Annotated in this window: 60 protein-coding genes and 2 pseudogenes (2 of these 62 cut by a window edge); 40 read left to right on the top strand and 22 right to left on the bottom strand. The window is 45.8% G+C overall.

All coding sequences use genetic code 11. From position 1 onward, the window contains the following. Positions 1–1,897 carry the 3' portion of a methyl-accepting chemotaxis protein gene (locus C4S60_RS11080; RefSeq protein WP_103880412.1) on the top strand. 212 nt of this gene lie to the left of the window's left edge, so only the last 1,897 of its 2,109 coding nucleotides appear in the window; its start codon lies beyond the left edge, outside the window; it ends in the stop codon at positions 1,895–1,897. A gap of 57 nt (positions 1,898–1,954) precedes the next feature. Here C4S60_RS11080 and C4S60_RS11075 read toward each other — a convergent pair whose 3' ends face one another. The 6 genes and pseudogenes from C4S60_RS11075 to C4S60_RS11050 form a co-directional block, all read right to left on the bottom strand. Beyond that, positions 1,955–4,048, bottom strand: a complete 2,094-nt coding sequence (locus tag C4S60_RS11075; RefSeq protein WP_103880411.1) for a GGDEF domain-containing protein — start codon at positions 4,046–4,048, stop codon at positions 1,955–1,957. 188 nt (positions 4,049–4,236) lie between these two features. Continuing rightward, a complete protein-coding gene (gene emrD, locus C4S60_RS11070; protein WP_103880410.1) occupies positions 4,237–5,445 on the bottom strand; it encodes a multidrug efflux MFS transporter EmrD in 1,209 nt (402 codons plus the stop codon). A gap of 271 nt (positions 5,446–5,716) precedes the next feature. After that, positions 5,717–5,995 (bottom strand): annotated as a pseudogene (gene hpf, locus C4S60_RS11065) (ribosome hibernation-promoting factor, HPF/YfiA family); the annotation flags it as partial. Positions 5,996–6,127: 132 nt separating this feature from the next. After that, positions 6,128–7,432, bottom strand: coding sequence for an MATE family efflux transporter (locus tag C4S60_RS11060; protein ID WP_103880472.1), 1,305 nt, complete (start codon positions 7,430–7,432; stop codon positions 6,128–6,130). Between the two features lie 98 nt (positions 7,433–7,530). Beyond that, the gene (locus C4S60_RS11055) at positions 7,531–9,453 is read right to left on the bottom strand and encodes a monovalent cation:proton antiporter-2 (CPA2) family protein (protein ID WP_103880408.1); all 1,923 of its coding nucleotides are present in this window, start codon (positions 9,451–9,453) and stop codon (positions 7,531–7,533) included. Next, a complete protein-coding gene (locus tag C4S60_RS11050; protein ID WP_103880407.1) occupies positions 9,450–10,088 on the bottom strand; it encodes an NAD(P)H-dependent oxidoreductase in 639 nt (212 codons plus the stop codon). Before C4S60_RS11050 ends, C4S60_RS11055 begins: the two co-directional genes overlap by 4 nt. Before the next feature lie 164 nt (positions 10,089–10,252). On the opposite strand from C4S60_RS11050, the gene C4S60_RS11045 reads away from it, so the two are divergent. From C4S60_RS11045 to ihfA, 6 genes are all read left to right on the top strand, one after another. Next, positions 10,253–10,717 carry a GNAT family N-acetyltransferase gene (locus C4S60_RS11045; RefSeq protein WP_103880406.1) on the top strand — a complete coding sequence of 155 codons (465 nt, stop codon included), beginning with the start codon at positions 10,253–10,255 and terminating at the stop codon, positions 10,715–10,717. An 11-nt stretch (positions 10,718–10,728) separates the two neighbouring features. Then, the gene (locus C4S60_RS11040) at positions 10,729–11,199 is read left to right on the top strand and encodes a GNAT family N-acetyltransferase (protein WP_103880405.1); all 471 of its coding nucleotides are present in this window, start codon (positions 10,729–10,731) and stop codon (positions 11,197–11,199) included. Beyond that, a complete protein-coding gene (locus C4S60_RS11035; protein WP_103880404.1) occupies positions 11,200–11,895 on the top strand; it encodes a class I SAM-dependent methyltransferase in 696 nt (231 codons plus the stop codon). Positions 11,896–12,087: 192 nt separating this feature from the next. Continuing rightward, entirely contained in the window at positions 12,088–13,071 is a 984-nt protein-coding gene (pheS, locus tag C4S60_RS11030; RefSeq protein WP_103880403.1) for a phenylalanine--tRNA ligase subunit alpha, read from the top strand. 18 nt (positions 13,072–13,089) lie between these two features. Beyond that, a complete protein-coding gene (gene pheT, locus C4S60_RS11025) occupies positions 13,090–15,477 on the top strand; it encodes a phenylalanine--tRNA ligase subunit beta (RefSeq protein WP_103880402.1) in 2,388 nt (795 codons plus the stop codon). Positions 15,478–15,979: 502 nt separating this feature from the next. Further along, the gene (gene ihfA, locus C4S60_RS11020) at positions 15,980–16,273 is read left to right on the top strand and encodes an integration host factor subunit alpha (protein WP_006074250.1); all 294 of its coding nucleotides are present in this window, start codon (positions 15,980–15,982) and stop codon (positions 16,271–16,273) included. Between the two features lie 68 nt (positions 16,274–16,341). On the opposite strand, the gene C4S60_RS11015 is transcribed toward ihfA, so the two are convergent. Continuing rightward, a complete protein-coding gene (locus C4S60_RS11015) occupies positions 16,342–17,118 on the bottom strand; it encodes a RelA/SpoT domain-containing protein (RefSeq protein WP_103880401.1) in 777 nt (258 codons plus the stop codon). A 227-nt stretch (positions 17,119–17,345) separates the two neighbouring features. Here C4S60_RS11015 and C4S60_RS11010 point away from each other — a divergent pair, with 227 nt between their 5' ends. Further along, positions 17,346–17,999, top strand: coding sequence for a thiopurine S-methyltransferase (locus C4S60_RS11010; RefSeq protein WP_103880400.1), 654 nt, complete (start codon positions 17,346–17,348; stop codon positions 17,997–17,999). A gap of 93 nt (positions 18,000–18,092) precedes the next feature. On the opposite strand, the gene ppsA is transcribed toward C4S60_RS11010, so the two are convergent. After that, a complete protein-coding gene (ppsA, locus tag C4S60_RS11005) occupies positions 18,093–20,480 on the bottom strand; it encodes a phosphoenolpyruvate synthase (RefSeq protein WP_103880399.1) in 2,388 nt (795 codons plus the stop codon). 154 nt (positions 20,481–20,634) lie between these two features. On the opposite strand from ppsA, the gene ppsR reads away from it, so the two are divergent. Together ppsR and C4S60_RS10995 are read left to right on the top strand one after the other, a co-directional pair. Then, positions 20,635–21,468: a posphoenolpyruvate synthetase regulatory kinase/phosphorylase PpsR gene (gene ppsR / locus C4S60_RS11000; protein ID WP_103880398.1), complete on the top strand. Its 834-nt coding sequence runs from the start codon at positions 20,635–20,637 to the stop codon at positions 21,466–21,468. A 219-nt stretch (positions 21,469–21,687) separates the two neighbouring features. Further along, entirely contained in the window at positions 21,688–22,191 is a 504-nt protein-coding gene (locus C4S60_RS10995; protein WP_103880397.1) for a TPR domain-containing protein, read from the top strand. Positions 22,192–22,201: 10 nt separating this feature from the next. On the opposite strand, the gene C4S60_RS10990 is transcribed toward C4S60_RS10995, so the two are convergent. Further along, on the bottom strand, positions 22,202–23,260 hold the full coding sequence (locus tag C4S60_RS10990; protein ID WP_103880396.1) for a 3-oxoacyl-[acyl-carrier-protein] synthase III C-terminal domain-containing protein: 1,059 nt from the start codon (positions 23,258–23,260) through the stop codon (positions 22,202–22,204). After that, entirely contained in the window at positions 23,257–23,856 is a 600-nt protein-coding gene (locus tag C4S60_RS10985) for a hypothetical protein (protein WP_146060861.1), read from the bottom strand. Before C4S60_RS10985 ends, C4S60_RS10990 begins: the two co-directional genes overlap by 4 nt. Before the next feature lie 289 nt (positions 23,857–24,145). Here C4S60_RS10985 and C4S60_RS10980 point away from each other — a divergent pair, with 289 nt between their 5' ends. Continuing rightward, positions 24,146–24,919 (top strand): ferredoxin--NADP reductase, encoded by a 774-nt coding sequence (locus C4S60_RS10980; RefSeq protein WP_103880394.1) that lies wholly within the window; start codon positions 24,146–24,148, stop codon positions 24,917–24,919. 17 nt (positions 24,920–24,936) lie between these two features. Here C4S60_RS10980 and C4S60_RS10975 read toward each other — a convergent pair whose 3' ends face one another. Then, positions 24,937–25,368 carry a hypothetical protein gene (locus C4S60_RS10975; RefSeq protein WP_146060860.1) on the bottom strand — a complete coding sequence of 144 codons (432 nt, stop codon included), beginning with the start codon at positions 25,366–25,368 and terminating at the stop codon, positions 24,937–24,939. A gap of 112 nt (positions 25,369–25,480) precedes the next feature. After that, positions 25,481–26,941 carry an ammonia-forming nitrite reductase cytochrome c552 subunit gene (nrfA, locus tag C4S60_RS10970; protein ID WP_261314516.1) on the bottom strand — a complete coding sequence of 487 codons (1,461 nt, stop codon included), beginning with the start codon at positions 26,939–26,941 and terminating at the stop codon, positions 25,481–25,483. 433 nt (positions 26,942–27,374) lie between these two features. On the opposite strand from nrfA, the gene nrfB reads away from it, so the two are divergent. From nrfB to C4S60_RS10910, 11 genes are all read left to right on the top strand, one after another. Next, positions 27,375–27,968: a cytochrome c nitrite reductase pentaheme subunit gene (nrfB, locus tag C4S60_RS10965; RefSeq protein WP_103880392.1), complete on the top strand. Its 594-nt coding sequence runs from the start codon at positions 27,375–27,377 to the stop codon at positions 27,966–27,968. A 1-nt stretch (position 27,969) separates the two neighbouring features. Beyond that, positions 27,970–28,656, top strand: coding sequence for a cytochrome c nitrite reductase Fe-S protein (nrfC, locus tag C4S60_RS10960; protein ID WP_103880391.1), 687 nt, complete (start codon positions 27,970–27,972; stop codon positions 28,654–28,656). Between the two features lies 1 nt (position 28,657). Beyond that, positions 28,658–29,614: a cytochrome c nitrite reductase subunit NrfD gene (gene nrfD, locus C4S60_RS10955; protein WP_103880390.1), complete on the top strand. Its 957-nt coding sequence runs from the start codon at positions 28,658–28,660 to the stop codon at positions 29,612–29,614. A gap of 167 nt (positions 29,615–29,781) precedes the next feature. After that, positions 29,782–31,782, top strand: coding sequence for a heme lyase CcmF/NrfE family subunit (locus C4S60_RS10950; RefSeq protein WP_103880389.1), 2,001 nt, complete (start codon positions 29,782–29,784; stop codon positions 31,780–31,782). Then, complete coding sequence (locus C4S60_RS10945) at positions 31,772–32,200, top strand: cytochrome c-type biogenesis protein (protein WP_103880388.1); 429 nt, start codon at positions 31,772–31,774, stop codon at positions 32,198–32,200. The genes C4S60_RS10950 and C4S60_RS10945 overlap by 11 nt, the downstream gene beginning before the upstream one ends. Positions 32,201–32,557: 357 nt before the next feature. Beyond that, positions 32,558–33,070 (top strand): GNAT family N-acetyltransferase, encoded by a 513-nt coding sequence (locus C4S60_RS10935; protein WP_103880387.1) that lies wholly within the window; start codon positions 32,558–32,560, stop codon positions 33,068–33,070. After that, the gene (locus C4S60_RS10930; RefSeq protein WP_103880386.1) at positions 33,060–33,527 is read left to right on the top strand and encodes an ASCH domain-containing protein; all 468 of its coding nucleotides are present in this window, start codon (positions 33,060–33,062) and stop codon (positions 33,525–33,527) included. Before C4S60_RS10935 ends, C4S60_RS10930 begins: the two co-directional genes overlap by 11 nt. Before the next feature lie 149 nt (positions 33,528–33,676). After that, positions 33,677–34,165, top strand: coding sequence for a GNAT family N-acetyltransferase (locus tag C4S60_RS10925; protein WP_103880385.1), 489 nt, complete (start codon positions 33,677–33,679; stop codon positions 34,163–34,165). A gap of 10 nt (positions 34,166–34,175) precedes the next feature. Continuing rightward, positions 34,176–34,478 (top strand): antibiotic biosynthesis monooxygenase family protein, encoded by a 303-nt coding sequence (locus tag C4S60_RS10920; protein ID WP_103880384.1) that lies wholly within the window; start codon positions 34,176–34,178, stop codon positions 34,476–34,478. A 1-nt stretch (position 34,479) separates the two neighbouring features. Then, positions 34,480–34,896 carry a GNAT family N-acetyltransferase gene (locus tag C4S60_RS10915; RefSeq protein WP_103880383.1) on the top strand — a complete coding sequence of 139 codons (417 nt, stop codon included), beginning with the start codon at positions 34,480–34,482 and terminating at the stop codon, positions 34,894–34,896. A 24-nt stretch (positions 34,897–34,920) separates the two neighbouring features. After that, positions 34,921–35,670, top strand: a complete 750-nt coding sequence (locus tag C4S60_RS10910) for a phosphotransferase (protein WP_103880382.1) — start codon at positions 34,921–34,923, stop codon at positions 35,668–35,670. A 12-nt stretch (positions 35,671–35,682) separates the two neighbouring features. Here the strand turns inward: C4S60_RS10910 and C4S60_RS10905 are convergent, their stop codons facing one another. Then, a complete protein-coding gene (locus C4S60_RS10905) occupies positions 35,683–35,931 on the bottom strand; it encodes a GlsB/YeaQ/YmgE family stress response membrane protein (RefSeq protein WP_103880381.1) in 249 nt (82 codons plus the stop codon). Positions 35,932–36,125: 194 nt separating this feature from the next. Between C4S60_RS10905 and C4S60_RS10900 the strand changes: the two genes are divergently transcribed. The 12 genes and pseudogenes from C4S60_RS10900 to C4S60_RS23780 all read left to right on the top strand — a co-directional run bounded on the left by C4S60_RS10900 (position 36,126) and on the right by C4S60_RS23780 (position 42,708). Continuing rightward, entirely contained in the window at positions 36,126–37,805 is a 1,680-nt protein-coding gene (locus tag C4S60_RS10900) for a mechanosensitive ion channel family protein (RefSeq protein WP_425275123.1), read from the top strand. A 127-nt stretch (positions 37,806–37,932) separates the two neighbouring features. Beyond that, complete coding sequence (locus C4S60_RS10895) at positions 37,933–38,139, top strand: hypothetical protein (protein ID WP_103880380.1); 207 nt, start codon at positions 37,933–37,935, stop codon at positions 38,137–38,139. Positions 38,140–38,171: 32 nt separating this feature from the next. After that, positions 38,172–38,465, top strand: coding sequence for a carboxymuconolactone decarboxylase family protein (locus C4S60_RS10890; RefSeq protein ID WP_103880379.1), 294 nt, complete (start codon positions 38,172–38,174; stop codon positions 38,463–38,465). 101 nt (positions 38,466–38,566) lie between these two features. Beyond that, positions 38,567–38,980, top strand: coding sequence for an alternative ribosome rescue aminoacyl-tRNA hydrolase ArfB (arfB, locus tag C4S60_RS10885; RefSeq protein WP_103880378.1), 414 nt, complete (start codon positions 38,567–38,569; stop codon positions 38,978–38,980). Between the two features lie 19 nt (positions 38,981–38,999). Continuing rightward, positions 39,000–39,461: a GNAT family N-acetyltransferase gene (locus C4S60_RS10880; protein ID WP_103880377.1), complete on the top strand. Its 462-nt coding sequence runs from the start codon at positions 39,000–39,002 to the stop codon at positions 39,459–39,461. 1 nt (position 39,462) lies between these two features. After that, positions 39,463–39,813 carry a hypothetical protein gene (locus C4S60_RS10875; RefSeq protein WP_103880376.1) on the top strand — a complete coding sequence of 117 codons (351 nt, stop codon included), beginning with the start codon at positions 39,463–39,465 and terminating at the stop codon, positions 39,811–39,813. A gap of 23 nt (positions 39,814–39,836) precedes the next feature. Beyond that, a complete protein-coding gene (locus C4S60_RS10870) occupies positions 39,837–40,256 on the top strand; it encodes a GNAT family N-acetyltransferase (RefSeq protein ID WP_103880469.1) in 420 nt (139 codons plus the stop codon). A 108-nt stretch (positions 40,257–40,364) separates the two neighbouring features. Continuing rightward, entirely contained in the window at positions 40,365–40,556 is a 192-nt protein-coding gene (locus C4S60_RS10865; protein WP_103880375.1) for a CPXCG motif-containing cysteine-rich protein, read from the top strand. Between the two features lie 65 nt (positions 40,557–40,621). Continuing rightward, positions 40,622–41,227 carry a LysE/ArgO family amino acid transporter gene (locus C4S60_RS10860; RefSeq protein ID WP_103880374.1) on the top strand — a complete coding sequence of 202 codons (606 nt, stop codon included), beginning with the start codon at positions 40,622–40,624 and terminating at the stop codon, positions 41,225–41,227. 50 nt (positions 41,228–41,277) lie between these two features. Further along, a complete protein-coding gene (locus C4S60_RS10855) occupies positions 41,278–41,652 on the top strand; it encodes a GFA family protein (RefSeq protein WP_103880373.1) in 375 nt (124 codons plus the stop codon). A 9-nt stretch (positions 41,653–41,661) separates the two neighbouring features. After that, a pseudogene (locus C4S60_RS23785) lies at positions 41,662–42,228 on the top strand (GNAT family N-acetyltransferase); the annotation flags it as partial. Next, positions 42,214–42,708: an HAD family hydrolase gene (locus C4S60_RS23780; protein ID WP_341865963.1), complete on the top strand. Its 495-nt coding sequence runs from the start codon at positions 42,214–42,216 to the stop codon at positions 42,706–42,708. The pseudogene C4S60_RS23785 and the gene C4S60_RS23780, both read left to right, overlap by 15 nt. A 2-nt stretch (positions 42,709–42,710) precedes the next feature. Here C4S60_RS23780 and C4S60_RS10845 read toward each other — a convergent pair whose 3' ends face one another. Further along, positions 42,711–43,577 (bottom strand): fructosamine kinase family protein, encoded by an 867-nt coding sequence (locus tag C4S60_RS10845; RefSeq protein ID WP_103880371.1) that lies wholly within the window; start codon positions 43,575–43,577, stop codon positions 42,711–42,713. Between the two features lie 182 nt (positions 43,578–43,759). Here C4S60_RS10845 and C4S60_RS10840 point away from each other — a divergent pair, with 182 nt between their 5' ends. Continuing rightward, positions 43,760–44,104, top strand: coding sequence for a DUF3802 family protein (locus tag C4S60_RS10840; protein WP_103880370.1), 345 nt, complete (start codon positions 43,760–43,762; stop codon positions 44,102–44,104). Between the two features lie 48 nt (positions 44,105–44,152). On the opposite strand, the gene C4S60_RS10835 is transcribed toward C4S60_RS10840, so the two are convergent. Beyond that, positions 44,153–44,623, bottom strand: a complete 471-nt coding sequence (locus tag C4S60_RS10835) for an NlpC/P60 family protein (RefSeq protein ID WP_103880369.1) — start codon at positions 44,621–44,623, stop codon at positions 44,153–44,155. A 145-nt stretch (positions 44,624–44,768) separates the two neighbouring features. On the opposite strand from C4S60_RS10835, the gene C4S60_RS10830 reads away from it, so the two are divergent. Beyond that, on the top strand, positions 44,769–46,808 hold the full coding sequence (locus tag C4S60_RS10830) for a methyl-accepting chemotaxis protein (RefSeq protein ID WP_103880368.1): 2,040 nt from the start codon (positions 44,769–44,771) through the stop codon (positions 46,806–46,808). Here the strand turns inward: C4S60_RS10830 and C4S60_RS10825 are convergent. After that, on the bottom strand, positions 46,795–47,601 hold the full coding sequence (locus tag C4S60_RS10825) for a sterol desaturase family protein (protein ID WP_103880367.1): 807 nt from the start codon (positions 47,599–47,601) through the stop codon (positions 46,795–46,797). The two genes, C4S60_RS10830 and C4S60_RS10825, sit on opposite strands and share 14 nt — an antisense overlap. 75 nt (positions 47,602–47,676) lie before the next feature. Here C4S60_RS10825 and C4S60_RS10820 point away from each other — a divergent pair, with 75 nt between their 5' ends. Both C4S60_RS10820 and nagK read left to right on the top strand, forming a co-directional pair. Next, positions 47,677–48,417: a tRNA-uridine aminocarboxypropyltransferase gene (locus C4S60_RS10820; RefSeq protein WP_103880366.1), complete on the top strand. Its 741-nt coding sequence runs from the start codon at positions 47,677–47,679 to the stop codon at positions 48,415–48,417. 154 nt (positions 48,418–48,571) lie between these two features. After that, a complete protein-coding gene (gene nagK / locus C4S60_RS10815) occupies positions 48,572–49,480 on the top strand; it encodes an N-acetylglucosamine kinase (RefSeq protein ID WP_103880365.1) in 909 nt (302 codons plus the stop codon). Between the two features lie 89 nt (positions 49,481–49,569). Here nagK and yegS read toward each other — a convergent pair whose 3' ends face one another. Both yegS and C4S60_RS10805 read right to left on the bottom strand, forming a co-directional pair. After that, the gene (yegS, locus tag C4S60_RS10810; RefSeq protein ID WP_103880364.1) at positions 49,570–50,472 is read right to left on the bottom strand and encodes a lipid kinase YegS; all 903 of its coding nucleotides are present in this window, start codon (positions 50,470–50,472) and stop codon (positions 49,570–49,572) included. A gap of 40 nt (positions 50,473–50,512) precedes the next feature. Then, a complete protein-coding gene (locus C4S60_RS10805; RefSeq protein ID WP_103880363.1) occupies positions 50,513–51,316 on the bottom strand; it encodes a Cof-type HAD-IIB family hydrolase in 804 nt (267 codons plus the stop codon). 149 nt (positions 51,317–51,465) lie between these two features. On the opposite strand from C4S60_RS10805, the gene queE reads away from it, so the two are divergent. Next, the gene (gene queE / locus C4S60_RS10800; RefSeq protein ID WP_103880362.1) at positions 51,466–52,146 is read left to right on the top strand and encodes a 7-carboxy-7-deazaguanine synthase QueE; all 681 of its coding nucleotides are present in this window, start codon (positions 51,466–51,468) and stop codon (positions 52,144–52,146) included. A gap of 7 nt (positions 52,147–52,153) precedes the next feature. After that, positions 52,154–52,852 carry a 7-cyano-7-deazaguanine synthase QueC gene (gene queC / locus C4S60_RS10795; RefSeq protein WP_146060862.1) on the top strand — a complete coding sequence of 233 codons (699 nt, stop codon included), beginning with the start codon at positions 52,154–52,156 and terminating at the stop codon, positions 52,850–52,852. A 28-nt stretch (positions 52,853–52,880) separates the two neighbouring features. On the opposite strand, the gene C4S60_RS10790 is transcribed toward queC, so the two are convergent. From C4S60_RS10790 to C4S60_RS10775, 4 genes are all read right to left on the bottom strand, one after another. Next, positions 52,881–53,240, bottom strand: a complete 360-nt coding sequence (locus C4S60_RS10790) for a DUF2750 domain-containing protein (RefSeq protein WP_103880360.1) — start codon at positions 53,238–53,240, stop codon at positions 52,881–52,883. Between the two features lie 121 nt (positions 53,241–53,361). Continuing rightward, positions 53,362–53,985, bottom strand: coding sequence for an OmpA family protein (locus tag C4S60_RS10785; RefSeq protein ID WP_103880359.1), 624 nt, complete (start codon positions 53,983–53,985; stop codon positions 53,362–53,364). A 2-nt stretch (positions 53,986–53,987) separates the two neighbouring features. Then, positions 53,988–55,289, bottom strand: coding sequence for a TolC family outer membrane protein (locus C4S60_RS10780; RefSeq protein ID WP_103880358.1), 1,302 nt, complete (start codon positions 55,287–55,289; stop codon positions 53,988–53,990). 397 nt (positions 55,290–55,686) lie between these two features. Then, on the bottom strand, positions 55,687–56,297 hold the 3' portion of the coding sequence (locus C4S60_RS10775) for a class I SAM-dependent methyltransferase (RefSeq protein ID WP_103880357.1). The gene runs 580 nt beyond the window's last position; the window shows 611 of its 1,191 coding nt (coding positions 581–1,191); its start codon lies off the right edge, out of view; its stop codon occupies positions 55,687–55,689.

Genomic DNA, 56,297 nt, shown 5'->3' with positions numbered 1-56,297 from the left:
AAAACCTGAAAACGAACAATTAGACGCCCTGAGATTACTATTGGAACGAGGAAGAGATTTTTCAGAGTTATTCATCGTGGATCAGAGCGGTAAGACGACGCACTCGACCTATGCTGCTTCACTGGGTAGGCGGGTTTGTTCAGTTAAAGCTCTGGAGCATGGCATAACCAGACCATTTCTTCATGGTCCTTATATCGATGACAACACAGTTAAAATTGGCCCTTCGTCATCAAAGTTCCATGATGCAGTAACCTTAATGTTTTACCAGCCTGTTAATATTCATGGAGAGAGTAAAGTTCTTTGTGGCCGAGTTCCCAATGATGTATTAGGGGATCTGATTCAACGAGAAGCAGGCCATATCTACAGTGAATCCGGAGACAACTATCTGTTTATGGTTGAGTCGCGGTTTGATCCGACCATACCACAAGGTATCGCTTTATCCCGCTCACGTTTTGAGGACAATACCTTTTCACATGGAGAGAACCTCAAACAAGGTGTGTCTACGGACTGGGGTGTGGTCAAGATTGATAAGCATACCGAATTTGAAGTCATGTTTAACGATCCAGCCACAGGTCAACTTCACCCAGGTATCAGAGAAACCATTCGTAAAGGCAGCAATGTTTTTGTTGAATACCCGGGGTATTCCGATTATCGACATATTCCGGTAATAGGCAAAGGGGTGACATTTTCTTTGCCAGGGTCGTTAGATAAATGGGGCATGATGTGTGAATCCGATCTGGAGGAAGTCCACCGACACCGTTCACTCTCCACACGCCTCACGCATCGTTTCTTACTTTCGGCCATCGTTATGGCGGCTGTGCCACTTCTAATGCAACAGTGGATTGGGTTGTCCATGTTCACTGGCGCTGGCATATCGTTGTTATTCGCGTTGCTAATGACATGGCTGTTTCAGAAAATGACCGCCAAACCATTGGCCCATAACCTTGAACAAATGACCAGTGTTATGAAAGTTCTGGCGGAAGGTGACGGAAATCTCAGGCAGAGACTGGATGCGTCAAAGTTTAAGTCTGACGAGACAGGAGACCTAGGGCGATGGACCAACAGTTTTATCGACAATCTGGAGACGGTGGTATCAGAATTGGTTTACGCCAGCCGCGAAGTAAACCAGGTGTCTGAATCCATGTTTCGTTGCAGTCAAAGGTTATCAAGCTCCAGCGAGGACACCGCCGCATCCATATCCAGGCTGGTTGAGCTATCGGGTCATCAAGGTAAAGAGATACAGTCTGCCAATGACAATGCTCATGAAATGCACGAACTCATGAACGAGTCTGTGGAGCAGGCCCAGAGTGAATATGAAAAAGCACGAAATAGCGCGGATTCAATTAAGTCTATTGTACGTTCGTCAGCAGCGAGCGTGAATGATGTGAACAGTGACATGGAAAGGATAGGTGACATTGTCACATTAATCACGGACATTACAGCACAAACTAACCTGTTGGCTTTGAATGCGGCTATTGAAGCTGCTAGAGCAGGTGAGCATGGTCGTGGATTTTCTGTTGTGGCTGATGAAGTCCGCGTGTTAGCTGACCGCACAGCGGCCGCTGCACAAGACATTGGCGCTCTGATGTCTCAGCTTAGACAGCAATCAGAAAAAGCGGTGGCTACGATGACAAAAGGTATCTCAGACGTCGAAAGCAATACTCAGTTAATTGACTCCAGCCATCAAAATGATCGCTTGCAAGGGTCCGTCAACCTGCTGTTTGAAGCCATAACAGATCTGGCACACATGAGCAGTAACCACAGTGAAACCGCAGAAAAAGCCGCTGACTCGACCCAGGTTCTCAATTATCAGTCTAAACAGCTAGCCAGAAGAACGGCATTGATGCAGAACGCAATTACCCGCCTTGATCAATTAGTGGGCCGCTTTGAAGTCTAACGACGCCTATTAGACCTGTATCAGTTAGGCCCATGAAAAGAGTGCGACAGGGAGGAGCTAGGTTCCCGGCCTGCTAGAGTGAGTGCGTTTTTTCGGCTCATGCATGGCAATTAGGGAGTCTAGCTTATCTTTGTCCACTACAACGCTGCCGATATGTTGGGCACGCTTAGCTTCATACATCGCGAAATCGGTGTAAATCATTAGTTGTTTGATGCTGAGTTCACTGATATTAGGCAAAAATACACCCACAGATGCGGTTAAGTTCAGCATCAGGTCTTGTCCCCGAACTTCAAACCGGAAACGTTCTAATGCAGGTAGCAGTGTATTCAGGCTATCTTCGGACAGCGGGGTGATCGCAACAAATTCATCGCCTCCAATTCGATAAAGGTGGCCTTCAATTTGCTCCTTCATGATTTTCGCATAACAGCGAAGTACCTGATCACCGACACCGTGTCCATACGTGTCGTTGATATGTTTAAATCGATTCAGATCGATGTAAATAAGCCCATGATCTTTGTCTAAAGCCTGGCGTCGGATTCGGTTGAGAGCATGTCGATTCTTCAAACGAGTTAATGCATCGTGATTGGCTCTGTGATTGGTGATAAAGCCAAACAGCAACGTGGTCAACGCCAGTAAAATAAGAAGGGCGTTGATGATGTTGAGGCGTCGTTTGTCATTCTCTTTTTCATTAAGTTCTCTCCAGTTCACAGGAGCCTGATAGCGGTGATTGATTGTTTGCGCGTCAATGAAATCCAGCGTTCGGTCGAACAGTTCGGCGAGGATCTTTCCACGCTCAGTTTTGGGAAAGCCGAAGCTCAGCTCCGATTGATAAAAGGGGTTGAAAAACTTATCCTCGGTGATGCTGGTTATTCGATGCTCATACAACAGCGCATTCAAGGTCACCTGACTGGTGATGGCATAGTTAATATCCCCTAAATTCAGGCCGTTAAGCATAGATTCGGTGTCATCATAGTAGACGAGTTCTTTGTTTGGCAGCAGTCGTGACGTCACCTTTTCAAATACATCCTCTTTGACGACGCCGACTTTCTCTGCGAACAATTCAGAGATGTGTTTATACACTTCCTCTTTATAGCCCACGCGTTTGGCTACCGCGCCTTCAATCGAGACATATGGGCGGCTGAAGTTAAGATAGAAGCGTCGGCTAGGACTGTCAGCAATTGGTGTGGTTACGTCCCGCTCTGCTTGTTTGAGTTTGTTGAGTGTGTCTCCCCATAGCTCTTGAGGGTTATAGATGAACTCACATTCCAGCTTATTGAGGTTACATACCTCTGTTGCAAAATCGACCGAGACACCAGTAGGTTGGCCTTTGGCATCCGCGTAGACATAAGGGTGTCGGGGGTTCAGATAGATAATTACAGGAACACTAAGATCCAGTCCGGTAGAAGCCAGTTTAGATTGTAACTGAGCGATGGCAATGTTGGCGATGTAGGTTTCCATGTATGCTCTAATCTGTTTTTGCACTTCATCTTGTGAAATGATGTCGCTAAACATGTCCAACAGAGCGAGATTTTCTGGTTTGTTGGTGATAATAGATACAGGAGGAATGGACACTTTATCGTTGATTAGCGTCGCTTTGAAACCAGCACCGAGAAAGGCCTCCAACTGCAGAAATGTGCCGATATAACCATCGATGTCGTCAGCCCGTAAACTCTCAAATGCTACGTCATTGTCATTGAAGCCCAGCACTTGTTTCGTAGGGTAGTGACGCTGGATGATGTCATTGAATGCCGTGCCCATGGTGGTGCCGATAATCTTCATTTCATCGAAAGGCAGTTCTCTGGCTGAGAATATATAAGTAGGCTCGATATTTATTGGTGGTGAATAATGGAATCGTTGCGCTCTTGAGCGGGTGTAAGTGACATTTGCGACAAAGTCAACTTTACGATCTTCGACGGCAGAGAGTCTCTCACGAAAAATGGGGTAATCGACGTATTCAAAGGTCAGCTTGGATTGCTGTTCAATGGTCGAGAATATATAGCGAGCGAGAAAGTCTCTCTCGTTAGCAGAGACCGTATAGACATTGCTTTGTGAGGACTGTTCAGAATACGCAGAGGTGCTGAGACCCAAAACACTCAAGAAGAGGGTAATTATCATAAACAACTTTGTCATAAACTCATGACGCTTTTTCACCCCTAGAACCTCTTCCTTGAGTTAATTAGAGATCACTTAAAATACCAGCTAAGCATACTACCATTATTGAGTGAGAAGAAAATAAATTGTTGATTATGAGCAATATTTGAGAGACGGAACGGTTGCACGCCGATGTACGGTATTTATTTGTGTTCGCGCTTTATTAAGTAAACTGCGAACACAGGATATCAGGCGGTAATTGCGTCCCCTGTGCTGTCAGAGCCGTTGTCGTGTTTCGCGATATGGAGCCCCCATATAGCCAGTAATGCCATAACCAGCATAATAATGCCCAAAGGGAGCTGGCTTGTTGCAGGGATAGCCGATGCGCCCAGTGTGGCGAGACCAGCTCCCAGATTTTGCATTCCTCCTAACACGGCACCTCCTGTACCAGCGTGATTAGGGAAGGGGGTTAATGCACCGGTTGTCGCTGCCGGAAAAAGAACACCAGCACCCAGAAAGTACACCGTTGAACCTGCAGTGAGAGTCCACGCATCAGTCAGTCCACTTAAGCCTGGTAGCAACACGATGCCAGCTCCGAGAACAATGGCAAGTAGCCCGAACTTAAAGGCAGCGTTGTGACCATATCGCTTTGCAATGAGTGACGAAAAACCAGCGCCCAACAAGTAACCCGGGATAGGCATCACAAATAAAATGCTCACTGTAAACGCAGACAATTTTAGCACTCCGCCGAACAACACTCCGGCCGCGGCTTCAAACACTGCAACCCCGGCAAATGTAGCTACCAGACAAATTACATATCCCTGAAAGCGTTTGTCTGACAGCACAAAGCGGTAGCTTGCTGCAGCAGAGCTTTTTGACCTTCTATCAACGGGCAGAGTCTCTGCGAGTTTAGACCACATAATGATCACGACCGCGATCGCGAATAAGGTTAAAAACAAGTAGCTTGAACGCCAGCCCATAGTTTCAGTCAGCACGCCCCCTAAGACCGGAGCCAGGAGTGGTGAAAATATGACGCACATGCTGATGATACTATTGGCTCGATGTAACTCGTCTCCGGCAAAACAGTCCCGAGACAATGTTCTGGACATAGCACCGCCGCTGCCTATTCCGGCCCCCTGAACAAAACTGCCTAAAAGAAAGAGCTCAAAGGATTGGGCAAATAAACTCATTAGTGCACCAACGACATAGACACTCAAACCCGCAATAATGATTGGTTTGCGTCCTAGTTTGTCTGATAGTGGTCCATAAATAAACTGAGACAGTCCGTAGGGGATCAAATAGCACGCCATCACAGCCTGAAGCATGGCAGGATTGACAGCAAATTCCTGAGCCATTTGACCAATAGAAGGTACATACATAGTTTGAGTCATTTGGCCGACTGCAGTCAAAATTGCAATTAGAAAGGTCAGTTTTGCTAATGGAAACTTGGGTGCCATTTGTTTGGTGTCTCATCTTAGTGAAATGTGGTAAATATCCCCTGTAGCCCTACCTACAGATATTAGGGCGCAGATGTTAGACGTGTGGGAATCTTCAATCAATGAAAAAGTGTGATATCGAACAAGATAAATTTTTCATTTATAGATTAGAAATAGTAATGCATGAATTGAGTGCGTACGAGGAGTCGTTTTGATTCAGTATGATGAAAAAGCCGGCAAATCGCCGGCTGTTCTAATGGGAATGATTATGTACTCTGGATTAAGGCTAATGTTTGAGTTGCCCTTTGCGATTTCGTAGGCCTGCATCCAGTTTTTTCAGTGATGCAGCAATGGCAGGGTACATGATTTCGTGAGATGCTTTTGCTGAAACTCGAGCCCCTTCGTAATTAGTAAAGACCTCAACTTCGTGTTGTCCGTGTTCTTTTCTAATGATGATGTCGCTACTAATCAATTGCGGAAAGTGGTCGGCTATCTTTTCAAACTTGCTTTCAATTTCTTGACGTGACTCATCTCCGATGGATACGTGATGGGTCTGAATATTTACTTTCATTTATTACACCTCTCCTTTCACTACGTATTTTAAAATTAGCAAAGGAGAGGCGTTTTGACAAAGAAGGTATTGTAGCTATTCGATCTGCACCTATTCAGCGTCATTAGAGACGTGGAACGGGTACTATGGCACTCACTGACTGAGTGCTTTTTCCAGTTGTTTTACCGAGTAGCTGTAGGTCAGCCACGCACTGACGCCTGCGAGAATGTTACCAATTAGTGCACCATAGAACAGTCCTTGTATTCCACCTAGCTGAGAGCCTATCCATAGACAAGGAAGGAAAAAGGCGAAGAGACGCAGCGTCGAGATGGTAAGCGCAGTTTTGGCCTTGCCCAGGGCGTTAGAGATCGACACCATTAACATGCAGACCCCAAGTGGCCCCAGGCTAAAGGGAACCAGAATCAAGTGGTAGCTGAGAATTTCGAACACGTTGTCTTCACTGGTCATAAGCGCAGAGAGTGGTTTCGCCAGCGCATAGGTGATGAGAGCAACGACCAGTTGAAAGCCAAGTATGTAGATCACTGCGATGTTTACCAGTTTTTTGATATCGGTGAGGTTTTTGGCCCCCAGCATTTTCCCCACCATTGGTGGCATGGACATCGTTAAAGCCAGCACCGTAACGATAGCAAAAAACTCATAACGTGAGCCCAGTGCCCATGCTGCCACTGCAGCAGTGCCAAATGTCGCCAATAGTTTGGTTGCCAACATGGATGAGAGTGGGGGCAACAATTGGCTAATCATGGCAGGGGCCATTATGCTCCATAAGGACCGCAAGCTCTGACCAATATTAACATCACTCCAATCGAAGGTAGCCCAGTGTTTGGCCATAACTTTTGGGGCGACAACCAGAATGCCAAGACTAAAAGCAATAACGGTGGCGAGTGCAGCACCATTGATGCCCAAACCAAAAGTAAAGATGAACACCGGATCCAGGATGAGGTTTATTATGCTGGTAACGACCATCATCATGCCGGGCAAGACTGTGTTTCCGTTAGCTCGGCAGATGCTATAGAAAAAGTAGAGTACTGCGCCCACCCAGGAGCTAACGAGCCAGAAGGGCCAATAGCTGTCTATCACGGGATATACCGATTCTGGTGCGCTTAGTAGTGTAAGTATGGGGTGACGGACAAGCCAGATAATTAAGCCTATGATGGCAACACCGACACTACCAAACACCAGGATAAGCCCACCCAGTTGTTTTGCGTACTCATGTTCACTGGCCCCCAATGCACGAGAGATGATCGCCGTTGTTGCGATGCCTAAACCAACCTGAATTCCGATAATGACCATTTGCATGGGAAGGGTGAAGCCCTGTGCGGCGAGAGGTAGTACACCGAGTTGGCCGATAAATGCACTGTCTACTAATTGGAAACTCATCAGGGATAACACCCCTAGTACCATAGGCAGAGTCATGTTGAATAACTGTTTTGCCAGCATCTTGTTGTTGTTCACTGCTATCTCTTAATTATTACTTTTAATGGCTGCTTTATGTAAATGGCGGGCCAGAGCCCGCCATATTGTGTTGGATGTCGGTGTCAGTCGGAGCTTTCTTCCAGTCTATCGGCGTAACCTTTGGGAGGAGGTGTCCACCCACGTTCACGAGAATGTTTGTCATTACGATCGACTTTCATTGCTTCTTCGATCAGATCTTCGAGCTCCATAAATAGATCTCGATAGTTGTTATCGTACCGTTGTCCTTCGGCAACGTTTTTCCAGGCTTGATAGAGTGTGTGGGACTGTTTGTCCTCTATGTCTTTATAGATGGACTTTTGTTGCTCAACAAAAAACGGATGAAAACCCAGGCATTTCATTGTCTTTGAACCGAGTTCAAGGGCAGAGTGATAGGTTTCAGATTCGATGTAGTCTGCGCCAGCCTGTTTTAATTGATAACCATGTCCGCGATCGTAAGCCCGGGTAAGAATTTTAACGTGAGGGTACGTGTGTTTAACGTATTTCACAAGCTCAACACTTGATTCTTTGTTATCAATGGCAATAACAAGTAACTTCACTTCTTCAATTCCCGCAGTATGCAAAATGTCCGGTTTGGTAGCGTCACCAAAAAACGCCTTAGTCTCAATCTGTCTCATTAGGTCGACTTGTTCGGCACGAATGTCCAGAACAACCGTCTTAACGTCGTTGGCTACCAGCAATCGATTGATGATCTGCCCAAATCGACCGATGCCAGCGATTAATACTGATCCTTTTTCATCAACGGTATCCGCTTCTCTTTCATTACTGGCTTGTTCGAATCTAGGCAGAATGACTTTGTCAAAAAGGATAAATAAACCCGGAGTAAAAAACATAGAGAGAGCGACGACCAGGGAAAGAATTTCAGAAACATCCGTTGGCAATACATGGTTTTGAACGGAAAAGCTGAGCAGTACGAAACCAAATTCACCAGCCTGAGCCAGGCTGAGTGTAAACAGCCAGCGATCGCTGTTGTTAATCTTAAATATCATTGCCAGAAGGTACAGCACTGCAGCTTTAAGCAGCATGACACCCAGTGTCAGGCCAATGATCATAAAGAAATCACTGAACAATATGCCAAAATTGATACCAGCACCCACGGTGATAAAGAACAACCCGAGTAGCAGACCTTTGAAAGGGTCAATATTCGATTCTAGTTCATGGCGGAACTCACTGTTGGCCAAAACGACTCCGGCAAGGAAGGTTCCCAGCGCAGGGGATAGACCAACCAGACTCATTAATGCTGCGATACCGATGACCAGCATTAACGCAGTCGCGGTAAAAATCTCTCTAAGCCCTGATGAAGCAACGAACCTGAATAGTGGTCGGCTTAAGTAATGACCACCGACGACGACAATCGCTATAGAAGCCATGATAATCAACCCATAGACCCAGCCTGGCAAACCGGCAACCAGACTCAATTCATCATGGTGTTCCGACGCTTGATCCAGCGCACCCTGAGCTTTTTCTATCAATTCTGGTAATGCCAGCAACGGGATAAATGCCAGCATTGGAATCACGGCGATGTCTTGAAATAACAGGACAGAAAACGCGCTTTTGCCCCCTTCCGTTTTTGTTAGTCCCTTTTCATGAAAGGTCTGCAACACGATAGCTGTAGAAGAGAGCGCGAAAATCAGGCCAATGGTGAGTGCAACAGTCCAGACCTGCCCGAACACAAGAGCGATCCCCATTACGAGCAAGGCGGTGCCTCCTACCTGGATACCACCCAGTCCGACGAGTTTGTGTCTCATTCCCCATAACATTTTTGGCTCAAGTTCCAGCCCGACCAGAAATAGCATCATGACGACGCCAAATTCGGCAAAATGTTGGATAGTAGTGGTTTCTTCACCGACCAGTCCGATGATGGGCCCAATAACGACACCGGCCATTAGGTATCCCAGTACAGAACCAAGACCCAAGCGTTTAGCGATTGGAACGGCAATCACTGCCGCGACAAGATACACAAAGGCTTGTAGAAAATATCCAGTCATGACCTCTCCTTATAGGCTTGCGCAGTTTGGTCTTCAATCCAGTAATGGTTGAGTTTATCCAGCGGTTTGGCGCGCGCGGTGTCGAAATCACCTGTCACCAGCAAGTTCAAAAGTTCTCGCCAGCGTTCCCGGTGTTTAGGAATGCGGTCCTCCTCCTGAGCGGTACGGGAACCAAAAAGACAGAAAGGTGGCAGGTAGTTCATTCCCGTTAACGCAGCGGTTTGCTCAAGAGGCTGAAGTAACTCTCTAATGGTAAAGTGATTGTAACCGTCAGATTGATAGGCATCGGCCTTGCCTCCAGCCGAGATGGCACACAGAAAAGTTTTGCCATGCAATGCTGTCCCCTCGTGACCATAGGCAAAACCGTATTCAAGTACGAGATCCTGCCACTCTTTTAGTATCGATGGTGTCGAATACCAATAGAGTGGGAACTGGAAAATAATGATGTCATGGTCGATGAGTCGCTGCTGTTCTTTATCTATATTGATGTTGTAGGTGGGGTATTCAAAATACAGATCGACGGTAGTCACACCAGAAATCGACTGAGCATCTCGGAACATTGGCGCATTGACTTCAGAACGCCTTTGAGAAGGGTGAGCATAGAGAACAAGCACTTTGTTATTGTTTTCAGGCATAATGCTACCAGTTAATTTGAAACCATGAGTTTTAATATCTAGTACACAAACAGATATTTTTCAATTAGTTACTATATGGTTACCTGGTGACGTGCGGTTCGCTCTTGAATTTTCCGTGCCACTAGCGCATCTTAACCGACGGACCAATAAGGGAAGTGTAGAGAATGTTGATGATCAGGCAGGCCAAGGTAGCAGATGCCAAGCAAATACACACACTGTTCCTAGAGACAATTCGCACTGTAAATAGTAAAGATTACAATGAGCTACAGGTTAATGCCTGGGCTTCGAAAGAACTGACCACTGATGCTTTTCGTGAATACATCGTCAAGCACAACCCTTTGGTAGTTACCGATGGTGAGCAGGTACTGGGATACGCCGATATTCAGAGTGACGGGCTGATCCATCATTTTTACTGCCACCATGCGCAACAAAGGTCTGGAATTGGTTCGATGCTAATGAGCGAGTTAATCAGACGAGCGCAAGACATGAAACTGGTTTCCATATATTCGTATGTCAGTATCACAGCGCAGCCCTTTTTCGAGCATTTTGGATTTACAGTATCGAAGCCAAACAGAGCAGAAGCAAGGGGTGTGATACTGGATAATTTTCTGATGGAAAAGCGGCTATAGGAGCCTAAATTATGTTCGAGATTAGGCAGGTAGAACCGAGTCAGTTGCCTCTGGCGTTGTTGATGACTGCAGATCCTGAGAGTACCGCGATTAAAGTTTATCAGGACAAGTGTGTAGCGTATGCGGCTTATTTGCAAGAGGCACTAATTGCTGGCCTGCTGGTGGCTGTCGATGAAGAAAGTCACCGCGCGGAGATTTTCAATATTTCCGTGTATCCTCAGTATCAAGGTAAGGGGTTTGGCGGAGCGTTATTGTCTGAAACGTTGCAATGTCTCTCCGGACAAGGTATTGAGTACGTGGAACTCGGGACAGGTTGTTTTGGCTATCAGTTAGCTTTTTATCATAAACATGGTTTTCGCGTAGACCGCGTGGTGAAAAATTTCTTTCTTGAGAATTATTCAGAGCCGATAATTGAAAACGGAATACAACACAAAGATATGCTTCGTCTGATATGGCGTAGCACCGAACAAAGAGAGATGTGAATGGGTGAAATGTATACAACGCATGCTGAGAAGTATGCGGATGTCATTGAGAACAATGCATACAATGGCCTTTATGAGCGCCCATCTACCCTTGCTTTGGTGGGTAACGTGTCAAATAAAACCTTGCTTGATCTCGGGTGTGGCCCGGGCGTTTATGCCGAGTATTTCGTCCGGAGCGGCGCCAAGGTCACAGCGGTCGATCTTTCTGAACAAATGGTTGAGCTAACAAAGAAACGATTGGGCGATACTGTCACGTGCTATGCGCAGGACTTGTTATTAGGCTTACCAAAAGAAAAAACGGCGAGCTTTGACTGTGTGGTGTGTCCATTGATGATTCACTATATTGAAGATCTCGTTCCGTTTTTTAAAGAAATAAGACGGGTACTGAAGAAGGGAGGAATGTTTATTTTCTCCACCCATCATCCGCTTATCGATTTCGAAGACGATGGTTTTAGCAATTATTACCAGGTGGAGCGTATCACTGAAGATTGGGATACCGTCGGTCAACCTGTCGAAGTGTCGTTTTTCAGGCGCTCTTTTACCAACCTATTTGACAGTCTCCATGAAGGGGGCTTTGTTCTCAACAAGTTTTCTGAGGGATCGCCTTCACCGGAAATGAAGACCACGGCTCCTGATGTCTATGAGAAACTGTCTCGTCGTCCGAACTTCATTTTTGTTCGCGCTGAAGCACGCTAAATGTGAGTGTAATTCGGGAATTTTTCCTTCTTTCGAGCTGGATTTTATCTAAATGGGCAAAAAACGTGTTTTTTTTGCCCAATAACCCGTTCAATTTACAAATCAATTTGGCATTGGCGGCGGGTTTTATTAGTATGTACAGCTATCAAAAAACACCCTTATGGATACTACCGGACGGTAGACGAGGAAACGATGCAACATCTAGAAGAGATCATTGCTAACGCGAGCGCGGCAATTGAAGCTGCAGACTCGCTAGTCGCACTTGACGAAGTGCGTGTTCAGTATCTAGGTAAGAAAGGTGAGCTAACCGCTCAACTTCAAAGCCTAGGTAAACTACCACCAGAAGAGCGCCGCAGCGCTGGTCAAGAGATCAACAAAGCAAAAGGCGTTGTTCAGCAAGCGATCGCAGCTCGTAAAGACGCACTACAACGTGCAGAGCTAGAAGCGAAGCTAGCCGCAGAAACAATCGACGTGACTCTACCAGGTCGTCGTATCGAGAACGGTGGTCTACACCCTGTGACTCGTACTGTTGAGCGTATTGAACAGTTCTTTGGTGAGCTAGGCTTTAACACTGAGTCTGGTCCTGAGATTGAAGATGCATTCCACAACTTTGATGCACTAAACATCGCAGAAGACCACCCAGCGCGTACTGACCACGACACGTTCTTCTTTAACCCTGATCTAATGCTACGTACTCACACGTCTGGTGTTCAGATTCGTACGATGGAAAATGGTAAACCACCATTCCGTTTCATCGCACCGGGCCGTGTTTACCGTAACGACTACGACCAAACACACACGCCAATGTTCCACCAAGTGGAAGGTATGCTAGTAGACGAGAATGTAAACTTCGCACAGCTTAAAGGCATTCTGCACGACTTCCTATGTAACTTCTTTGAAGAAGAAGTTGAAGTTCGTTTCCGTCCCTCTTACTTCCCATTCACAGAGCCTTCAGCAGAAGTAGACGTGAAAGGTAAGAACGGCAAATGGCTTGAAGTTCTGGGCTGTGGCATGGTTCACCCGAACGTACTTCGCAGCGTAGGCATCGATCCTGAGAAATACTCTGGTTTCGCATTTGGTATGGGCGTTGAGCGTTTAACTATGCTTCGTTACGGCGTAAACGATCTTCGTGCGTTCTTCGAAAACGACCTTCGTTTCCTAAAACAGTTCAAGTAATCCAGGGGATACATCACTATGAAATTTAGCGAATCTTGGCTTCGTGAGTGGGTAAACCCAGCGGTTTCAACTGACGAACTAACGCACCAAATCACAATGGCGGGTCTAGAAGTAGACGACGTACTACCTGTTGCTGGTTCTTTCACTGGCGTTAAAGTAGGTAAAGTGGTTGAGTGTGGTCAACACCCAGACGCTGACAAACTACGTGTAACTAAAGTAGATGTTGGCGCTGAAGAACTTCTAGACATCGTTTGTGGCGCATCTAACTGTCGCCTAGGTATCAAAGTTGCGGTTGCGACTGTTGGTGCTGTTCTACCAGGCGATTTCAAAATCAAAAAAGCAAAACTACGTGGTCAACCATCACACGGCATGCTGTGTTCATTCTCTGAACTAGGTATCGACGTAGAATCAGATGGCATCATGGAACTGGCTGAAGACGCAGTAATCGGTACTGATTTCCGCGAATTCCTGGGCCTAGACGACGTAACAGTAGACGTAGACCTAACGGCTAACCGCGCTGACTGTTTCAGCATTCGTGGTATGGCGCGTGAAGTTGGCGTTCTAAACCGTGCTGACGTAACTGAGCCTGCGGTAAACGCAGTAGCACCAGCGATTGATGACACAGTTTCTATCGAAGTGAAAGCGACAGCAGCATGTCCACGTTACCTTGGCCGTGTGGTTAAGAACGTGAACGTTCAAGCTGAAACGCCACTTTGGATGCAAGAAAAACTGCGTCGCTGTGGTATTCGCTCTATCGACCCAGTTGTTGATATCACTAACTTTGTTCTTCTAGAACAAGGCCAGCCAATGCACGCATTCGATCTTGCTAAGATTGAAGGTGGCATCGTAGTTCGTATGGCAGAGCAGGGCGAGAAGCTTACTCTTCTAGACGGCAACGAAGCTGAGCTAAACGCTGATACTCTAGTTGTCGCAGACCACAACAAAGCACTGGCTATCGCGGGTATCTTTGGTGGTGAAGAGTCTGGTGTAACGACGGAGACTAAAGACGTACTACTTGAGTGTGCATTCTTCGCACCTGATCACATCCGTGGTCGCGCGCGTAGCTATGGTCTACACACTGATTCTTCAATGCGCTTTGAGCGTGGTGTTGACTTTGCACTACAAGCTAGCGCAATGGAGCGTGCAACAGAGCTTCTTGTTGAGATCTGTGGCGGTGAAGTAGCCCCTGTTGTTGCAGCAGAGTCAGAGGCTGACCTACCAAAAGCAAACACAGTATCACTGCGTCGCACTAAGCTAGACAGCCTACTGGGTCACCACATTGCTGATAGCGATGTTGTTGAGATCCTTGAGCGTCTTGGCCTAACGGTTGAAACAACAGATGAAGGTTGGACAGCAACAGCACCAACATGGCGTTTTGATATCGCAATCGAGCAAGACCTGATTGAAGAAGTAGGTCGTATCTACGGTTACGATAACATTCCTAACCAAAACCCAGCTGCAGCACTTAAGATGCACGACCACGTTGAAGCGAACATTCCGCTAAAACGCGTTCGTAACTTACTTGTTGACCGTGGTTACCAAGAAGCAATCACTTACAGCTTCGTTGAACCAGAGCAGCAGAAGCTTGTTGTTCCAGGTGTTGAGCCGCTAATCCTGCCATTCCCAATCTCTGCGGATATGTCAGCAATGCGTCTAGGCCTGATTCAGGGTCTACTAAACACTGTGGTTCACAACCAGAAGCGTCAGCAGCCACGCGTTCGTCTATTCGAATACGGTCTGCGTTTCATCCCATGTGAGTCTGCTGAAAACGGTATGCGCCAAGAGCCTATGCTTGCAGGTGTTATCGCAGGTACTCGTAGCGAAGAGCACTGGGACATCGAAACCAACACCGTTGATTTCTTTGACCTGAAAGGCGATCTAGAAGCGATTCTAGAACTGTCAGCAAACGAGAAAGCATACTCATTTGCTGCAGCGAAACACCCAGCGCTTCACCCAGGTCAATCTGCAGCTATCATCGTTGATGGCAAGCAGGTAGGTGTGATCGGTACGGTTCATCCAGAGCTAGAGCGTAAGTTTGGTCTAAACGGCCGTACTATCGTATTCGAAGTAGAGTGGTCTGCAATCAACACTAAAGTGATTCCAGAAGCAGTACAGCTTTCTAAGTTCCCATCAAACCGTCGTGATATCGCTGTTGTAGTTGACGAAGCTGTAGCTTCAGGTGACATCGTTGCAGCGTGTCTAGAGCAGGGGGGTGAGTTCCTGAAAGACGCGAAACTGTTCGACGTATACGTAGGTAAAGGCGTTGAAGAAGGTAAGAAGAGCCTAGCTATCGCGCTTACACTACAATCGGTTGAGCGTACTCTGGAAGACGCGGATATCGCTGGTGCTGTTGACGCAATTGTTGCTCACGTGTCAGAGAAGTTCGGCGCAACATTACGAGACTAATGGATTCTTAGACTCCTGCAAAGAGAAAAAAGCGAGCTATTATTAGCTCGCTTTTTTTATAACTGTGACGCAATCTATAACTATAGTGCTAATTCCCAACAAAATAACTTTGATCTTTGGTTAAGGAAACGTGTTTCATATTTCAATATCACTGCAACCTACTGTTTTTATAGAATAATTCATTGAAAACTGTGCTCTATATTAGGTATTTTATAATTTATTGAATTTTTATTAATGCCTGCAATGTCAAGTTATTTCAGTTTAATGTACTGACAAATTGCTCCAAAATCACCTAAAACCTCCGTATAACTCTAAAATGACGGTAACTCGCTAATAGATAAGAAAATATCCTGACATTGCTCTGAAAATAAAAAGTTGGCGAAAATCAGAAGGTTGGCTTACACTTTTCAAAGTTAGGCCGTTATGTTGTTGATTGGTCGAACGAAATGTTAAGCGCTATCGCTGTGATAGCAAGGTTTGAATTAGCTTTGAGGGGAGTTTTATGGCGCTCACAAAAGCCGATCTGGCTGAGAACCTATTTGAGAAACTCGGATTCAGTAAAAGGGATGCCAAGGAAACGGTAGAAGTGTTTTTCGAAGAGATTAGAAAATCACTCGAAAGTGGCGAACAGGTAAAACTGTCGGGTTTTGGTAATTTTGATCTTCGTGACAAGAATGAACGTCCGGGACGAAATCCTAAAACTGGTGAAGACATTCCTATTTCTGCTCGACGCGTAGTTACATTCCGTCCCGGCCAAAAACTAAAGGCGCGAGTCGAGAACATCAAAGTAGATTAAGTTGTTACTACAAAAACAAAAAGACCACGCAATGTGGTCTTTTTGTTTATCAGTTGCTTTGAAAGGACTCAGGCTGCGCGGATATGGGTTGTAATGTACGGTTGCCACGCGTTTTGATACAGCTCCAGAGATTGTCTTCTCAGACTGGTTATTTGAGCAGTCTCAATATCATTCAAGCTTCGCTGTTGTGCAGCAGCTTTGCGTTCAATTCCTTGAATAATTTCATATAGGTCATGCTCTGGTCCGCTTTTCACATCGGCAATTGCTTTTAAGTGCAATTGCACTTCGGCAATAATGCCTGTTTTCGGAAGTTGAACCAAAATATTCAAGTCACGATATCCCGATGGAGCCGGACTTTTGAAGCGGTTTTTAACACGAACCACTTTGGCTTCTCTGTTTAGTGCTTCATAAGCGCTAACCAGACTCTCAACGTCATCTGCAACAATTGTACCTCGAGCCAGATCTGTGATTTGGTTGGTCTCACCGTTAAGTTCAGTACGAATTTTCTCCTTCGCACGTTCAGCGGATTTTACGCCAGCAAAATAGGCTTCGGTCGTAGTAAGCAGGGCGGTGGTTTTGCAAAGAGCCTCAAGCTCGTGCTGTGCTTGATGCGCTTTGCTGTATAAGACATCAAAGTCGGAGTGTGGCTGAAGGGCGTTGCTGTTTAATGCATCGATACCATAGAGCCCGCTCAGGCTGTGTTTGAAAACAGATGGGCAAACTTCGTTTTGTTCTTGCTTTCCTTTTGTTGAATTGGAATCGGATTGATTAAGCGTTGCCGCTAATGCAGGGGTGCGGCTGAGTACCAATAGCATTAATGCTGCGGTACGAAGAAAAGTGCTCATTCTCTCTCCTAACTACGTTAAAAACGGTATCAAAAAGGGGCCAACGAATAGGAGTATTACAAACTATGATATGGGGATAATGTTTCAGATCCCAATCAAAGTGTGTAACAGACTGTGTAAACTGTGATGTCTGTCTGCAATAAAAATCTACGTCAATGGGTGTGACATTTTGTCTGCACTCTGTAAACTCTACGTTAACGATTATCCATAACAAATATGAACAACAAATGAACGATTTTGAACTTTGGCATGATAAGTGGGCCGCGAATAAAATTGGTTTCCATCTGGAGGATGTGAATCCGTTGCTCATTAAGTACTGGGAGCAATTGGCCCCTCATCGTGAACAGTCGGTTTTCGTGCCCTTGTGTGGCAAATCAGAAGACTTAGTGTGGCTGGCGCAGCGCCACGACAATGTTGTGGGAGTTGAGTTAAGTCAAATTGCGGTGCGTTCATTTTTCTCAGAACATTTTTATACGCCAATGGTGACTCCGATCAGCGGTCAATATGAGTTGTACCAGTTTGATGAGCTGAACCTCTATGTCGGTGACTACTTTTCTGTTCCGGTTGAACCGGTAGAGCTTATCTATGACCGTGCCGCACTGATTGCGATTCCGCAGTCACTGCGTCCAGCTTATGCAGAAAAGCTCAAGCAGACGCTAAAGCCGGAAGGTAAGATTCTCCTTGTCTCACTCGACTATATTCAGGAAGAGATGTCCGGACCTCCTTATAGCGTGGATAGACAAGAAATCGAGCAGCTTTTTGGAGAGGGCTACTCAATTGAGAAGCTTGAGCGAGATGAAGCTGGCAAGGACCATAGAAGGATTCAGCAGGGATTAACCAGGTTTGCTGAGGAAGTCTGGCTAATTGAACGTACCGACTGACCTCAGGTTACAATGCTAAAAAAACCGCCATTTCAGATACCGAAAGTGGCGGTTTTTTGTTTGGATGAGTATCAACGTAGTAGTGTACGGGCTTTAATTAGCCGCTTTACCTAGCTGAATCCAGGTATCGATAACAGTATCCGGGTTTAGTGACACTGAACTAATTCCTTGCTCCATTAACCATTCTGCCAGATCTTCATGGTCTGATGGACCCTGACCACAGATGCCGACATACTTACCTGCTTTGGTTGCAGCATCAATGGCCATTTTCAGCAGCGCTTTTACTGCAGGGTTTCGTTCATCAAAGAGGTGAGCGACATCTCCAGAGTCACGATCCAGACCCAACGTCAACTGAGTCATGTCGTTTGAGCCGATAGAGAAACCGTCGAAGTACTTCAGGAACTCATCGGCCAGAATAGCATTAGACGGTAACTCACACATCATGATGACTTTCAGGCCATTCTCACCGCGGCGTAGGTCGAATTTCGCTAATAGGTCGATGACTTGTGCTGCTTCACTTGGTGTGCGTACGAAAGGAATCATGATCTCTACGTTCTTCAGTCTCATTTCATGACGAACGCGTTTAATCGCCTGAGTTTCCAGCTCAAAGCAATCCTCAAATACTGGTGAGATATAGCGAGATGCACCACGGAAGCCCAGCATTGGGTTTTCTTCGTGTGGTTCAAATGCTTGTCCACCAACCAGGTTGCCATACTCGTTAGATTTGAAATCAGACATACGAACGATAACGCGTTTTGGCCAGAATGCAGCAGCGATCGTCGCAATCCCTTCTGTCAGCTTGCTTACGTAGAAATCGATAGGATCTTTATAGCCACGAATTCGCTGAGTAATTTCGGCTTGCAACTCTGGCGCTTGCTGGTCGAAGTTAAGCAGTGCTTTCGGGTGAATGCCAATCATCTTATTGATGATGAACTCCAGACGAGCCAATCCTACGCCTTCATTTGGAAGTTGAGCGAAGTCGAACGCACGATCAGGGTTACCCACGTTCATCATGACTTTAGTCGGAAGCAATGGCAGTTCGTCAACAGCAGAGCGACGGATCTCAAAGTCCAGTTCACCCTGATAGACGTATCCCGTTTCGCCTTCTGAGCATGAAACGGTCACCGTCATACCGTCAGTCAGGCTGTCGGTAGCATTGCCGCAGCCTACGATGGCAGGAATGCCCAGTTCACGGGCAATGATCGCTGCATGGCAGGTGCGACCGCCGCGATTGGTCACGATGGCAGACGCTTTCTTCATGACAGGTTCCCAATCCGGATCGGTCATATCGGTGACCAGTACATCACCTTCCTGAACCAACGACATTTGATCAAGAGAGTCGACCAGACGCACAGGACCAGTACCAATTCGCTGGCCAATCGCGCGTCCTTCAACCAACACTTCTGCTTTGTTGTTCAACTGGAAGCGTTCAATGACATTCTGCTCACTTTGAGAACATACGGTTTCCGGGCGTGCCTGAACAATGTAAAGCTTACCGTCAATGCCATCTTTGGCCCATTCGATATCCATCGGACGCTGGTAGTGCTTTTCGATGATCATGGCTTGTTTAGCAAGTTCTTTGATTTCCTCGTCAGTCAGTGAGAACTGGTTGCGTTCTTCTTCAGAGGTATCGACGATTTCAACTTGCTTACCAATTTGCTGGTTGTCGGAATAAACCATCTTGATCTGCTTGGAACCGAATGTTTTCTTCACTATCGGTGCCTGACCTTGTTCAAGAAGAGGCTTATGCACATAGAACTCATCTGGGTTCACGGCACCTTGCACTACCATCTCACCCAGACCCCAGGCCGAGGTAATAAACACAACTTGATCGAAACCGGATTCGGTATCTAAGGTAAACATGACACCTGAAGACGCAGCGTCAGAGCGAACCATGCGTTGAATACCGGCGGAAAGTGAAATGCCACGGTGATCGAATCCTTGGTGAACACGATAAGAGATTGCTCTGTCGTTAAACAGAGACGCGTAGACATGCTTGGTTGCTTCCAAAACGGCATCGACGCCTTTCACGTTTAAAAACGTTTCTTGCTGGCCCGCGAAAGAGGCATCAGGAAGGTCTTCGGCAGTAGCAGAAGAACGCACTGCCACCGATAGTTCCATGTTGCCATCGATAAGTTCCAGGTAATTATCTCGAATGTCCTGCTCTAAATCAGCAGGGAAGGGGGCTTCTAATACCCATTGACGGATGGTCGCGCCTGTCTTACGCAGTGCGTCAACATCATCAACATCTAGTTCGTCTAACAGTCCGTGAATGCGATCATCCAGTCCTTCGAAATCGAGAAACTGGTTGAATGCATAGGAAGTCGTCGCAAAGCCATTCGGTACGGAAACTCCGGCGTTAGCGAGGTTAGAAACCATTTCGCCAAGAGAAGCATTCTTACCGCCGACCTTATCGACATCTTTCATGGACAGACCATTGAACCAAAGGGTGTTGTTTTGCATGTCTTTCTCCAGAAACATTGCAGCTGTAGGATATAGCAAACGATTACGTATTCAGTGAAAAAATAGTTAACTATTTTTCCAAACTGTGGGGGGACGTTATTGAATGCTAGGGTTTGTTATCGATATTATGTAATGCATCCTACTTAAATTAATTTGAAAAATTAAATAGAAAATGAAAAATTTTGGTCAAAGTCGTGACGTATTCTACGTTTCTGATGGAACAGCGATTACTTGTGAGACATTGGGGCACGTGGTGTTGGGTCAATTTCCATTCGAAGCAAATGAGAAAACGTTTCCATTTGTGGAGAGCGCCCATAAGCTGGATGAACTCATTAGAGAAATTAATCAATCTTATGAACGTAATGGTGTAAAACCGTTAGTGTTTTTTTCTATCGTAGTCCCGGAAATTCGCAAAGGTCTTATGAGTTCATCTGCCTATTGTTACGATGTTCTGGAGAGTATTGTGGCGCAAGTTCAGGGAGATTTGCAGCTAGAGCCGAAACCCAAATTGCAACGTTCCCACAGTGTGGGAAAAGACTCCGCTAAGTACTTTGACCGTATCGCAGCGGTCGAATATACATTGGCACACGACGATGGTATTTCCCTTAAGAATCTGGACGAAGCAGACATCATACTATTGGGAGTATCCCGGAGTGGCAAAACCCCAACAAGTCTCTATTTAGCCATGCAATTTGGTTTGCGCGTGGTGAACTATCCATTTATTGATGATGACATCAAACGCCTTCGGTTGATGCCTGAGTTTGAGATACACCGGCACAAACTGTTCGGTTTGACTATCGATCCGCAAAGATTAACCGAAATCAGGGAAAACCGCTTGGCGGGCAGTGATTATGCGAGTACACAACAATGTCTTAATGAACTGGCGAGCGTAGAGGCGCTGTTCCGCAGGGAGGCGATCCCTTATATCAATACTTCATCATTGTCCGTTGAAGAAATATCGACCCGAATTTTGGAGCGTGCAGGTTTGAAGCGTCGGGTGTTCTAGTAAAATCCTTGCTACCTCACAGTCACGATTCAGTGCAGTCGATATACTGGTTGTTCCTTCGATATTACGAGTGATTATAGTTTGTTCAGTTCACTGTCTTTGTTTGTCGTACTGTGTGGTAGTGCCATTTTCATTGTGGCGTTTTTAAGTTTGAGTGCGATAGCATCCCGACGGACGCGCGTCTTATATTCCCTGAGTACAAGTGTGTTGGTATGTGGCATGTCCTGGCTAGTTTGGAGCCAGATACGTACCGAGCTCCCTCAGCCTGCCGAAACACCCGTCGTAAAGAATGGTGAAACCATGATGAATGAGTTGCAGCAAGCTCTGAGAGGCGATCCTAATAACGGCAAAAACTGGTTTCATCTGGGGCAACTCTATATGCAGCGTAACGAGTTCGATGCAGCGATTACCTGTTTTGACTACTCCATTCGACTGTCTGAGCTCCCTTATGCGGGACAGTATGCCGCGATTGCCACGGCCAAGTACTTTAGTGAGTCTCAAACGATGACACCGGAGGTGCAACGGTTCATTGACAAGGCGTTACATATGGATGAATTCAACGATACTGCTCTGTTACTGGTTGCATCCGATCACTTTTTGACTTCGGATTATGACAGTGCAATTACTGTCTGGACTAAGATCCTCGACTCTAATCGTCCCGGGATTGATCGCGCCAATATCATAGAAAAAATCAATCAGGCGAAAAGTATGGCTGGCCGATAGCACAACTCACTCAGCCGTGCGTATATACAAATCCTCCGTACATGTACTTTGTCGCTTCTGCGCCTAATACGGCGACTTTAGCGCCAGTGTGAAGCTTGCCACTGCTAATCAATTTGGAAAAACTACACCAAATAGCAGCAGAGCCAAGATTCCCCCATACTTTGGCATCATTGATGATTTTACATTGATCGATATTGAGTGCCTGACTTAGTAGCTCATCAATGCGCCCACTTGCCTGATGAGGAATGATGTAGTCAAACTGCTCGAGTTCAAAGCCCTGTGAACGAAGAGCTAGGATCCCAGCCTGAAACAAGGCTTCTCCGCTTTTTCGTACATTGGTGGCGTTGTGATGAAAGCGAGCTTTGCCACCTTGGGTGTAGACGGATAGAGAACCGCCGTCAAGAGAGAGTCCCGGGGCTTGGTCAACACTGATTTGCCCTGTAAAGCAATGTGAGATTTTACCCATCCCGCTTATACCCGAAGGTGCGAGTATGACGCCGCCTGCGCCATCACCCATTTGCATGTAGTTCACGAGTTGCGACTGGTCGAGGAATCCCTTGTGGTAGTCAAAATAGACGGAGCCCGTTTCACTGCCGGCGATAATGACGGGTTTGTGGACCATCGCAAGGCGGGGGATAACTATTTGTAAGGCACTAGAGAAGCCAGTGCAAGCCTGTCGAAGTTCCATGAAGGGGCCTTGATAACGCAGTTTTTCTGCGACCCAGGCAATACTTGGAGGCAGTTGAGTGTCTGGCGTGGTGGTATGGCCTACCAAATAATCTATATCGGCAAGGGTGGTATGAGATTGATTCAGCAAATCTTCAATGACACTGGTCACCAGCTCTGAATTAGTAGGGCTAGGCGCACTGGTGCAAGTGCGGACACTTCGCGAAAAGTAACGCCCTTCAATGCCAAGAAATGGTACGATTCTGGCCGCAATTCGAGCGTAACGTTTACCAGATAATGTGGTTAAGGCGTCAAGGAGCTGCTGATTGTCCAGGTATTGATCCGGAAAACAATAACTGGCCGCGAGCAGGGTCGCGTCGCCGGGCAGAAAGCTTGCACTCATGTCCGAACTCCCTTTAACTTAAGTATATCTTCTAAAATAATACCTAAAGTTTCAAATGCCTGAGATTCTGTCTTCAGAAGCTCATACAGTTTGCTGCCGATGTGGCGCTCCATTATTTTCCAACCGTCTTTATCGAAGCCGAGAGAGACAGCATGATATTTCGAAAGTGACACATGCCTTGCTTCATCTTGTTTTATTGCCCTGCAAAGCTTAACGAAGGGGTGGGTGGCTTCAAGCGAGCTTTGTTCCATTGCCAGCATCAGTTTACAAACCAAGGCGTCCAGACAGGCTATCTGTGCAAAGTGTTGGTCAAACCGAGAGCGATTTCCCAGCTCGGTAAAGAATCGTTGACTTCGTCTCTTTATCAATAAGATATCTTCAGGTTGAGGAAGTTGATGGTGAACCAGCTCAAGGGCCTCTTCATGGTATTTCTCATCTGCCACAATGCGTTCAAAGTCTGAGGAGGCGACGGTGAGCATGTCAAAGGAGGTGTGCCTTTGCGATTCGTTATAAAACACCCATTGAGAGGATTGTTCGCCACAGATAAGAAGTGGCAGCAATCTTGAGAGCGCTGTTTGATGGCTTTTTTCAAACACCAGGCGTGTGCTGCGATACTGTTGTAGCCAGAGATTGACAGGGCTATTGCTAGAGAGACTTATCGGAACAGAAGGGAAACACGGCTTCATGGCGCCTCACAGGTTCAGGTTACAAAACTTACTATACCTAGACCGGATGGCACCGGTTTTCTTTCGTCAAAATCGACAAAGTTGATGAGCCGGCAAATCCCACGCAGCGTGTCACTGGGTATAACCTTATAAACTGTAGTTTAAATTTTGCACATTTACCCTTTAAGATGGGATGACGGTCTTTCTGTTGGAGGTAGTTATGAAAACGGTTCCTAATGGTTTAGTGAAGGGGCGAGTTCTTGCCCGTAAACAATGGACGGAGAAACTTTTTAGCCTCGAGATCAATGCTCCTGTAGAGAAGTACTTGCCCGGACAGTTTACCAAGTTGGGTTTAACGAATGAGCAAGGAGAGTGGGTTCGACGTGCTTACTCGATGGTTAATCACCCAGGCCATGCATACGGGCATGATCATTTGGAGTTTTTGATCATAGCTGATGATAACGGCCAGTTGTCACCAAAGTTACACAAGCTGAATGAGGGTGATGAAGTGTATGTCGGTCAGAAACCATCAGGCTTCATGACATTGGATGAAATTCCAGACTACGCAAAGGATTTGTGGCTGCTGTCAACGGGAACGGCAATAGGCCCGTTTATTTCGATGTTGGCAGATCCTTCGCTGAAATGGCGCTTCACTAACATTACGCTGGTTCACGCCGTACGCACGAGTGATGAACTGGTGTATCAAGACGCTATTAATTCGCTTAGTCGTAATCTTGGTGACAGATTTCAGTATGTAACGGTTGTATCCAGAGAAACGCATGCGACGAGCTTACAAGGTAGAATTCCTTTGTTGCTGGCCTCGGGTGCTATTCAGGGGAAAGTAGGCAGAACGTTTATTCCTTCAGAGAGTTTTTTGTATATTTGCGGCAACCCATCCATGGTGAAAGATACTAGTCAGACCTTGACTGATTTGGGGCTTGTAAAGCATTTGCGCCGCAAACCTGGTAACTTTGCCAGCGAAAATTATTGGTAGTGACAGCGTAATCTTTTTCAGTAGGTATAGCCCAATCCAAAAAAGGCGGCCTCGAGGCCAGTATTGTAGCCAACATCTGCGGTGAAACCGGTGACTCCTGTCTTTATCAACAAGCCAATATTGCCGTTGAAGGTAAGGGAGGAGTCGTCACCCTGATCAGGCGAATCACTAAGTTTATCATCACTCCGGTTTGCCAGACCCGCGCCAACATAGCCAACCATGTTCTGGCTCAACGATTTGACCAGACCAACGTTTAGCGCAAAGTTATCATTGTTTGGTCCCGTTCCACCTGCAAGATTTGAATAAAACCCAAAACTTAAATTGCGATCATGGTAAAGGCCAACGCCAAAACCTCCTTCGTTGGTGGTGCCTACAGAGACACTGTTATAGGTGCCCGCTACGGCAAACCCTGAAACCAGATAGGTTGCAATTAAGATCGCTCTATTCATGATCATCTTCGTTTAAGTCATTACTATTTACGAGTTTAGCAAAAAGCCCCAACGCTTGGGTTGAGGCTTTAACTAAAAAACGAATAGATCACAGAATGTTAGTTGTGAACCATTAGTACTTGGCTTCTCTTGCTTTTGCTTCTTCTTCCCATTTTGGCACAACAGTTTCAAGGAAGTGTTTTTTCTCTGCGTTCATCTTATCCATGTTCATTCCCAAAGCAGCTTGCGCTTTCTCCTTGGTCGAAATATCTGGAATTTCTACAGGATCGGTGATGCCTTTCTTCGCCAGTAAGCGGATAAGTTTAGCGCGTGCGTCTGCTGCTTTGTCGACGGAAGTACCCAGAATTTCAAGGGCAACTTCTGGCGCATGCATGTGCACACCATGAGAAGCGATTGCGTAGTCCCAACGCCATTGTGCATGACGAATATCCATCAGAATTGATTTCATTTCATCTTCAGTAGCACCGGCATCCCATGCTGCGCCAGCCTCAAAGTGAGCAGCGACAATTTGCTTCTCAGCAGTGAGCTTCATGTTAAGTACCTGAGCTTTACGCGTAGAGACTACGCCCTGAAGTTGCTCTTTGCTTTGAGTATGACAGTTTGCACAGGTGTCTTCGAAGCGGTCAAGTGGGTTGCCGACCTTGTGGTCGGTATACACAGTACCATCTTCTTTGGTTACTTTTGGCATATGACAATCAACACAAACGACACCGTTTTTGCCGTGGATACCATCTCGCCAGGTTTCATAACCCGGGTGCTGAGCTTTTAACATCGGCGCTTTGGATACGGCATGTTGCCAGTCTTTAAAGTTAAGAGCGTCGTAGTACTGCTCCATTTCGCCAACGGTTGTTCCCATATCCCACGGGAATTTAACCGCTTTAGTTGGACCTGTGAAATAATACTCAACGTGGCACTGCGCACAGACAGAAGCTTGCTTGTCCAGTCGGGACTGGTCGTCAAACTTTTTGCCGATGGCTTCGAATGCGCGCTCAACGTATGGGCGGGTCAACGCTAGCTCTGGCTCACCATTTTTAAATTTCTCGCTTCTGGTGTCGTGACAGTCTGCACAACCAATAGGGTTGGCGATTTCTGCCCCAAGGCGAGCCCATTTGCCTTCGAAATAGCCATCTTCACCACGCTCATCGATAACACGTGCCACATCGGGGCTCTTACAACTCCAGCACGCCATAGGCATTGGACCTGATTTAGGGTCGGTTGGACCGCCGGTACGTAACGTTTGTCGCACGTCATCCAGTGCATAGAAGTGTCCACGAGCTTTGTTGTAGTCTTTGGCAAAACCATAACCTGCCCATAGAATCACCATGTTTGGGTCATGGGCAAGGGCATCATCAATTTCTTCGCTTTCACTTGTTTGCTTCCAGCTCTGATATTGATCAGGGTGATCTTGCTCGTAGGCTTGATTTCGAGGGTCAACTAACCCTTTTTCTGAGGCAGCAAAAGCAGGCGCGCTAGCGGCACCTAATATCGCTAATGCAGCAACGGAACTTAGAATCCAGTGCTTGTTCACAGTGTTATCTCCATATTCTAATTTTTGAAATGCGTTGTGGGGCATATTTCCTAAACAAGATTTGGAGATGTCTTATTAAGACTTGTTAATATTAGCTCATATCTTGCAATATCTAATTACATGGCGATGTATTTAATGTTTTAGATCAATTTATCTAAGTGATTGAGTTCACAACTATTTTCATCTAACCCTAAAGGGGTAGGGTGGATTAATGTTATTGAAATTGATTCTCATTAAAAACAATAAGTTGTGTAAAAATTCACACATAAACATTAGTGATATTGCTCACTAAATACCCCAAAAGTGATAGAAATGGCGTACGGGCAATATTATTATTTTTACGTGAAGCGTTGTGGCTCATCCTAAATAAGAATTGATTACATTTTATTGGCTAATACCAGTAAAAAGTTATTAATTATTAATCCGAATAGTGACTAATTTCGTTAGCTGGCTAATCTGGATTTAAGGAAAGGATACAATGGGCAATGTTAAATTGACCATGGCGATAATGCTTCAGGCCCTCCTGACACTGACTCTCTATGGTTACTCACTCAATGCCTTAGCTGATGAGACCGCCCTCACTCAAGAAGGGGCATCTCAACGGCATAAGGTGGAGTTGATTCGTGACAAGGATTATAAGTGCGTCCAGTGTCATAAAGACTCCAAACAGACACTCGCAGGCTCTCATGGTGAAAATGCCATTGAGATTCTCGGCAACGAAGTTAATTGTACTCAATGCCATAGCAATATTGGTCCGGATCACCGCGACGGTGGCTCTACGGTCGTCAAGTACCATCCGGCACAATCACAACCAGGTACAGACAAAACGTGGTTAGATCCTGAGGCCATTTTAAAAGCAAACAGTTTGTGTACGGATTGTCACCAGCCAAAGTATCTGCAAAAAGACAGCTGGACTCATGATGTTCATGCCAAAAATCTAACGTGTACTAACTGTCACTCCGTTCATGCAGAAAAGGCGAAAGTCCTCTCTTATGACCACAAAGCGAAAATAAAAATGTGTGTCGATTGCCATAAAGACTTCAATGAAAAACGTGAAGAGGAGGGCAAATAATATGAGTTGTTCTAGACGAAATTTTCTTGCTGGTACCGGTGCTGTCATCTTCACTACTGGTGTCGCTACTACATCGGTGTTAACGGCACGAAATTCTGTGGCTAGCGATGATACAGATAAACCTGTCCGTTACGGAATGCTCCATGACGAGAACGCATGTATTGGCTGTACAGCATGTACCGAAGCATGTCGGGAAGTGAATAAGGTGCCGGAAGGGGTTTCTCGATTAGAGATCCATCGCTCTGAACCTATGGGTGAATATCCTGATGTCGAGTATCGATTCACTCGAGATTCTTGTCAGCATTGTGATAATCCCCCTTGTGTTTATGTGTGCCCAACCGGAGCCGCATATAAAGACGAGAAGACGGGCATCGTCGATGTTCACAAGGAGAAGTGTGTAGGTTGCGGTTATTGTTTAGCAGCCTGTCCGTATCAAGTCCGATTTTTCCACCCTGAAGACAAATCTGCAGATAAATGTAATTTCTGTCGTGATACTAATCTGGCCGAAGGTAAGTTGCCAGCGTGTGTCGAAAGTTGTCCAACTAAGGCTTTGGTGTTTGGCGACTTGAATGATCCGAATAGTGATATCAATAAGATGCTAAGCATCAAAGTCATCTATCGAGATAAAGAACACCTGGGCACCAAGCCGAAATTGTTCAAAGTTCCATTCCATAAGGGGGAGGTATAGTATGAGTACTTGGGAAACTGCCTTTCATTTTGACTCCTTGGTTTGGGATTGGATCATAGCGATCTATCTGTTCCTTGCAGGTATGTCAGCAGGCTCGGCATTGATTGCCATTTATCTGAAACGAAAAGTTATCGAGGGCGATCCGGCACAAAATGGCATCATGAAAGCGATGGCATGGCTGGCACCATTTGGCATTATCGTTGGATTGCTGATTCTTATTTTCCACCTGACCAAGCCGTTGGATTTCTGGAAAATTATGATCTACTACAATCCATCCTCGGTTATGTCGATGGGTGTCATCTTATTCCAGGTATACATGGCTGTGCTGTTTGTCTGGATTGGTATGATTTTCAGAAAGCCTATCATGGATGTTTTGGGCAGCAAGTTCGACTTTGTTGAAACTATCTTGATTAAGTTTGAGAAGGTTGAAAATGGCTTAGAACTGTTCTTGGGCTTTCTGGCTATTGTTCTGGCTGCGTACACGGGCTTCCTTCTTTCCGCATTGAAAACATACCCAATGTTGAATAACCCAGTGTTGCCAATTCTATTTTTGTTCTCAAGCCTTTCTTCCGGCGCTGCGGCGAGTTTATTGTTCGGCATTCTGGTGTTTAAAGAAGATGCACACAGTCCAAGTGTGGCGTGGGTACACAGCTTTGAACGTCCGGTAGTTCTGTTTGAACTGTTCGTTATCGTTACTTTCTTCACTGGTCTTATTTTTAGTGGTGGACAGAATGAAGCTGCGGCCTGGAATGCGATCGGAGGTGGATTCTGGGCCAGTTGGTTCTGGTATGGTGTGATAGGCATGGGTATGTTGTTACCCCTTGCAATGAACTTCTTCAGTTCAGACAAAGCGAAACACAACCATGGATTTATTTTGGTAGTGACCAGTCTGAGTTTGATTGGTGTTCTGATGTTACGTACTTTTGTTCTGTACGCAGGACAAATGACGATTGTTTAAATCGTATAAGCCCCGCGCAAGCGGGGCCTCATATACCCAAGTCACCTTGAAGCCCCTTCATTTTGAGGTCACTTCGGTATAGAGCATAGGATCCAAGCGCGGTATGTGTTTAATAAGGTGAGTTTTAAGGCTTCTGTTATCGCAGAAGACAGCAGCATAGAGGTTATATGTTAGGTTATATAGGACTATTCACTTTAATAGTCGTTGCTGTCACGAGCAGTATCGCTGCCAGTATTGGTATTCTTTCCTGCCTCAGTTGCAGTAAAACGGGTTTGACGACGCGAGCCTCGGTAATTCGGACTTTTGCTATTTTGGCTTGCTTGTTTTCGCTGATATCTATTGTGATACTGGCTTATGCCTTCATTGTTGATGACTTCTCTCTCTCCTATGTTTCAGACAACTCCAATAGCCAGTTATTGATGGGCTTCAAAATAGCTGCTACCTGGGGTGGGCATCAAGGTTCGATGTTATTCTGGGTAGTGACGCTGTCACTATGGGCCGCACTCATCACTTCTCTTCAGCCCGCTACCATACAGAACAACATGAGTGGTCGATTCCACGCAGCGTGGTTAATGCAGCTTATCGTCGCCGTCTTTGCCTGGTTTACATTGCTGGCTTCTAACCCATTTGAATTGAACGCAATCATGCCGCTTGAAGGGCGGGATCTTAATCCAATGTTGCAAGATATTGGCTTAATCATTCATCCACCACTGCTTTATGTCGGCTATGTGGGATTTGCCTCAGTGTTATCATTGGCGTTAGGCGCGCTGTTTGCTAAAGCTGATGTAACGGAATGGGTACCTTTAGCCAAAACCTGTACTGTGATTGCCTGGTTGTTTTTAACTGCAGGCATAGCCGTGGGTTCCTGGTGGGCATACTATGAACTCGGATGGGGCGGTTGGTGGTTTTGGGATCCGGTTGAAAATGCCTCGTTGTTGCCCTGGTTGACGGCGAGCGCACTGCTTCACACTATGATGCTGGTCAGAGAGCGACAGTTAGTTTTCTGGAGCTACTCATTAGCATTTGTCACGTTTTGTTTGAGTATTTTGGGGACGTTTATCGTTCGCTCTGGCGTGTTGACGTCGGTACACGCATTTGCAGTCGATCCCACAAAAGGTTTTAGTTTGTTGGGTATCCTAACCGCTATGTTTGTTGTTGCTTTTGTGACGCTCATTTATCGGGCAGATAGCATTGACACTAAACCGATTCGTCACTTTCAGTCTCGAAACTTCCTTGTTTTGCTCTCGGCGAACTTATTTGTGTTGGCCACCGTTGTGGTTGTTTTCGGTACTTTTTATCCGATGGTTTATGAGCTTTTAGGTTTTGGAAATATTTCTGTCGGCGCCCCTTATTTCAATCTTCTCTTTGGTCCATTGGCCATTATCAGTTTGTTTGCGATGGGGTATGCCCCTTTCGTTCGCTGGTTTAGTGCTTCGAGCGATGTCTCTGCAGTGCCCGCTCAGCGACGCCCATTAGCGGTTCATTTATTCCTCAGTCTGGCTCTCGCTCTATTGGTTGTGCTTTACTATGTTTCTCATAACGAAGTCGTAGGGGCGCAATGGTCTTATTGGGCGCTAGCGACGGTTTGGGGGAGCTTATGGGTACTTGGTGCTCATCTACATATGCTGTACAAAACTCCCATAGGCCGCCGGTGGCGTAGTTTACCTTTTGTACTAGCGCACGCAGGGGTTGCTGTCGCGGCATTCGGGAGTGTTATGAATGCGGAATACTCCTATGAGGTTACCCGAAAAATGGGGCCAGATTCGCAGATCGTTTTTGGCGATTATCAGTTAACGTATCTTGATACCCACTTGTACGTCGCTCGTTCATTTAGTGCTGAGCAAGCACGAATCGAAATCAGTCCGATAGATACGCCGTCAAAAAGCTGGCTGGCGCTACCAGAGAAACGTCATTATCCAGTGAGAGTCATGAACATGACAGAACCTTCAATGACTGCGTTTTGGGATGGGGATATTTATATTTCGTTAGGCGACAAGATAGATGAATCGCACTATGCGGTGCGTGTCCAGTTTAAAGCCTTTGTTCGCTGGATATGGTTTGGAGCCTTACTTGTGTGTGTGTCGGGAGTGTGGGTGTTGGCGCGTAAGCGGTTTTTCATAACTCCCATCGGTGATAAGAAGTTAGTAGGAAGCTCCAATGCTATATAGAATTTGTTTGTTGAGCTTTGTTTGCTTGATTTCATCAGCAATGGTTGCTTCTGAGGGAACCGCATACGCTTCAGAGAGGCAAAGTGTCGAACTGTTCGAGTTTGAGACCCCAGGACAACAGAAGCAAGCCATAGAATTGGCAAAAACGCTTCGATGCCCTATGTGCCAGAACCAGAACCTTATCGAATCGAACTCCCCTGTGGCAAAAGATATTCGCCTTAAAGTGTTTCAGTTGGTCAAGGCTGGTAAAACTGAGCAGGAAGTGAAGGATTTTATGGTGGCGCGATATGGAGAGCATGTACTGTATAAACCGTCACTAAGTCGTCAGAATGCGTTGTTGTGGGGTCTACCTGTGATACTTGGGTTGAGTATCGTGATCTTCATGTTGCGTAGCGTTATTCGAACAAAAAAGCAATAATTTGTTGATTTTTATGAGTAATGCGTTTAACTATCTAGCTACAAATGGTTGGGCCGGGAAAGCGTTTGAAACAAGAAGTAACTGATCGAATAAGCAGCTAATTTAGCCCTGCACCTTCTACTTAATGATGTCACACGCCATTGTGTGACGCTGGCCAATGTTCCGGTCACTCCCCATCTCGGTTACGTAGAGATAATTAGCTACGAGCTCGATTTTCGAGTCGCGTTTGAGAACTTAATCGATGATTTGTCCTATGACGATTAATACTGGCAGCTCAGGATGCTCAGTCACTATAGCGCTTGTTTGGTTTTGAACCCGTGCCTAACCCGGAGATGCTAATGCATAAATGGAGACCTAATGTGTAAGATTGAACAAACACATCGGAATCAAGGTTCGTTGACGTTTGATTTGTTGATAGAGCAGCCTCAGTTCAAACCAACAATAGTCAGTTGGTACTATGACACTTGGGGCAAGCGCGATCCAAACGTGAGCGTGCGAGCTTACCGTGAGAAGCTGGATACTTTGCTAGCCAAGGGGGACATTCTCAATAGTGTGGTCGCTATTTCCGAAGGTAAGTTGGTGGCGACGGCCCATATCAGAAGACACGAAATTCCTCAGTATCAAGATTATGAGTATTGGCTCGGTGGCGTGTTTGTGAATAGCGCAGCTCGTTCTCAGGGAACGGCCACAAAACTTGTCCGGCATATTATTGAGCGGGCAAGAGCAACAGGAATCGCTCGTCTCTATTTACAAACAGAAGATTTATCCGGTGGACTTTATGCCAGACTTGGCTGGAAACCGCTGCATCAGATAACCAATAAAGGGACTGAAGTTATTATCATGGTGAAGGAACTTGACGATGACACCTAAGCAGCGAGCTTTCGTTGCTCAATACTTAAACACAATTCCAGAAGATCAAAGATTTAATGTCGACGATATTATCGCGGAGCACTTCTGCGCAGATGAATACAATGCTAACGAATGCGCAAGGCTAATCAATATTGGAGTGAAAACCGCCTCATGCAGTCTGAAGGCGGCTTACGACATAGAACAGGAACCGTTGCCGGAAGTGGGGCGTTTGTCAGTCGTGCTTGACTGGGAGCAAAATCCGGTCTGCATCATTCAACTGACCTCCGTTGAAGTGAGTCCATTTGATCAGGTGACAGATGAATTTGCTTACGCTGAAGGAGAAGGCGACAGAAGTTACTCATGGTGGAGGCAGGCACATCTCAAGTTTTTTAATGAGTATGCAGAATACCTCAATATCCCCTTCACGGAACAAGACGAGTTGGTGTTAGAGCGATTTGAAAAAGTGTTTCCAAAGTAAGCGTCGGTGACGCAAGGAAATATCAGCTCAGAAAAAGTGCTGGAAAGATGTGGTTTTAAACTCGCCTCTGTGAATAAGTTGGCTTATGAAATAGGTGGGTGTCTATTGGATGATTATGTATACCAGAGAGCAGGGATGAAGAGAACGATATGATCAGGGATGTCGAATTTAAAGACTCGATTGCCATTGCGGATATCTATAACCATTACATACAGAACTCGACCTGTACATTTGAGGAAGAGCGGCTCAGTGAGCGGGAAATGTGCAGCCGAATCACTGCTGTAATTGAACACGGTATGCCATGGCTGGTGTACGAGCATGAAGGACAGATTGTTGGCTACTGTTATGCCAAACCCTGGAATAGTCGAAGTGCTTACCGTTTTACGGTGGAGTCATCGGTTTATGTGGACGCCGACTCACCGGTCAGTGGGGTAGGATCGCTGCTTTATCAGCACCTGTTTCTGCGACTGGATATCTTAGATATAAAGAATGTGATGAGTGTGATTACCCTGCCTAACGATCAGAGTGTGGCATTTCATAACAAGATGGGTATGGAGCAGGTTGGACACTTTAAGCGTATGGGGTTCAAATTCGGGAAGTGGCTCGATGTTGGATATTGGCAAAAAGAACTACGATAGGAGACTCAGTGTGTTTGCTGTTATTTTTAGGGCGACCATTAAGGATCTGGATACGGAATACAGCCAGTTGGCTCAGCAGCTCAGAGACGTTGCACTATCCAGATACGGGTGTGTCGAGTTTGTTTCAAGTTCGGAAGGGAATCAGGAAACCGCTATATCTTACTGGACCAGTGAAGCGGATATTACCAGATGGCGAGAAGACCCGGTTCACCAGCAGGCTCAGAGGCTGGGCAGGGAGAAGTGGTATCGGGATTACAAGGTAGAGGTTGTGGAGATAAAAAGGAGTTACTCAAGTGAGCGTAGTATATCGTGAGATGCAAGTGTCGGATTACGACGATGTTCTGGCACTGTGGCAGCAGACTGAGCATATGTTGATCCGCGAAGCCGATAGCCGAGAAAATATTACGCTCTATCTGGATAAGAATCCCAACATGAGCTTTGTCGCTCAACAGCACGGTAAAATCATCGGAGCTGTACTGGCGGGCACCGATGGAAGAAGAGGCTATTTGCAACATCTGGCGGTGGATGCCGAGCATCGCGGACTGCGGATAGGGAAATCTCTGGTGGAAAAAGTTACTCAGTCATTTGCGCAGATTGGCATCAGTAAAACGCACCTTTTTGTCAATACTGACAATGAACAGGCTCAACAATTCTATCAATCCATGGGATGGGAAGTGCGAAAGGAAGTGAAGATGTATTCGTTTAATGCTTCTGCCAACCTGGATATATGAACGATTGTCATTAGGAGTTGCCCCTTGACCGCCGTAACCATTAGTGCAAATACGGTCACTCGATCAGTGGCCGTATGGACACCATCAATACACGCATTTCTTAACCATTTGTCGGCACAGGCCTTTGAAGGAGCCCCCAACGTTGTTTCTCTTAGTCATGGGTGTGAAGTGTTAAGCCTGGTTGAGGGGCAAACTTACAATTATCCATTGGTTGGAGAGATTGCAAGTGATCAGGTTTTGCAGTCAGCGGCAAGGTTACAGAGACGATTACACGATGCCAGTATGAGCTTTATCCATCAGTTTGCCGTATCCGATATGCCCTGGATGCTCGAAAGCGATCTTCCATGGGAAGTGATGTGTCATGGTGATTTCGCACCTTATAACGTCGCTTTAACCGAAGGCGCTGTTGCCGGGGTTTTTGACTTTGACACCCTTCATCCAGGGACAAGAGTATGGGACCTGGCGTATTCAGTATACTGTTGGGCGCCTTTTAAGACCAATAAGGTCGACAGGTTAGGAAGCTTAACCCAACAAGCTTTAAGAGCAAAAAGCTATTGTGATGCTTATGAACTCGATACTGCGGGCAGGCTACAGTTGGTTGATATGATGGTTCGTCGTCTACAATATCTGGTTGATTTTATGCGAAGTTCCGCTGATGCGGGGAATGAAGACATGCAGCGTTGTATCGCAGAGGGGCATGTGCATAGCTATCTGGAAGATATAAATTACTTGATAGATCGAAAACAGGTTATAACCACTGCTCTCTGTGAATGAGTTATCAACGGGTTACCGTAAAAACCGGTTGTAGACGAACAACAACAAGAAAGCCCCCAGCGTTGCTGTAACGATGCTACCAATGTTGATTCCGCTCGCTCCCCCAACCCCCAAAAATCCGCCAAGAAATCCACCCACAAATGCACCGGCAATGCCAAGTAGCATAGTTGCAACCCAGCCTCCGCCATCATTGCCTGGCATTAACCATTTGGCGAGCGCTCCTGCGATGAGTCCGAGAATAATCCACGATAAAATGCCCATAGCTGATTTCCTGTTTGTTTCCCATGAGTAAGCTAAGCATAGTTGAAATTTGCTAACCGAAGATTTACTCCCATATTTTACAGTGACCGTTTCGACAAACTTGATTCAGAATGGCGAGAGTCAGTGGAGATCTGACCTATATTTAACATTCAGGGAAAAGAAATTATAACTTGGCACCATTTAGGGAGTGTTGAATGAATATGAGTGTTTGCAGGAGAGTTCTTCTCCAGTCAGCAGTGGTTATGCTGGTGTTTGTTACCTCTTTGTTCTCTGCAAATTTGTGGGCACAAAGTGAAGGGGAAGCACCTCCGCTACCATCAAAAGCTCAGGTTGCTCTGAATCAGGTCAATAATGAAATTCGTGAACTTTCCGAGTCGATAAAGGTTGCGACTGGCGATCAAAGGGACGCAATTCAATTCCGGCTGTTTAATAAAAACAATGAGCTGAGAGAAGTTATTGCAAAAGCGGTCGATGCTGATTCGCTGCCTAAGGAGATGTTAATAGAACAGGTTAAGTTTCAGCAAAAATATACCGAAGGAGCAAAAGTTTACCTAGAAGGAAAATTAGCGGCCGTGAATGAGGAGTTTAATGGCGCAAACGATGAAAAGAAACTCTCCATCCTTAATAGATACAGCGAACTACAAGAGTATTTGGATTCCGCCTATGAGTCGAATTGGCAGAATCTGATTTGGATGCAAAAACTGGGGGTACAGGATAAAGCAGATGAATCGGCTTTTGAGTTGCTTGTTGAAAAGCGTTTAAGATTAACGTCGGCGTCAATCGAGTACTTTAATCAGCAAATAAGCGCAATTGGTTCTCAAATCGCATCGGCCCCCGAGGCTGATAAGGCGGGACTTCAGACTGGTCAGCTGATTTTGAAACAGCGAATGAACATCGAGACCAAAAGCCTAAGACATCTCATTGTGCTTGGCGATCAAATTGGTCTTGATACGTCGGAATATAAGCGCCAGGTCTTTTCGGTAACTGGGAATATTACTCAGGATATTTTAGATTCTAAGGTCTTATTCTCTATGTTGAGCCATTGGTGGAGTGCAGCTATTGACTGGTTGGCGGATAATGCACCTCAGCAACTGTTTCAATTGTCTATTTTGATTCTGATTCTTTTTGTGACTCGTTCAATCGTCAAATTGGTCAGAAAAATTGTCACCAAGGCGGTACAGAATAAGAACCTTAAGTTATCCCATCTGATGCAAAACTTCTTTGTTTCCATGTCCGGTAATATTGTATGGATCATTGGTATCATGGTGGGTTTATCGCAGATTGGTCTCAATCTTGCTCCTATCCTAACCGGTTTCGGTATTGCCGGTGTTATTATCGGTTTCGCGCTACAGGATACATTGTCGAATTTTGCAGCCGGAATGATGCTGCTTATTTACCGTCCTTTTGATGTTGGGGATTTCGTATTTGCTGGTGGTGTTGATGGCAAGGTGAGCCATATGAGTTTAGTCAGTACGACGATACGCACCTTTGACAACCAGATTATCATTGTCCCAAATGGCAAGATTTGGGGAGATGTCATTAAAAACGTGACCCATGAGCGCACGCGTCGTGTCGATATGGTGTTTGGTATCGGTTATGGCGACGATCTTCTCAAGGCGGAATCTGTGTTACATGAAATTGTCTCTGCACACCCAGCGGTGCTTAAATCTCCTGAACCCAATATTAAAGTACATACACTGAATACCTCGTCCGTTGATTTCATTGTCAGGCCATGGGTGAAAACGGATGATTATTGGGATGTGTACTGGGACATTACGAAAGAAGTGAAGTTACGTTTTGATAATGAAGGGATATCAATTCCTTTCCCTCAACAGGACGTACATTTGCACATGGTCAATAAGCAAGAGGCCTAAACAAGTCCAAAGTGTTTGATAAGGCTCCAATTTTTATAACGGAGCCTTTTTTATAGCTAAAATATTTGTTATTAAATAAGTTTAGTATAAACAGATGGCTAAAAGATGTGAGTAAAGAGAGGGTTTTATGATTGATGAAAGAGAGAGTTCAAAAAGTAACGAGGTGACGGTTGTTGATATTAAAATGCCATTCGTGTCCATGGTTGTCTTTATGGTCAAGTTTGCTATTGCCTCCATTCCGGCCATGATCATTCTGGGCTTTATTTTTAGTCTACTGGGACTGCTATTTGGTGGCATTTTTGGCGGATTTCATGGCGGAAAGGGGCGGTATTAAACCCATTAATAAAGGCAATTAGGAGTATAGAAATGCTAGGAAAGCATCAGGAAGCCTACGGCGCGTTTTATCGTTCTACTCATGACAATGAGCATTTGGACACCAGAACAGAGTTGCTCGTCGGGTTATCGGCAGCCATGGCAATGAATTGTTTGCCATGTACGAGATATTACTTAGCTCAGGCTAAGAAGGCCGGTATTACTAAAGGCGAAATTTCGGACGTTACCGCTAAAGTCATGGCGGTTGCTGCGGGTCAAAAGAAACTTCAATTTCAGGAAGTTCTGGAAAAGTACCATATCGATCTGGAGCAGTACGACGGTCAGTGACTTAGGTTCAAAGGCCACACTAAAAGTACGGCTTCAAAAAACATGTTCTGTCATATTTTCGGGTGTTACTATGACACTTGGTTATGCTATTTGAATTGAGTATGTTAAAGATATCTAACACCGTGACTCTGGCGGATTGGGAGATTGAGCTTAATGCCATCCGTGCAATGGGGAGCGGCGGCCAGAATGTCAATAAGGTGTCTTCCGCGATCCATTTGAGATTTGATATTCGGCGCTCTACATTGCCTGCGGTCTATAAAGAACGTTTGTTGGCAAGCAATGATTCCAGAATATCCAAAGAGGGCGTGGTCATAATAAAAGCGCAGTCCTATCGGACTCAGGAAAAAAATCGAGAGGATGCGTTAATGCGACTTGTTGAGCTTATCCGATCAGTCATGGTTGTTCAGAAGAAAAGAAGAGCAACGAAACCTACTCGTTCTTCACAAATAAAGCGAGTAGACAACAAGAAAAAGCAAGGTCAGAAAAAGTCGCTTCGGGGCAAACCTACGTTTTAATATTTAGCAGGAAGATAAAGTGAAGATAATTAAGGATGATTTAGCCGGCACAGAGATCAAAGCGTTGTTACAGGAGCACTTGGATGACATGTATGCGACCTCTCCGCCGGAAAGCGTCCACGCTCTCGACGTCGATGCGTTGAGACGACCGGAGATTACATTTTGGTCCGCGTGGCTAGAAAGTGACCTGGTGGGGTGTATTGCACTTAAATCGCTTGAACCGGGGCACGGTGAGATCAAGTCGATGCGAACGGCAAACATCGCTCGTGGCAAGGGTGTTGCCAAGACACTACTTCAGCATTTGGTAGAACAAGCTAGAAGCTCGGGATTGCACAAACTGAGCCTGGAAACGGGAACACAAGCCTTCTTTGCTCCAGCGCGCAACCTGTACCTGGGATATGGCTTTAAAGAATGCGCTCCATTCTCCGATTACAGACTCGACCCCAACAGTGTGTTTATGACGAAATGCATTAAGGAATGATATGAAGGGACTTCTTGGCTTTGTGGTTATCAGTAACTTGTTAGCTGGTTTAACCGTGTTTGTACTGGGCCAGTTTATTCCTTTTTTTTCTACGCCCTATCTGTCTGATTTCAGCTTTTTTATAGCGATGGTATTGTGGGGGATTGCCGCTCTTTCCTGGGATGGCGGACGAGGAAGTCGCACCTATGATGTTGACATTGTGACTCATAAAACGAAAACAATGGTTAAAGATCACAGCTTTGAGACTGACAAGCGGCAGCAATACAGACAAAACTATACGTTTGGTCTCTCACTGTTTATTGCCGGCTTGATACCCTTGATATTGTCTGCACTATCTTATTGGTTTTTGTAAAACGTAACGAGGCTTTTTAATTGATTGAAATAAAGACAATCACTGCGGAACAGGTATTACCAATCCGCCATCAGGTTTTGTGGCCTCACTTTCCTCCGGAACACTCAAAAGTGACCGGGGATGAAGACGCGCTTCATGTCGGAGCGTATAAGGACCAAAAGTTGGTTTGTGTCGCCTCGGTGTTTCGGGAGGGCAATAGTGCCAGGTTGAGAAAGTTCGCCACGTTGCCATCCTACCAGGGAGTAGGCATTGGCAGTCAGGTCATTGAGCACATTCTAACGATAGTAAAGCAGGAGGGGGGTGAGACTTTTTGGTGCGATGCCCGAGAATCTGCGTTTGGGTTCTACCAAAGGTTTGGAATGACCACTATTGGAGAGACCTTTTACAAAGAGGACATCCCTTATAAGAAGATGTCAGTGGCACTTTCATCGAGGTCTGACTGAACGTTCTACTCACAGATAGTGTGGTATCGGTTGAATTTCTATTATATGCGTTTGTTAATACATGTAGCGGATTCTACACTTTGCTGAGTACGAAAAGGTGGGGACAACATGGATGCGATAAAGGCTTGGCGAGTAAATTGCCCATATTGTGGTGAGGCGTTTGAAACATCGATCGACTGCTCGGTGGAGCATCAGGAGTACATCGAAGACTGTCACGTTTGTTGTCGTCCTATATGTTTTGAGGTGACTCTGGAAAGTGATGATCTGTATGTTACCGTAAGACATGAGAATGACGCTTAGCTTGTAATACAAGGGATGAGGCGTTACAACCTTGATTTGATACATGGACGTTAATTGAGGTAACGGTGGACGTTAGCATCTTCTTCACAGGTTTCTCCCTGGGGTTTTCATTGATTCTTGCTATTGGTGCTCAGAATGCGTTTGTATTAAAGCAGGGCATTAAGAAGCATTATGTGTTTGCGGTGTGCACGGTGTGTGCTGTTTCGGATGCTGTGCTCATATCGGCCGGTGTAGGCGGTTTTGGCATCATCATCCAACGCTTTCCAGAGATCGAATATGTTGCCCGATATGCAGGTGCTGCCTTCCTACTGGTTTATAGTTTTCAAAGTCTCCGCTCAGCGCTTACCAGCGACCATCAATTAGACCCTCACGGGGATGCCAGTGCAGGATTAACCAAAACGTTATTGATTTGTTTAGCGTTGACCTGGTTAAATCCTCACGTGTATCTGGATACTGTGGTGCTATTGGGCTCTATTTCTGCTCAATATGCACCTAATCAGTGGTCTTTTGGACTAGGGGCGGTCTGCGCCTCGTTCGTCTTTTTCTTTACTTTGGGGTTTGGGGCCAGGTTGATCGCTCCGGTTTTTCATAAGCCAATCTCATGGAAGATTCTGGAGCTGGTCGTGGGCGTGGTGATGTTGTCGATAGCATTCAGCTTGGTCTGGACATAAGGCGAATATGCCCTTATTCGCGAAAACTAATTAGGAAAAAGGAAGACTAAATGCATCCATCCCAACATCAAATCCAGTGTCACTGTGGCAATGTGTCAATCACTTTTGAAGTTTGGCCAGAGTCGGTGACCAGTTGTAACTGTTCTGTATGCGGACGTTACGCAGCGCTATGGGGATATTATGAACCAGCGAGTGTTAGCGTCAAAACCAAACAACAGGCTACTACGGCGTATCGTTGGGGAGATGGCATGATTGACTTTCATCACTGTTCTATCTGTGGATGCGTGACACATTACACCTCGACAGACCAAGCTCCAAAACCAAAGGTTGCGTTGAACTTTAGGATGGCGTTATCTGACGCACTCTCGTTGACCAAAGTTCGCTATTTTGATGGTGCCGATAGTTGGCAGTATCTAAACAAATAAGGGGGTATGATGGATTGTACAAGGTTAAGATTTCAGGATGTATCCCTTCGTCAGGCGGTCATATCTGATCTGGAGCCGCTATATCATTTAATGATTACGGATGAGAAATGGACTGAGTATAACGGTCCGTATTTTGGTTATCAAAAGCCAAGTATCGACGAGTTTCGCACCAAAGAGTTTCATCGTCTCACGACGGGCAGGGACGCACTTGTCATCGATTATTTGGGACGTGCGGTGGGCATGGTCAGTTTTTACTGGGAAGATGAATCAACGCGATGGTTAGAGTTAGGCGTTGTGGTCTATGATTCCACGCTCTGGGGAAAAGGTATTGGCAGTAAGGCTCTTATTCCTTGGATAGAGCACCTGTTTGCCACTCTAGAGATTGAAAGAGTCGGTTTGACGACCTGGTCGGGCAACCCCAGAATGATAAGAGGGGCGCAAAAATTAGGCCTGACGCTCGAAGCTCAGATCAGGAAGGTGCGTTATTATCAGGGTGTTTATTATGATTCCGTCAAATTCGGTGTGCTCAGGGAAGAGTGGACGTCTATTTATCAAAAGTGGATGAAGCAGGATAGGATCTATCTGTTTGATTGGGGCGACACGATTATGGTTGATTTTCCTCAACAGCAAGGAAAGATGTGCGAATGGCCAAAGGTCGAGGTTGTATATGGTGCTGAGGCGATGTTGGCAGAGCTCTCTCAGTTGTGTCCGGTGTACATTGCCACTAACGCTCAGGACTCATCAGAGTCTGAGATTCAGCTGGCATTTTGCAGAGCAAATCTGTCTCGCTATATCTCGGGTTATTTCTGCTTCCATAATTTGGGAATTGCAAAAAATGACCCTGAGTTTTATCGAGCGATTACAAGCCGTTTGGGCGCTCCTGCGAATAAGATCACTATGACCGGCGACCAATGGGATAAGGACATCGCTCCAGCCGCCAAAGCGGGCCTATCGACCAACTGGTTTAATCCATCTCAAAACGAGGTGACCAATGACCCTCAGGGGCATGGCTCATTAGAACAGGTATTGTTCAAAGAGCGACAACATTTATTGTGAGCTTATGAGGCCTGAATCGTCGCAATGAGTTTCTCTGCCTGATCCAGATATCCTCCGCCAAACAAATTGCAGTGATTAAGCACGTGATAAAGGTTGTAAATGTGTTTCCTGTATTCGTATATGGGATCGATAGGCAACACGCTTTCATAGCCATCGTAGAACTCTTGTCTAAAACCACCAAACAGTTCGGTCATAGCGAGATCGCATTCGCGATCCCCCCAATAACTGGCAGGATCATAACAAATAGGCCCAAAAGCGGTATTTGCCGCATTGCCATACCATAAGTCACCGTGGAGCAGGGAGGGCTTTGGATTGTGTCCTGAGAGCTGTTCGTTGATCAGATCTACAAAGTCGTCAATGTCGGTAAAGGTAACTTGTTTCTCTTTCAGTAGTTGCAACTGCCAACCAATACGTTGTTCAGAGAAAAAACGTGACCATTTCTTGTGCCACTGATTTGGTTGCAGAGTGGCACCAATGTAGTTGTCCTGATCGAAACCAAACTCTTTCTGTTCACCCCATTTGTGAAGTTTGGCAAGTTCAACACCAAATTGAAAACTGGCATCGGCAGTATCCAGCGGTTTGACCGGAATATAGTTCAACACGAGAAAGGCGCATTCTTTGGTGTTGCTTATGAGCACCACCTCAGGAACATGCACTGTGCCCGTTTCACGTAAAGCTTTCAGGTTTTCCGCTTCAATTTCAAACTTGGGGAGAAACTCTCTTTCATTGGTTTTAACGAAGTAGCGCTGTTCACCGTCACTGATCATATAGCATTGGTTGATCTCACCACCGCTCATTTTCACCCGCTCAGTAATGGTAAACTCGAACATGAGAGTTTCTGATAGCTGATTAGAAATCGCTTGCCACATATGCTACTCCTGTCTGGTTGCCAGTCTATGGCTAGTGTAGAACAATATTGCTTACATAACATACTGTGAGCGCACAGATTCGTTGACATATAGCGCGATTTTACGTACCAGTTCTTACAAACGTGACCCAGGTTTGTTATGTTTAACTCATTGTCATTTAAACATTTGCTAGGAGAGAAGCCTTGGTTGTAGATACTGACGGCTATCAGGCATTAATCGAACATCTCGCATTCAATTTAAGTGTGTTTACTGACTCCTCTGGGGATACTGGTGACGAAACCATCGAAGACGTCTCTACGGATATGGTGGCATCGAACATCATGGTTCTGTTTGAGCAAAACCCAGAGTTGCACTCAAGTGTTCGCTTTAAACTGCTGAAAGAAGTGGACCTGGTGATACAGGATCTTGAAGAAGTACTGGCAGGCGTATGGAGCCGTAAAGCAACCAATGAACAGGTCGCTTTTTTGGAAGAGTACATCGCGTTGGTAAAGAATCTGTTTGATACTGCAGTGGCAAAATACGACTAGCCAGTTTCAGTTCCGCTTTTATGAAGAGTGTAAGTGTGAATTAACCGATCACTGCACACTTCTGAATTGCCAAAATGTCGAGGCCCAATAAGGGTTGTCTAGTCGTGACAAAACAACACCTTTAGAAGTCGAGGCGTGCATAAATGTGTTACCACCCAGGTATATTCCTACATGGCGCGTCTTTCTTCCGGTTTTAAAGAAAACAAGATCACCACTCTGTGCGCTATTGTAGGAGACTTTTTGACCAATCGTGACTTGTTGAGCAGTGGTGCGCGGTAGATTGACGGCGTACGCATCCTGATAGACGGCCTGAACGAACGCAGAGCAGTCAACGCCAGAGAAACTGTTTCCCCCTAGCCGGTATGGTACACCTTTCCACTTGTTATATTCGGTTAAAAATGGGGCGTTCTCAGGAGTATTGTAACTTTGCTGAGTGTGCACTGCGTGTTCAGGCTGACTTGAGCAAGCACCTAACAACACCACTATACCAAGGGGAATCAATAGCTTAACAATTTTCATTTGTCACACTGCTTACATCAATATGTAATAAACATGTCATTAACGATAACTACCATTTCGATTAATGTTACACCAAATCAAGAAGTTGTACTATTCAACATAAAGGTTTGGTTGCAATTTAATCAACAGAAGCAATGGAATCGCTATGACATCCCACAGAAAAGGAAAACCTTCCATTTCTCTTATTCACTCCTTGAGTGCAATATTTCTGCTCATCATTCTGTTTTTTATCGTTTTAAGTCTGCTTAGTACCAATGGACTTAAACAAGTTAAGCAGGAATTTGATAATTTGTCAGATAAAGCTCTGCCTCTGGCAATGAACAATGCAGCGTTAACACAAGACATACTAGAGCAGTTGAAACTGCTCAATTATGGAACCCAGCAATCCTCAATAAGTGAACTGGATATTACACGGCAACGCATTAAAGAGTTAACTGGGTTGAGTGAAGGTAGGGTCAGTAATCTCTTTGCTATTGCAGAAACGTTTGCTAATTCTGTGACAATAGAGCAAAGAGATACATTGAAGGCGAAAATCATCGAACTGCAATCACTGACCGAGTCTGTGTTGGCAATGCAATCACAGATATTGGTCATGAAGGCTGAAATTGATAAAGATGTCGCTGGCCTTCGCTATGGGCTGAGCTCTATCGGTCCTGAAATGAATCGAATCAGTCTGCTTCTGTCACAGGATAATCTTGCGTCAGCCGATGCTGCGAGTCGTTTTATCGCGAGCGCCAGCTCTATGGAGAGTACTTTTCTGGTGTTAATGATGCACGAGGAGGTGACAAGTGCCAGACGGGAATACCGCGAAATGCGCAATCGTATTGCGGGCATAAATCTCGCTTTTGATGATTTCTCACAATGGCACCCTGAAGTGAAGGAGTTTACAAGTTTAACCGCACCATACAATATGGTGCAGCAGGGCTTTTCCGAACAGGGTGTCTTGAAGAAGATTCTTGCACGTCTGGAATGGGTCGAGAAGCAAAAGAACGAACTGGCTCAAGCGACTCTACTGGCCAATGAAACCACTAATCTTCTCTCGGAACTATCTGAAACTGCAGCAGGATTGATTCTCACGAGTCAGGGCGTAGTGAACGAAACTATTAATGACAATGTCCTTGTCTTACTGACGGCATCGGGCGCGCTGGTTTCAATGATCGTTGGGATATTCCTGGTATTACGTCGGTGGCTGAATTCAGCCCTTAAAAGCATTATCAAACAGCTTAGACGTTTGACAGAACATGACCTTACCGGCGCTGTTGTTTTATCCGGTCCGAAGGAATTGAGAGATATTGCGACAAAACTCAATTTGGTTATTGATTCGACGCACAATTCCATCGAACTCGTCACTCGCAATTGCGAAACTCTATATCAGACGGCAGAACTCAGCCACGGTGCCGCTGACCAGTCGCGCCTCAGTCTTCGTACTCAAAGTGCTTCTTTGGACTGTATGGTTGCTACGGTAACTGAACTCGAAGCTTCTATTAAAGAGATTGCCACGGTAACCGCAGCCTCATTCACTGATGCCCAAAAGGCCGAGGGGTATACAAACTTAGGAATGCAAGCTGTTGAGGAGAATCAGCAACGACTTCGAACTCTGGAACAGAAATTGGGAACCAACGAAGCGGCAATGGATCAACTAGAAGTGAAGGTTAAACAGATTCAAGACCTGGTGGATATGATCAGCGGGATAGCCGACAACACCAATCTGCTGTCCCTTAATGCTGCGATTGAAGCTGCTCGCGCAGGGGAAAAAGGTCGAGGTTTCGCTGTCGTGGCCGATGAGGTACGAAAACTGGCGAATGATACGTCAAATCAGACAACAAGCATTCGCCAAATGATGGCGGACCTGATACGTGCGTCTCAGGATTCTCGACAGTCGGTAATAGACTCTCGAAATGAGATGAATCATGCATTGAAATCTAGTGACAAAGTAAAGACCTCTTTCTCCGATATAGCACTGTCGTTCAATCAGATAACAGGTCGCATTGAGCAAGTGTCTGTGGCGACCGAGCAACAGCAACGTGCCACCTCAGATGTGGGTCGCTCTATCGTACAGGTTAACGATCAGAGTGAGAATTCCAATTTGCAGCTTGAGTCTATGGTGGAAAGTGCAGAACAAGTCGCTGATATTGCCGGGCATCAGCAGGCGATGTTGCACAAATATACCCTCAATCACGCTTAGCTGTAGGGTCTTTCCGGAATGGTTGGGTAAGTAATTTGTCCAACCTTTGTTCCTCGGGAGCTGCGAATTCAGGGAGGCCAATGACGACTTTGTCATGCCCGAGCTCAGGTTGTGACCGATAAGTGCCAAACCATCTGTCCCAAACAGACAGAAAGAAGCCAAAATTTGAGTGCGTTTCTTTGGCGATAATGGAGTGGTGAACCCGGTGAAAGTCCGGAGTCACGATGACGGTTCTCAGTCGTTTATCCGCGACTAGTGGCAACTTAGCATTACTGTGGTTGAACATCGCACTGGCATTTAGAATGATTTCGAATAACAACACAGCTAAGGGAGACACTCCGAGTGCCAAAACAACGGCGATCTTTATCCACATCGAGAGGATGATTTCGATGGGATGAAATCTGGCTCCAGTGGTAACGTCAATGTCCCGGTCGGCGTGATGCATACGATGTAAGCGCCACAGGATTGGAATTCGATGGAAGACTCGATGCTGTGCATAGATAACTGCATCCAGCAGAACCACAGAGAGCGGAACGGTAATCCAAGAGGAAACAGGCAAGTGATGCAGTAGTCCTATCTGATTGTTCTGAGATAACACCGCCGCTTCAATGGCCAGTATAGGCATGGTCATCGCCAGAATTGCGGAGTTAAGGCCAACCAAGCCCAGATTGTTTGTCCATCTGAGCAGCCTTGTTCTTGTGCGTTGCTTACGCGGTGCCGCCCATTCCCAGATGGCGCATATCACCAATACGGCACTAAAAATAGCCAGCCTTATTGAGTCACTGTTTTCCATTGAGATCGTGTTTCCTTTTACTAACGTCACTGACAAGAGTAGAATCCCGCCACCTTTTGTCAGAATACCACGAAAATGAGACGTCACGCTTTCCATAAAATGTACGATGAACGCCTGGCTGCCGCAACTAAGCCATTTAATGCACGAGGTGCCAAAGTGATTCGTTGTAAACAGTGCCAAATCGCGGAGCAATATTGCATTTGCGAGCACCAACCGGCAGGCCGTTCTGACTTTGCGGTATTGTTGCTTGTTTCTGACGCTGAGATTTTAAAACCAAGTAATACCGGTCGCCTTATTCTTGATACGGTTGAAGAAGGGTACGCGTTTCCCTGGCATAGAACCGAACCAAACAAAGAACTGCTAGCACTACTCAATGATAAGACCTATCAGCCTGTGGTGATCTTTCCAGAAGATTACGTCGATGACAAAGCTCGTTTGATACAGCCGCAGCAATTCCAGCCACCTGGTGGTAAAAAGCTGCTGTTTATTTTCTTAGATGGCAGCTGGCGAGAAGCCAGGCGCATGTTCCGGAAGTCCCCTTATCTAGATGGGTATCCTGTATGCTCGATAAAGCCTGAAACGCTCTCCAGTTATATGATGAGAAAGTCAGAGCACGAAGACCATCTGGCGACAGCGGAAGTGGCAAGTATTGTCTTTGAGCAGTTTGGTGCTGCATACACATCAAAAGTTCTGGCTCAATGGTTTTCTGTGTTTCGCGAAAGTTATATGTTGAGCAAAACTCGTTTTTCTTCCGATTTATCTCGTCCTGCATTGAATAATTTCATCGGTCTAATAAAAAACGCGAACTCGGTCTAAACTTCACGGCTAATGTGATGAGTTGTTGACCAGGTGGCGAAAACAAAGGAATAAATTGGGGCTGCGTCACGGTTTGAGGGGGTAGGGATATGGATAATGCGGTCAGTTATCTAAAATTTTTTCCCTCGTGTTGAGGTTAGCAAGGAGAGTTTGCATGTATTACGGCTTTGATGTCGGCGGCACTAAAATTGAATTTGGTGCTTTCAATGAGAACCTGGAGCGTGTTGCTACAGAACGTGTTCCTACGCCTGGTGGTGATTATCAGCTGTTGGTTGATACATTAGCAGGTTTGGTCGCTAAGTATGATGCTGAGTTTGGCGTTGAAGGCAAGGTAGGTCTTGGTCTGCCTGGTATGGAAGACGCGGAAGACGAAACTGTACTAACAGTAAATATCGCATGTGCTAAAGGCAAGCCTCTTCGTCGTGATCTCGAAGCAAAAATCGGCCGTGAAGTTAAACTTGAAAATGATGCAAACTGCTTTGCACTGTCAGAAGCGTGGGATGAAGAGCTGAAAGACGAACCATCAGTAATGGGTCTGATTCTTGGTACAGGCTTCGGTGGCGGTCTTATCTATGAAGGTAAGGTATTTTCAGGCCGCAACCACGTAGCTGGTGAACTGGGTCATATGCGTTTACCTATTGATGCGTGGTTCCATCTTGGCGAAAAAGCACCGCTACTTGATTGTGGTTGTGGTAAAAAAGGCTGCCTAGACAATTATCTGTCAGGACGTGGCTTTGAACTGCTTTATGCCAACTACTACGGCGAAAGCAAAAAAGCGATCGACATTATTAAGGCGCGCGAAGAAGGTGACGCCGATGCCATTGAGTTTGTGGACATGTTCATGGAGTTACTGGCCATCTGTTTAGCAAACATCTTCACGGCAAACGATCCACACGTAGTGACATTGGGTGGCGGTCTGTCAAATTACGATCTCATCTATGAAGAAATGCCTAAGCGTATTCCTAAATATCTGATGTCTGTTGCTAAGTGCCCTAAAATTGTTAAGGCTAAACACGGTGATTCTGGTGGCGTGCGTGGTGCAGCCTTCTTGAACATCAAATAGACCTTCATTTATTGTACAAAGGCGACCCACTAGGGTCGCCTTTTTAGTTGATCTAAGTAAAGGAAATGCTGTTACACCAGATAGGTATCTCAACTCTGCTTGAGTACAGGACTTAAACGCGGCAAGACAAGTTTAATTGCGCCCGGCAATACCTCAAATGTAATTTGCTTAGCATTTAGTGGCTCACCGTCAAGATTCACTGGCATCACAGAGCCGGATGACCATTCGAGTGAGCGCACTTGATTTCTCTTAACGAATCTACCTGAGAAAGCGTCACCCTGCATAAGTTCATCAATGACGGCAGGGATCTCTGCCGGGGTGAACTCTTCCAGTGAGACAACGTCAAGGAGTCCGTCGTTTATGAATGAACCGGGGGATAGGGGCTGGCCACCACCTGCCATTCTGCCATTGCAAACGGCTCCAACAACGACATTGCTTTCTACAACTTTACCATCGTATTTAACAATGCCATCAAATGGCTGGAAGTTGATGGCTTGCACTAAACCCGAAAGAGTATAGGCACCACCACCCAAAAAGTTTTTCAATGCGACTGGAGTGGTAGCCGTAACCTGAGCCCCAAAGCCAGCCGTTGCTATGTTGATAAAATGACGTTCATTGGCGCGTGCGGCATCGACCTTAACCGCTTCTCCGGTGATGCCCAATAGCAGAGCTTCATAGGCGGACTCAGTCGGGATTTTGCAGGCAGTGGCAAAGTCATTGGCGGTCCCTAGTGGCAGGATAGCCACTTCGAGTGACCCGGCATCATGATTTAACAAGGCATCGACTACCTCGTTTATCGTACCATCTCCGCCACCAGCGATGAGCCGGGTAACGCCTTGTTCATGACACTCTCTGACCATTCGTTCAATATCGCCACCTTCCCAAGTGACTCTGACTTCTATCTCATGGCCTTCACTTCGAAGTTGATACACGGCGTCACGAATGTCTTGTTGAGCCGCTTTTTTTCCGTTGAGCAGTAAGCGAACAGTCATAAAATTCCTTAAAACAGAGGGTTATCCCAGCACTCAAAGACTATAGCACAAATTTCTCAATGGCTTTGGCTACACCGTCGTCATCGTTGCTGTCAGTGATGTAATCTGCAAGCAATTTAGTTTCATCCATCGCATTTGCCATGGCGACACCTTTCCCGGCAAATGTGATCATGTGATGGTCGTTCTCTGCGTCACCAAAACACATAATGTGTTCGTAGGGGATTCCCAGATGGTCAGCGACTACTTTAACGCCTTCCCCTTTGTTGCTCAGTGGATTTAGAAACTCAAGGAAGAACGGTGCGCTTTGCACTACGGTATAACCTTCGTGATAGTGACCTGGAATGTCATTAATACCTTGGGTCAGTTTTTCCGGTTCACCCACGATCATCGCTTTAATAATTTCGTGATCGTCTTCGAGTTTGTCGAAATCGTAGATGGTAATGTCGAGCTTATTGATTTCCGCCTCATGGTCGGTATAAGGGTTTGATTCTGTCGCAATGAGCCCTAGTTGACGGCTGAACGCATGGCAATGCAGTCCCAATGATTTTGCCAGATTTGCCACTTCTCTAGCCCGGCGACCATCAAGCATTTGCTGATGAAGTACTTCACCTGAGGAGACCTTCTGTACAAAGGTACCGTTGAAATGAATGACGAAATCATGCTCGGTGTTGAGCTCAAGCTCGTCTAGCGCATCAAGCATACCGTTAAGTGGACGCCCTGAAGCCAACACGACTGTCACACCTAGCTGTTTAGCTGCATGGATCGCTTGTTTGGTACGCGTCGTAATCTTTTTATCAGACGTAAGAAGGGTTCCATCCATATCGATGGCGATGAGTTTATACACGTTACTTACCTAAAAACAGAATAAAACAAAACGTCCCTAGGATAAGAGAATCCACTTATGCTTGCCAGATATTTAGTATCACGGTTTGTATTGAATTTCTCATTGGCTTCCTTTATGGTCTGCACATCTTAGATTATTGGCAAGTGTTAATGACTCATACTCGATTTAAAATTAACGAGATGTTTGAAACCATTCAGGGTGAAGGTGTCTTTACTGGTGTACCTGCAGTTTTTGTGCGCTTACAGATATGTAACGTTGGGTGTGCATGGTGTGATACCAAACAAACCTGGACCGCAGAGCCAGAGCAGCAACGTTCATTTGGCGATATCATCCTCAAACAGGGTGACGATCCTACCTGGAGCGAAGTCAGCGCTGATGATATCGTTGTTATGTATAACCAGCAGGGCTTTAATGCGAAGCACATAGTGATCACTGGTGGAGAGCCTTGCGAATACGACTTAACAGAGCTTTGCAAGGCATTCGAAGCAATAGGTTGCCAATGCCAAATTGAAACCAGTGGTACATCAGAAGTGCGTGTTACCGAAAGTACCTGGGTGACAGTGTCACCTAAAATAGCAATGAAAGGCAAGCTGCCGGTACTGACCTCTGCACTGGAACGTGCGAACGAAGTGAAGCATCCGGTTGCAACGGAAAAGAACATCAGTCAACTTGATGAGTTACTGGCTCAGGCAGCGCTGCGTAAAGATGTGGTTATCGCTCTGCAGCCTATCAGTCAAAAACCGCGCGCGACGGAACTGTGTATTGAGACATGCATCGAGCGAAACTGGCGCTTGTCGGTACAAACCCATAAGTATCTGAGTATTGCTTAACACTATGATGGAGAAGAACATGAAAAAAGCCGTGGTTGTTTTTAGTGGTGGTCAGGACTCGACCACTTGTTTGGTTCAGGCGTTAAAGCAATACGATGAAGTCCATGCTATTACTTTTGATTACGGACAGCGACATAAACTCGAAATTGAAGTGGCACAAGCACTGGCTCAGAAACTGGGAGTCGCCGCCCATAAAGTGATGGATGTGAGCTTGCTGAACGAATTAGCGATCAGTTCGTTGACTCGCGATGACATACCAGTATCACATGAGCTACAGGAGAATGGTTTGCCTAACTCCTTTGTGCCTGGGCGTAACATCTTGTTCCTGACTCTGGCGGGCATCTATGCGTATCAGATTGGTGCCAATGCCGTAATTACCGGGGTATGCGAAACCGATTTTTCTGGTTATCCAGACTGTCGAAATGACTTTATTAAAGCAATGAACAGTGCTTTGGTTCAGGGAATGGACCGAGATCTGGAAATTGTTACTCCACTTATGTGGCTGGATAAAGCAGAGACCTGGGCGTTAGCCGATAAATATCAAGCGTTGGACCTGGTCAGACAGGAAACCCTGACCTGTTACAACGGAGTCATCGGTGACGGCTGTGGCGATTGTCCATCCTGCGAACTGCGTGCTAACGGGTTGAATCAGTATTTGGACAACAAAGATAACGTTATGCAAGCACTGAATGCAAAATCAGAATAAAAAATAGAGGCTAGTGCCTCTATTTTTTTTATTCTGCCTTTAAGTAAAGCTTGGCGATGTCCGATGGTTCCATCTCTTTACCATCTAGCTGATCATTCCAGTTGGTGCCAATAAGGACGCCGTCTTCGTCGAGTGTTAGTAGCCAATCCTCTACAAAAATATCCAGAGGGATGTGCAATACTTCGAAATCAGCCCACTCTTCAACATTGTGTGTTTTTGCATCTTCTTCCGAAGACCAAAACGGCATAACTTCTGTGTTTTCGAACTCTGTAGAATCACATGCCAACCAGCCATCTTCGTTGCGTAAGCCCCAAACTAGTTGGTTCTTGCTGGTCTCTTCAATAAACAGCTTAAGGTTCTGTTCGATATCTGAAGTCAATTTAGTCATCGTTTTATACTCTTAGTAAGAACTGTAACAAGGTTAGCATGAGTTAAAGAATATCTAAATGAAATAACAACAAAAAGGCGCCCATTTAGAGCGCCTGATGTTAATTTGTTGGAAGTTTTACCTATTTGCCAATTTTGGTAAAAATCGTCCACTCCATTTCTACCTCACCCTTATATCCGACCACCGATGCAACCACTTTCCGGTTCATCGCATGGGCAAATTCGCTGTTGCCGAGTTCTTCCGGTTTCGTTTCACCAAAGCCGATGATAGTCAGGCGGTTAGGTGAAATTCCGTTCTTGATGATCTCTTGCCTGACGACTTCTGCGCGATTCTTGGATAGGACAAGATTCTTGTCAGGATTACCGACGATACTGGCGTAGCCTTCGATTTCGATGCTGGTTTCAGGGTACGTCGTCAGAAAATCCGCCATTTCCCGGATCTGGTTTTGGAATACAGGCTTGATATAGGTTGAGTTGTTGTCGAATAGGATACGCAGAGCCATGGTTTGCGAGGTGTCTACGTAGCGCTCACAGCCGTCATTATCCAGAGCGGCACCTTCTGGTGTGACAATGCATAAATCTCGAGCGTTGATGACGCCATCGCCATCATCATCCAACAAATCGGCTTTTTGCTCAGCAAGCGGTGTAGCCCGATACTCGTACTTATCTTCTTCTTGAGTTGTGGCCGAAGCGAAAAGTGGCAAAGCAACGAGGCCACAGAGTAATAGTTTGGTCTGTAGTTTCATTATTAGTACTCCACCTTCTCATTCCACTCTTTTGGCATATCTACTCTCAAGGCTTGTAGTAGACCACCTGTTGCATTCATTACCCGATAGCGAGCGAACTGCTCTGCATATTTAGCGTCAAGGTAACCTTTTCTGGCTTCGAACAGTTCGTTTTCGGTATTGAGGACATCAAGAAGAGTACGTTTACCGATCTTGTATTGTTTCTGGTAAGCCACCACAGTGTCTGAAGCTGAGTCTACATGGTCCGACAAGAATTCACGCTGCTGTACGGTGAACTCGAGACCAGTCCATGACAGCTTGAGGCCTTCTTCGACCATTCGGTATGTGCGGTCCCTGAAGTCTTTGGCTTTGTTTAACTGATAAGCCGCCGCCTCAGTACGATCCGCATCTGACCCACCGTTATACAAGTTATAACGCATGCGAAGCATTGCTCGCGTTTCGTTATCAGTACCAATATTGCCACTGGCATCATCACGCCAGTTATGACCGGCATCAATGTAGAAGGTAGGGTAGTTTACCCCTTTGGTCTGTTGATACTGGAAGCGAGCAGAGTCGACATCCACTTGAGAAATCTTGATAACAGGATGTTTTTCAATCGCCATTTGCAAGGCGCTATCAACCGTGGGCGGAATGGCTACCTCGTCAGCACGAGGGTATTTCAATCCTAGTGGTGCCTGTCCGACAATACGTTTGAACTGCGTGTGGGTGTCAAACAGGTTATTCTGAGCCGCCAGTAAATTACCGTGCGCTTTGGCAATACGGGCTTCGACCTGAGAAAGGTCAGCTGTCGATCCGATACCGGACTCTACCCGTTTTTTTATGTCCTTATAGATTTTCTTATGAACTTCCAGGTTTGCCTCTGAAAGTGCCAAAATCTCATAGGACTTGGTCGCGTCCAGATAGACTTGAGCCACTTCTAATGCAATGTCTGAAGCATCGGCTAGCAGTTGATACCTCACTGATTCTGCTTCTGCTGCGGTACGGTCCATGTCGTTTAGCGTTTCATTACCATCCCAGATGAGTTGGGTTAACGTAATCCCGACTTCTTTTCTGGTCAGGCTTTCGTTCCTAGGAATAGAATTTTCTCTTTCATAATCCGTTCTTTCGTAGCCAATGCCACCATCAAGGTCAATTTTTGGACGATAAGCGCCAACTGCGGCATCCGCGTCGTAGCGTTTGCTAACGTATTCGTTATATGCAGCCTTGATGTCGGGGTTAGTTGCAAGCGTTGTCGCAACAGCTTGCTCTAGTGTTTGGCTGTTAACTGGAAGGCTAAGGGCGACAAAACAAGCAGCAGCCGTCATAGTGAACTTGTTCAAAGTTATTCTCCTTACTCCCTGGTTAGACGATTTGCTTTTGTGCTGATTTTGATTTTGCAAATACATCACTTCTACTCACTACATTTTTAATATGAGCCAAGTCATCACGTTAAGCTGTGTACCCTAACTATAGTGTTCAGCTCATCGATTTCAACTCGGTGTACAATGCCTTTTTTATTGGGTTCCAACCGCGATCTCAGAGAGAACGGGGAAGGCACATAACACGTCATACTATTGAAAATAGTAGAAAAATTCGCTAATTCAATGTCGATAACATAAAAATGTCTTATTTATGAGACAGATGGGTGAAAAAAGCCACTCTCATGATGATAAAAGTGGCTGGATTTTAAGGCGGGCTATGAAGTGTATCTCTATGAATTGATTAAAGAACTTTGCAGGCAAAGCCTTTTAAGTAGAAACCTTCAGGGTAGGCTGTGTCTGTCGGGTGATCCGCGGCCTGTTCAAATCGCTCGACAAACTTCACCGAACGGTTTGCATCGAGTGCCGCGTCAGCGATGATCTTCTGAAAAAGGTTACCATCCATTAAGCCGGAGCATGAGTAGGTCAACAGCGTACCGCCAGGCTTTAGAATCTGCATAGCGAGCATGTTGATGTCTTTGTAGCCGCGACAAGCGCCATTGAGCTGCGCTTTCGATTCAGCGAATTTCGGTGGGTCCATGATAACGACATCGAATTTAGTACCCTGATCCCGATACTCGCGCAGTAGTTTGAATACATCGGCGTTAAGGAAGACAGCTTTCTTTTTCTCTGAGAAACCGTTTAATTCAGCATTGTGCTTGGCCGTATCAAGAGCCAATTGAGATACGTCGGCGTTAATTACGCGCTTTGCACCGCCTTTGAGTGCGTATAAACCAAAACCGCCTGTGTAACTGAAGCAGTTAAGAACTTCTTTATCCTTAACATATTTTTGCGCCTGAAAGCGGCTGTCTCGCTGATCGAGGTAGAAGCCTGTTTTGTGGCCTTTAATAATAT

It is taken from the genome of Vibrio hangzhouensis (genome assembly GCF_900107935.1).
Taxonomy (GTDB): Bacteria; Pseudomonadota; Gammaproteobacteria; order Enterobacterales; family Vibrionaceae; genus Vibrio; species Vibrio hangzhouensis.
The sequence above is the reverse complement of the archived record's forward strand: the minus strand, read 5'-3'. Positions and strand labels throughout refer to the sequence as shown.

What these genes read in the sequence shown, in the direction of transcription:
- pheS (WP_103880403.1), top strand. Translation starts at nt 12,088, where the DNA reads ATGCAACATCTAGAAGAGATCATTGCTAACGCGAGCGCGGCAATTGAA.
- C4S60_RS10950 (WP_103880389.1), top strand. Translation starts at nt 29,782, where the DNA reads ATGTTAGGTTATATAGGACTATTCACTTTAATAGTCGTTGCTGTCACG.
- ppsA (WP_103880399.1), bottom strand. Translation starts at nt 20,480, where the DNA reads ATGTTTCTGGAGAAAGACATGCAAAACAACACCCTTTGGTTCAATGGT.
- nrfC (WP_103880391.1), top strand. Translation starts at nt 27,970, where the DNA reads ATGAGTTGTTCTAGACGAAATTTTCTTGCTGGTACCGGTGCTGTCATC.
- C4S60_RS10935 (WP_103880387.1), top strand. Translation starts at nt 32,558, where the DNA reads ATGTGTAAGATTGAACAAACACATCGGAATCAAGGTTCGTTGACGTTT.
- nrfD (WP_103880390.1), top strand. Translation starts at nt 28,658, where the DNA reads ATGAGTACTTGGGAAACTGCCTTTCATTTTGACTCCTTGGTTTGGGAT.
- C4S60_RS10930 (WP_103880386.1), top strand. Translation starts at nt 33,060, where the DNA reads ATGACACCTAAGCAGCGAGCTTTCGTTGCTCAATACTTAAACACAATT.
- C4S60_RS10900 (WP_425275123.1), top strand. Translation starts at nt 36,126, where the DNA reads ATGAATATGAGTGTTTGCAGGAGAGTTCTTCTCCAGTCAGCAGTGGTT.
- C4S60_RS11050 (WP_103880407.1), bottom strand. Translation starts at nt 10,088, where the DNA reads ATGCCTGAAAACAATAACAAAGTGCTTGTTCTCTATGCTCACCCTTCT.
- C4S60_RS10995 (WP_103880397.1), top strand. Translation starts at nt 21,688, where the DNA reads ATGTCCTGGCTAGTTTGGAGCCAGATACGTACCGAGCTCCCTCAGCCT.
- C4S60_RS10835 (WP_103880369.1), bottom strand. Translation starts at nt 44,623, where the DNA reads ATGAAAATTGTTAAGCTATTGATTCCCCTTGGTATAGTGGTGTTGTTA.
- C4S60_RS10780 (WP_103880358.1), bottom strand. Translation starts at nt 55,289, where the DNA reads ATGACGGCTGCTGCTTGTTTTGTCGCCCTTAGCCTTCCAGTTAACAGC.
- pheT (WP_103880402.1), top strand. Translation starts at nt 13,090, where the DNA reads ATGAAATTTAGCGAATCTTGGCTTCGTGAGTGGGTAAACCCAGCGGTT.
- C4S60_RS10915 (WP_103880383.1), top strand. Translation starts at nt 34,480, where the DNA reads ATGCAAGTGTCGGATTACGACGATGTTCTGGCACTGTGGCAGCAGACT.
- C4S60_RS10905 (WP_103880381.1), bottom strand. Translation starts at nt 35,931, where the DNA reads ATGGGCATTTTATCGTGGATTATTCTCGGACTCATCGCAGGAGCGCTC.
- emrD (WP_103880410.1), bottom strand. Translation starts at nt 5,445, where the DNA reads ATGGCACCCAAGTTTCCATTAGCAAAACTGACCTTTCTAATTGCAATT.
- C4S60_RS10895 (WP_103880380.1), top strand. Translation starts at nt 37,933, where the DNA reads ATGATTGATGAAAGAGAGAGTTCAAAAAGTAACGAGGTGACGGTTGTT.
- C4S60_RS10865 (WP_103880375.1), top strand. Translation starts at nt 40,365, where the DNA reads ATGGATGCGATAAAGGCTTGGCGAGTAAATTGCCCATATTGTGGTGAG.
- queE (WP_103880362.1), top strand. Translation starts at nt 51,466, where the DNA reads ATGACTCATACTCGATTTAAAATTAACGAGATGTTTGAAACCATTCAG.
- C4S60_RS23780 (WP_341865963.1), top strand. Translation starts at nt 42,214, where the DNA reads ATGAAGCAGGATAGGATCTATCTGTTTGATTGGGGCGACACGATTATG.
- C4S60_RS10820 (WP_103880366.1), top strand. Translation starts at nt 47,677, where the DNA reads ATGAGACGTCACGCTTTCCATAAAATGTACGATGAACGCCTGGCTGCC.
- C4S60_RS10990 (WP_103880396.1), bottom strand. Translation starts at nt 23,260, where the DNA reads ATGAGTGCAAGCTTTCTGCCCGGCGACGCGACCCTGCTCGCGGCCAGT.
- queC (WP_146060862.1), top strand. Translation starts at nt 52,154, where the DNA reads ATGGAGAAGAACATGAAAAAAGCCGTGGTTGTTTTTAGTGGTGGTCAG.
- C4S60_RS10890 (WP_103880379.1), top strand. Translation starts at nt 38,172, where the DNA reads ATGCTAGGAAAGCATCAGGAAGCCTACGGCGCGTTTTATCGTTCTACT.
- C4S60_RS10845 (WP_103880371.1), bottom strand. Translation starts at nt 43,577, where the DNA reads ATGTGGCAAGCGATTTCTAATCAGCTATCAGAAACTCTCATGTTCGAG.
- C4S60_RS11060 (WP_103880472.1), bottom strand. Translation starts at nt 7,432, where the DNA reads ATGCTGGCAAAACAGTTATTCAACATGACTCTGCCTATGGTACTAGGG.
- C4S60_RS10855 (WP_103880373.1), top strand. Translation starts at nt 41,278, where the DNA reads ATGCATCCATCCCAACATCAAATCCAGTGTCACTGTGGCAATGTGTCA.
- C4S60_RS10945 (WP_103880388.1), top strand. Translation starts at nt 31,772, where the DNA reads ATGCTATATAGAATTTGTTTGTTGAGCTTTGTTTGCTTGATTTCATCA.
- arfB (WP_103880378.1), top strand. Translation starts at nt 38,567, where the DNA reads ATGTTAAAGATATCTAACACCGTGACTCTGGCGGATTGGGAGATTGAG.
- C4S60_RS11040 (WP_103880405.1), top strand. Translation starts at nt 10,729, where the DNA reads ATGTTCGAGATTAGGCAGGTAGAACCGAGTCAGTTGCCTCTGGCGTTG.
- ihfA (WP_006074250.1), top strand. Translation starts at nt 15,980, where the DNA reads ATGGCGCTCACAAAAGCCGATCTGGCTGAGAACCTATTTGAGAAACTC.
- C4S60_RS11045 (WP_103880406.1), top strand. Translation starts at nt 10,253, where the DNA reads ATGTTGATGATCAGGCAGGCCAAGGTAGCAGATGCCAAGCAAATACAC.
- C4S60_RS11015 (WP_103880401.1), bottom strand. Translation starts at nt 17,118, where the DNA reads ATGAGCACTTTTCTTCGTACCGCAGCATTAATGCTATTGGTACTCAGC.
- C4S60_RS10790 (WP_103880360.1), bottom strand. Translation starts at nt 53,240, where the DNA reads ATGACTAAATTGACTTCAGATATCGAACAGAACCTTAAGCTGTTTATT.
- yegS (WP_103880364.1), bottom strand. Translation starts at nt 50,472, where the DNA reads ATGACTGTTCGCTTACTGCTCAACGGAAAAAAAGCGGCTCAACAAGAC.
- C4S60_RS10980 (WP_103880394.1), top strand. Translation starts at nt 24,146, where the DNA reads ATGAAAACGGTTCCTAATGGTTTAGTGAAGGGGCGAGTTCTTGCCCGT.
- nrfB (WP_103880392.1), top strand. Translation starts at nt 27,375, where the DNA reads ATGGGCAATGTTAAATTGACCATGGCGATAATGCTTCAGGCCCTCCTG.
- C4S60_RS10830 (WP_103880368.1), top strand. Translation starts at nt 44,769, where the DNA reads ATGACATCCCACAGAAAAGGAAAACCTTCCATTTCTCTTATTCACTCC.
- C4S60_RS11010 (WP_103880400.1), top strand. Translation starts at nt 17,346, where the DNA reads ATGAACGATTTTGAACTTTGGCATGATAAGTGGGCCGCGAATAAAATT.
- nagK (WP_103880365.1), top strand. Translation starts at nt 48,572, where the DNA reads ATGTATTACGGCTTTGATGTCGGCGGCACTAAAATTGAATTTGGTGCT.
- C4S60_RS10975 (WP_146060860.1), bottom strand. Translation starts at nt 25,368, where the DNA reads ATGAATAGAGCGATCTTAATTGCAACCTATCTGGTTTCAGGGTTTGCC.
- C4S60_RS10875 (WP_103880376.1), top strand. Translation starts at nt 39,463, where the DNA reads ATGAAGGGACTTCTTGGCTTTGTGGTTATCAGTAACTTGTTAGCTGGT.
- C4S60_RS10925 (WP_103880385.1), top strand. Translation starts at nt 33,677, where the DNA reads ATGATCAGGGATGTCGAATTTAAAGACTCGATTGCCATTGCGGATATC.
- C4S60_RS11055 (WP_103880408.1), bottom strand. Translation starts at nt 9,453, where the DNA reads ATGACTGGATATTTTCTACAAGCCTTTGTGTATCTTGTCGCGGCAGTG.
- nrfA (WP_261314516.1), bottom strand. Translation starts at nt 26,941, where the DNA reads ATGCCCCACAACGCATTTCAAAAATTAGAATATGGAGATAACACTGTG.
- ppsR (WP_103880398.1), top strand. Translation starts at nt 20,635, where the DNA reads ATGAAAAATTTTGGTCAAAGTCGTGACGTATTCTACGTTTCTGATGGA.
- C4S60_RS10785 (WP_103880359.1), bottom strand. Translation starts at nt 53,985, where the DNA reads ATGAAACTACAGACCAAACTATTACTCTGTGGCCTCGTTGCTTTGCCA.
- C4S60_RS11035 (WP_103880404.1), top strand. Translation starts at nt 11,200, where the DNA reads ATGGGTGAAATGTATACAACGCATGCTGAGAAGTATGCGGATGTCATT.
- C4S60_RS10825 (WP_103880367.1), bottom strand. Translation starts at nt 47,601, where the DNA reads ATGGAAAACAGTGACTCAATAAGGCTGGCTATTTTTAGTGCCGTATTG.